This is a genomic window from Larkinella ripae (assembly GCF_054780775.1).
Window position 1 is genome coordinate 173,015 of sequence record NZ_BAAGVR010000017.1, and the last position, 57,671, is coordinate 230,685.

Sequence of the window (57,671 nt, forward strand, 5' to 3'; positions counted from 1 at the left end):
GAAATCCGGATTCTGCGCCCAGTCGCCCGCCCGGACGCTGTCGGCGTGCAAACCGACGTGTTGCACCAGTTCGAGCAGCAGGGCGAAGGTCAGTTGCGCCACCGAATCCGTGCTGTATCCTCGGACGTTGGTGACCACAATGTTCCGTTCGCGGGCGGCTTTTACGTCGATGATGTCGTAGCCCGTTGCCGTTACGCCGATGTACCGCAGTTTCGGCAGTTGTTCGAGCGTCTGACGGTTCATCTTCACTTTATTGACCAGCACCATATCGGCATCTTTCAGACGTTCAAGCAGGTCGTCGGGGGCGGTGCGGTCGTGCAGGGTCACGTTGCCGAGCGAAGTGAGGGGCGTCCAGTCCAGGTCGCCGGGGTTGAGGGCGTAGGCGTCTGCGTAAACGAGGTTCATGAGTTAGGGATAAATGAAGAGCGAAAGATACGGGGATTGTGCGGGAAGAGAATGAGAAGTGATGAATTATGAACGATGAATTAATTCGCTGCGATCGCCAACTCATCGTTCATAATTCATCACTTCTCATTTTAAAATCGCAAATTCGAGTGCCCGGCGCTCCATCCACGTAAATTCGTCGTTCCGAACGGCAAAACCGACATGGCCGCCGGTCCTGGGCGTTTCCAAGTAGATGGTCGGGTGTTTTTCGGCCAGCCAGGCGGGCGAGCATTCGGGCGACAGCAGCGGATCATTCAGCGCATTGACCAGCAGGGTCGGCACGGTAATGCCGGCCATGTAATTCACCGCCGAAGCCTGCTGGTAAAAATCATCGGCGTCGCGGTAGCCGTTCACCGGGGCCGAAAAATGCTGGTCGAAGTCGCGCCAGAGCCGCACCTGCTGCAAGCGGGTCATGTCCAGTTTACCCGGAAACCGATCGGATTTCTGCTGTAATTTAATGATCAGTTTTTTCATGAACCGGTTGCGGTAAAACCGGTTTTTCGGCAGATCGAGTTGCTTTGCGCTGGCTTCCAGATCGGTCGGCGACGAAACCGCTACCACTTTCCGGAGCACGTCGGGGGCGGTTTTCCCGTGAACCCCGGCGTATTTCAGCGCAATGTTGCCGCCCATGCTGTAGCCAATCAACACCAGTTCGCGGTACGGTTTGGTGCGCAGAACATGGCGGATCACTTCGTCAATGTCGCCGATTTCGCCGTGGTTATAGAGCCGGAACGCCCGGTTCATTTCGCCACTGCACGAACGGCAGTTCCAGGCCAGCACATCCCAGCCGTGCCGGGCAAACAGCTTGGCGGTTCCCCGAATGTAATGCCGGTTGGAGTCGCCCTCCAGCCCGTGCGTCATGACGACGATTTTGTCGCTTTGCCGGTCAATCCAGTCGAGATCCACAAAATCGCCATCGGCCAGCGTCATCCGTTCCCGTTCGTAAACCACGCCCTCGATTTTCCGGAGCATGCTGGGAATAATGGTCTGCAGGTGGCCGTTAATCAGATACCGGGGCGCTCCGGGGTAAGATGAATGTCGGAGAACCGGCATAGTGTAACCATTTAGTCTATAATCTGTTATTTTTAACGAAATTTAGTCCGGTTGGTTCCTCATGGCGTTCGCGAAATATTTATCGGTTGTAGTAGCCAGTATGTTGAAATTCATCGGTGGCCCCGTAACCGGAGTTGCGGTGGGTCTGAGCTGGCTGGAAACCTGGCTGTTTACGGCCGCCGGAATGATGGTCAGCGTGCTGCTGGTAACTTACGCCGGCGTGGCTTTGCGGGCGCTGATCAACCGCATCCGTCCATCGACGCCCCGGCGGTTCAGCCCCCGGACGCGGCTGGCCGTTCGCGTCTGGAGACGGGCGGGCATGGCGGGAATTGCCTTTCTGACCCCTTTGCTGCTGACGCCCATCGGTGGCACCATCCTGGCGGTGTCGTTCAAAGTAAACCGTCCGATGCTTTTTAGTTACATGCTGATCAGCGCCCTGTTCTGGGGCATTGTTTTCACCCTGGCGGTGTATCAGGTGCCGGATTTGTTCAGCCGGTTTTCGAGCAGCGAAGCCGGGAAGTAAAAACCCGGTTTTACGGTTTTGTTTAAAAATCAGCTGGTTACAACACCATCTTCATGCCTTCGTGCGTAGCCACAAAGCCCAGTTCTTTGTAGAAATGAAGTGCCTGCGGACGTTTTTTGTCGGTGGTTAGTTGCAGCACGTAGCAGCCTTTCCGGCGCGCCCGGTTAATGGCGTACTGAATCATTTTTGTACCGATTCCTTTGCCCCGGTGCGCCGAATGAACCCGTACGGCTTCGATCTGCGCCCGCAAACCGCCCTGATGCGTCAGGTACTGAAGAAATGTTAACTGGAACGTACCGACGGTTTCGCCGTTGATTTCGGCAATGGTCAACTCCTGGTTGCTGTCCCGGCTGATTCGTTCAAACGCGCGCTGGTACGATTCCGGCAACGGGATTTCCAGTTTTTCCCGCGTGGCTCCCAGTGCATCGTCCGCCAGCATCGTCACAAGGGTGACCAGGTCGTTTTCCGTAGCCAGCCGAAAGCTTAGTTCAGCATTCATACATACATGCAAAATACCCGTTTACGGAACCGGTTTTACCGGCTGACCGGAGCCGCCGGCTTGGTTTTCTTCCGGAAATCACCCTGCGAGAAGAATTTCTCAATCAGGCAGTACATCAGAATAAAGAAATACCGGCTGCCCATCTCTTTGATTTTCAGTTTCGACTCACCGTATTTTCGATTCGTCCAACTGTTGGGCACCACCGCGAAGGAATACCCGCGGACCATGGCTTTGAGCGGCAGTTCCACCGTCAGGTTAAAGTGGGGCGACAGAAACGGTTTCAGGCCTTCCATCGTCTCGCGTTTGTAGAGTTTGAAGGCATTGGTGGTGTCGTTGTACCGAATGCCCATCACGATGCGGACAATAAAATTGGCCACCCGGTTGATGTATTTCTTGAGTTGCGGGTAATCCACCACCTTTCCGCCCTTGCTCCAGCGGCTGCCAAAAACACAGTCGTAGTCGCCTTCCAGCATCTTGTAATAAAACTTCACCAGATCTTCCGGATCGTCGGACATGTCGGCCATAAAAACCGCCACGCAGTCGCCCGTGAACCGTTCCAGACCGTAGCGAACGGCGTAACCAAAGCCGTTGGGACCCGGATTGGTGTGATAGACCAGCGTCGGAATTTCGAGCATCAGTTCGTCCAGCACCTCCGCCGTGCGGTCTTTGGAATTGTCGTTCGTCACGCAGATTTCGTGCGGAATACCGTATTTCGACAACGTCTGGTACAACGACCGCAACGTTTCAGGAATCGAATCCTGTTCGTTGTAGGCTGGAATCACTACGCTCAGTTTCATCAGAGAACCGTCCATTCGGCAATTAATTTTGAGTCTTGTTTACGGCATTGAGTTGTTCCTTGTAACGGGCAATGGTCCGTTGCAGCGTGGCGTCATACCGGTACTGGGTCCAGGCGTTGACGGCTTCAAACATCGCCCTGCGGTTGTTCAGAAAAAACCGGTTTACGTCCGAATGCACATTGCTCAAACCGCCCCGGTGTTTCCGGTAAATCCCCATTATTTCGTTAAGATAATGGATTTTTCCTTGTGCCGCCAACTGAATCACCAGTGCCCAGTCGCCGGAAGCCGCCCGGTGGTGCCAGTCGGCAAACTCCTGGTCCTTAAAAATATTGCGGTAAAGTGTGCTGGCCGTGCCTATAAACCAGCGATCTTCCAGCACATCTTCCAGCGTACTACCGGTTTTCTGATCCGGCGAATTGAACAGATGCTCCGGTGAGCCGTCTTCGTAAATGACCCGCAAATTGTGATGACAGATGGAATAATCCGGATTAGCGTCCAGAAAATCGACCTGTTTCTGCAATTTCAGCGGATCGGTCCAGTAATCGTCGCCTTCACACAGCGCCACGTAGTCGCCCCGGCAGTCCTTCAGCAAACCCAGCACGTTGTTGCGCCCCGCAAACTCGCGCGGTTCCTGCGGACCGAGGTTGTGCGGATGCAGATGCGCCCGGATGAGAGTCGGGTAGCGTTCGGCATAGTCACGGATGATGGCCGGAGCGCCGTCCGTCGAACCGTCGTCACCGATCACAATCTCGAACGGAAAGGCGGTTTTCTGCATCACCGCGCCCTCGAGCGTCTGGGTAATAAACCGCTCGTGGTTGTAGGTCGGTACGCACACGCTGACTTTGCAGGCTGTTTCCATCTCAGGCTTTGGGTTTCCAGTGGTCGGGAACGTCCGGCACCGCCGTCCGGATGCGCTCGATGACAGCCGGCGGCAAAGCGCGGAGCGTTTCGGCGGTTTTATTGGCCTCGACCTGCCCGGCGTGGCGCATCCCGGGAATAACGACCGAAACCTGCGGATGGGACAGGCAAAACCGCAGGGCCGAGGTGGAGATTCCGCCCGGCAAGTCGTCCAGAAACGCCAGCTTTCGGGCGCTCGCGAGCAGCCAGTCGCGGTCGCGTTCCGGCAAGTAATGGCGGTATTGGTCGTCCGGAAAAACCGGGTCCTGGGTCAGATACGCCGAATTCAAAAAACCGGACGCCAGCGGCACGCGCACAATGGACTCGTAGGCCGCAGCCGACGGCAAGCTCCACAGCACTTCCTCGGCCCGGCGGTCGAGGGCGTTGTACAGAATTTCGACGACGCTGCCAAAACCAGCCTCGATCACGCGCCGGGCGCCGTAAACGCTCTTGGAACTTACGCCGTAAGCCTTGATTTTTCCGGCCTGCACCAAAGTATCCAACGGTTGGGGATCATACGACGACCAATCGAAGGCATCGGGCGGACTGTGCAGCAGCAGCACATCGAGCGTGTCGCGCTGCAACCGGCGCAGGCTGTCTTCAACGGCTTTCGGCAAGTGAGCGGGTCCGAAATCCTGACCCGGCGCGCCCTGTTCGTCAAACACGTTGCCGAATTTGGTGCAGACCACCACGTCGGCCGGATTGGATTGTTGCAGGGCTTTTCCGAGAATGGTTTCCGACTGCCCCTGCCCGTAACTATCCGCCGTATCGAAGAAATTGATGCCCTGGTCCAGAGCCGCCTGAACGGCCCGGATGGCCTGCTGCTCATCGACGGCGCCCCAGCCGGTGGGTTTGCCGTTCACCCGGTTGGGGCCGCCAAACTGCCAGGTGCCAAAACCGATGCGCGACCGAAGCCGTGGTGTAAAACGTGTCATGATGATCGAAAATGCGAAAGGCTTCTTTCCTTGCAGCAAGGAAAGAAGCCTTCGTTATGAATTAGAGATCAGGTCGTTACGGGTCATTAAGCCGTAGCCGGTGCCGGATTCAGAATAATTTTTCCTTTGATCAGACTCCGTTGGCCCGCATATTCGGCAAAGAAGTTATTGCGGCCGTGCATGATCCGGTCGTCGCGGAAGAAGACCGCTTCGCCTTTCTGGAGTTGCAGGCCGTCGATCAGGCCGGAGTTGATGATCCGGTTTTCCAGAAACTGGTGGAACCGCTCGCAGAGGTCGAGCACTTCCGGCGTGTTTTCCGTCCGGTCGATGCAGTAGTAATTCCAGTTGGCCAGGTAGCCTTCGGCGTCTTTGTCCAGAATCTTGCGGACTTTGCGGCTGCCCCCTTTCGAGAAAACGACATCCGTCGATAGCAGTTCGTCCAGCAGTTTTTCTTCACCGTCGAGCTTCAGGCATTCCACCAGCTGATCCAGCGTCAGGAACGTCGTTGCTCCCCCGGCTTTGGCCCGCGATGCGCAGTAGAAAAAGTTGACGGCTTCTTCACCGTGCAGTTCCACGTACGAATCGTCGGTGTGCATCGGCTGGCGGGTGTTGCTCGACCGGTAGCGATCCGGAATGTTAGGGTCGAAGGTGATGTCGATCCAGCGGTTTCCGGTGGCCGAACCCGTGGCGATGTCTTCATCAGCCGCGTGGATTTTGCCGATCGTTTCCGAAAGCTGGCTGTAGAACTGGTGAACCTGCTCAACCGGAAGACTGGCGTCGAAGTCGGCCAGGTGCACATAAATATTGTTCAGAACCGCTTCTTTGACGTTCTGGATGGTTTCTTCGGGGGTTGTATACGTAACTTTTTTAAAGACGTTCATGTTGTGGCTATCTTGTATAATGGGTTAAACACCTCAAAATCACACCAAAAATATAAAAAGTCAACTTATGGAATCAAACTTTTTCTTAAGCGGTACAGCCCGAGCGCCAGCGCGCTGTACAGCCGGTTGACGGCTGGCGGCACCACGTGATCGCGGAGGATTTCCTTTTTTTCCTCCCAGTCCAGCGACGCCAGCGACAGGTATTTCAGGGCGACCGTGCGTTTCGGATAATACGTATCGCGGTATTGCCGGGAGTGCAGCATTTTTTCGTAATACTGCGCGATGTTCTTCTTCAGAAGCGCGTCGAACTGATAGTTCAGTTCCTGGTTGATGCCTTCGTACATTTCGATCCGGTTCTGCAAAAACCGGGCGTCGTCCTCGTAATCCGTAAAGCTGGTCCCGTTGCTGTTCTTGCGATAGACCGACATCACGTCCGGCAAATAACCGATTTTGCCGTATTTCGCCAGCAGAACGTACCGGGGAATGTCGCCACTCACTGATTTCTTGAACCAGTCCGGGTATTCTTTGATCACATTGCGGAACAGCACGCTGGACGTTGCCATAAACCAGATTTCCTTTTCGCCGATCAGATCTTCGACCGTGCAAACCGGTTTTTGGTCGGGCGGATTGAGAATCACCGATGGCGAACCGTCTTCGTAAGTAATCAGCGCATTGTGAAAGCAGGTGGAAAAATCCGGATTGGCGTCCAGAAAATCGACCTGTTTCTGCAATTTCAAGGGGTCGGTCCAGTAATCATCGCCATCCATCGCGGCAATGTATTCGCCTTTCGCCAGGCCGTACGTTTCGAGGGTATTGAACAAGCCGTTCTGCCCCAGATTGCGCGGATGCAAAACCGGACGAACCAGGCCCGGATACCGTTCGGCGTATTCCGTAATGATAGCCCGGGTGTTATCCTTCGAGAAATCGTCACCAATCAGAATCTCAAACGGGAAACTGGTTTTCTGGCTCACGACGCTGTCGATCGCTTCCCGAATGAATTTTTCCTGATTGTAGGTTATGATGCAGATACTGACTTTCATGATGAGAATACAAACGCACAAAAAACCGGGTCGGCGGTTTTCGGTGCGTGCTTAGGCATAAACTTCTTTGACTTGCTCGGCCGACGGAAAGTCCGGTGTAACCAGTTCTTCCTGAGGTCGGTAGATGTAAGGCATTGGATAGCCTCTCTCAATAAACGTCGGTTCGGCCAGGTTGTTATACCGAAGTTGCACCGACCAGCGGATATTCGGACTCACGTTGTTGCCGGAGCGGTGTATCAGGAAGGCCGAGAAAATCAGCACATCGCCCACTTCATACTCGGTCTGGACGAAATCGTCGTCTTTCAGATTATCGGTGATGTAACCGGCATAACCGGTCGTGTTGGCCTGCATCAGACCCGCCGTATGGCTGCCCGGAATGACCTGCAGCGCGCCGATTTCTTCAGCCGCCGGAACCATCGGGAACCAGATCACCACGCTGTCGAGCGAACCCTGGCCGGTGCGCCAGTCCTGGTGGGCGCCGAGTTTCCAGTGCGTGCTGCCGTCTTTCGACAAAAACCGGCTGTTGAACTGCATGGCGGGTCGAACGGCAATTGACGGTTTTTCGATTCCCACGCCCTGAACCAGATCGAGGATGGCGCTGCTCGTGCCTAATTGATGGAGGAGGATGGTATGCTGAACGGTTTTTCCGGTACTGACAAACGCGTCGAAATCCTTTTCAAAGAATTCGTACATCGCCTGCTCGAACTCTTCCCGGTTTTCGATATCCGGTTTCCGGCCCAGCACTTTCTGAATCTGGGCGGCAAAAATCTCGCGGGCTTCGCGGTAAATCGCTTCAATGACGGTTTTATCCAGCTTGTTTTTTAACAGGAGATAACCGTCTTTTTTAAATTGTTCAATCTGTTCCGCTGACAACATAGCTGTACTGTTTAAATGATTCGGATCCAAGTCGTTTTGCCACCGGAAAACGACCACAACGCAAAGAACGTTCTCCGATTCATCCCGTACTATGACATTCGTCAGTCTTCCCACACGGCATAACCGAAGCCGGATGCTCCGAATCCATTGCCATTGTATAACAAATATTTCTTGCCGTTGTGTTCGTAATAATGGGCGTATCCGATCATCAGATAATCAAAATCCGCCGGGTTGTCGGACATCTGAATGCCCACCCGATCGTCTTTCCGTTCCCAGTTGACGCCATCCACCGACTCCGCATAACCCAGCCGGTACGCCTGATTCCGGTCCGTCCGGTAGTCGAGGGTGTGGCGGTACGAGTAGTACATTTTGTACAGACCATCCTGTTTAAACACACTGGGGCGTCCTACGGCGTGCAGAAAATCGTCGAAATCCAGCGTCGGAATGTCGTTGATCTCCCAGTGAATACCGTCTTTTGAAAAAGCCGACTGACAGCGGTAAAACGGTTCCGGATAGCCGTGGATGTATTCGCATTTGTGGCCCGAAATGTACCACATCTTCCAGGTTCCGTCGTCTTCCCGAATCACCGACGGCTGCCCCGCCCAGATCGGATTCTGGATGCTCCGGTCCATAATCGGCCCCGCAAACATCTTCTTGAACGTCAGGCCGCCGTCTTTGCTGACCGACAGACCCATCGACAGCCGGTACGAATTCCAGGTGCGGTTCCAGCCGGTGTAATAAAGCCAGATGTCGCCGTTGGGCTGGTTGACAAACCAGGCGGGCATGGCCCCGGTTTCGTCGTATTCGCCCAGACCGCCCAACTCCAGAACGGGCCGGTCGTGAATGTACAGGATCTTCGTCGGGTCGTCGTAATCGACATCGATGAACGTCGGACGCGACTGAACGCTGTCGTCCCGCGATGAAAAATAGATGCGCAGAAAATCGTCGTGTTTATACGCAAACGGAACCTGGGCGTGCGTCCGGCTGTGCGCCAGCGTCCCATCCGGTTGATACACGACTCCTTTTTTTATCCAGGGCATGATTCTTGGTGTATAGTTTACGGTTTTTGGTTTACGGTGGCTGACGCCCGAACAAAACTGCGTCAGCCACTGTAAACCAAAAACCGTAAACCGTAAAACTATTCCGCTTTCTCGCGGTCCGAGGCTTCGGCGCGAACCCGCCAGTTATCCACAAAATCCTTGCCGGGCATGGGCAGATCGATCAGGACTTCCGGCGCTTTCTCGCTAACGGTATATTCCATGACGTAAAAGGCGTTGCCGAAAATCCAGTGGAGTTTGAAATCAACGGCATTGGCCGGAACGTCTTCCAGCGGAACTTCCGCCCGAAACAGCGGATTGGCTTTCAGCAGGGTTGCGTAGGTAGGCGTATTCCGCAGCCAGGGCGCGACGCTTTCATCACCCACCACAACTTTACCACCCGGTTTTACGACGCGGGTGATTTCTTCAAACGCCTGTTTGCGCTCCGAGAAGGTGTTGATACCGCCAAAATGGAACAGCGCGTCAAAGGTGTTGTCCGCAAAGGGCAGATACGAACCGTTGGCCAGCAGAAAGTGAATGTCCACGGTTTCGGATTTCAGCTTTTCGGTGGCCAGCCGCAGCATGTTGGGCGACAGATCCGACAAAACCGCCGTTCCGCCCGGTGCAATCTGCTCGACGATCAGGGCCGAATCTTTACCGGTTCCCGCGCCCACTTCCAGCACCGTCATCCCCGGTTTCAGGCTCATGAGACCAATCATGAACTGGCGCGTGGCCGCTTCGTCCGAGTCGTTGAGGGTTTGAAAGACCCACGAAACCCCCCGGTCGTAGCGCAGATACGCCTGATCGTAGAGGTACTGTTCGCGGGCGTCTTCGGCCAGCAGGTCTTTGGGATACAACCCGTTGATAATACCGCCTTCCAGGACGTCGTAGGTGGTGCCTTGCGGGCTGACCAGGCTTTTCTTATCATCCGAAAGCGTCAGGGGCGTCCGGTCTTTGGGATCGACGAGGGAACGCAGAAAATCTTGATGTGTCATTCGTGTAGTTATGACGCTGAATCAGCTTAAAATCACGCCGGTTGGCTCAACCGTTTCACCATGCTGTCGTGCATCTGCACCAGCGTTTGCCGCAAATCATACTCCCAGTTCCAGTCGGGGTAGTGGCTTTTGAACTTCGACAAATCGGAAACGTACCAGATGTGGTCACCGATGCGGTTGGTTTCGGAATAGCTGAAATTCATCTTGTTGCCCGAAATTTCTTCGCACAGAATGCGGGCTTCCAGCATGGAGCAGTTGGCGTGGCGACCCCCGCCGGCGTTGTAGACTTCGCCCGCGCGCGGGTTCTGGTAAAAATGCCAGAACATATTCACCAGGTCGTGGCTGTGGATGTTGTCGCGAACCTGCTTGCCTTTGTAGCCAAAGATGGTGTAGTGGTTACCGGTAATGGCGCATTTCATCAGGTACGACAGAAAACCGTGGAGCTGCGCGCCGGAGTGGTTCGGGCCGGTCAGACAGCCGCCCCGGAAAACGCCGGTTTTCATGCCAAAATACCGGCCATACTCCTGCACCAGAATGTCGGCCGCCACTTTCGAGGCCCCGAACAGGGAGTGTTTCGTGTGGTCAATCGACATATGCTCGTCGATGCCGTTGGCGAAATAAGGGTGATTTTCGTCAATTTCCCAGCGCGTTTCGGTTTCTACCAGCGGCAGGAAGTTCGGATTGTCACCGTATACTTTGTTGGTTGAGGTAAAGATAAAAACCGCATCGGGGCAATGCAGGCGGTTCATTTCCAGCATGTTCAGCGTACCGTTGGCGTTAACGGTAAAATCCGTAAACGGCTCGCGGGCGGCCCAGTCGTGGCTGGGCTGAGCAGCTGCATGAACGATCAGTTTAATATCCGTGCCGTATTCTTTAAAGATCGGTTCCAGCTCCTCTACTTTGCGGATGTCAGCGGTATAGTGGCGGTAATTAGAGTAAGCGTCTTTCAGTCGGTCACGGTTCCAGTCGGTCGAACCATCCGTCCCGAAAAAATACTGCCGCAGGTTGTTGTCAACACCGATCACCAAATCGAACTTTTCTGAGAAAAAGGCAACTGATTCGCTCCCGATCAAACCGGCTGAACCTGTAACTAATGCAATGTTCATATCGCTTCTTGACAAAATGAGGTTGGATATATCGAAAAAATACTATTCTCTGCTAAAAAATCGGTGTAAAGTAAATCAAAAAAAGTCTAATTGCCTAAACCGCAGGATAAATGCAAAAAGCGATGCAATGACTTCAGGAAGCCCTCACATCGCTTTTTGCATTTGCTCTATTTCTTTTAAATTTCCAGCTTCCGTATGGTTACTTGCCGAACAATTTCTGCCGGATTTTATTCGTGCGGTCGGCCAGTTCCGGGCGGGATGCATACTTGTAGTTCGTCTGAACGGCCGGAGAATCCAAACCCGGGCCGTATACATACGTATCGCCTTCGCGAAAATCCTTCTGGCGGATCGTATTATATTTCTGATAGTCGCAGGAGATCAGCGAACCAATAGCCAGCAAACACACTCCTTTAATCAAAAGCCCTTTCATACAAACGGTTTCAAAAAATCCAGTACAAAACTATAGACTACCGGCCAATTCGCCAACTCTCCCTTGAATTTTTATCGGAACGCTACCCCTCAGCTTTTCAGCCGGTCAATCTCGTCCCAGACAAAACGAATCAGTTGGCCAATGTGTTCCTCCGAGAAATCAAACGGCACGTTGGCCGCCCGGTAGATTTCGCTGATGGGCGCCGTATAGCCCAGCTTCAAGGCGTCCAGATACCCCTGAAGGCCGGCTTGCGGGTTTTGCCGGAAGTTCATCCAGACACCGATGGCGCCCAGCTGCGCAATCCCGTATTCGATGTAATAAAACGGCACCTCGTATAAGTGCAATTGCTTTTGCCAGTAGGCAGCTTTGAATTTTTCCAACCCCTGCCAGTTCGTAACGCGATCCGAGAACTCCTCAAAAATCCGGGTCCAGGCCCGCTCACGCGCTTCGGTGGTGGTCGTGGACGTCGGGGCGTTCTCGTACACCCAGTGCTGGAACTTATCAATGGTGGCGACCCACGGCAAGGTTTCAACGATCGACTCCAGGTGCTGAATTTTGGCGCGTTTCAAGTCCCCGGGATTTTCAAAAAAGACATCCCAGTGATCCATCGTCAGCAATTCCATCGCCATCGACGCCAGTTCGGCTACTTCCATCGGCGGATTCCGGAACGGTTTCAGGGGCAGGTCGCGGGTCAGAAACGAGTGCAGGGCGTGGCCGCCTTCGTGCACCATCGTCACCAGATCGCGCAGGCTCGAGGTGGCATTCATGAAAATGAACGGAACACCGATTTCTTCCAGCGGGTAGTTATACCCGCCCGGTGCCTTGCCCTTCCGCGACTCCAGATCCAGGTGGCCCATCGCTTTCATAATGCGCAGGCAATCGCTCAGATACGTCCCACCAACGGACGCATCGAGTCGGCTGAAACAGGTAATGGTTTTGTTGAGCAGCTCCTCACCGGTTTGAAACGGAATCAAAGCGGGCAACCCGGCGGGATCCACTTTCGAGTCCCAGGGACGCAGGCTGTCAACGGAAGGATCGACCTGGCTCAGCTGGTGCTGACGCTCCCGGGCCAGTTGATCCAGCAGCGGCACCACGGCTTTGGCAACCGACGCGTGAAACGCAAAGCAGTCCTGCGGGGTGTAATCGAACCGGCCCATCGCGGCAAAGATGTAATCGCGGAAATTGGCAAAACCGGCATTGACGGCCATCCGATGGCGCAAATCGACCAGTCGGTCGTAAAGCTCGTCGAGCGAGTCTTTGTCTTCATACCGGCGTCGCTGAACTTTCAGCCAGACTTCTTCGCGCACGGCCCGGTCGGGCGACTGCAACAAGGTGCTGGCCTGCGGCAGCGTGATTTCTTCCAGCACACCGTCGGCGTTGTTGACTTCGATAGTCATGGCCCCCACCAGCGCCCCGTACTTCCGCTGTTCGCTCTGGATGTCGGTTTGCAGCGGAATGTTTTCGTCCCGGAAAATTTCAATCGCCTTTTTCATTCCGCGAACCGTAATGTCGAAGCCTTTATCGGGCAAGTCGGCCAGGTAGGGGCTTTCCACGGCCAGCTGGTCCAGCCGGTTTTCGTAGGCGGATAACTGCGGCTGAATTTCGGTAATAAAAAAGTTAAACTGGTTGATCAGTTCGGCATCGGACGTATCGCAGGTCATCCGGATGTAACGCCAGGCAAAGTTTTCGGACAGGTACGATTCCAGCTCGCTGCGGTCGGCAAACCACCGGCGCAGTTCGTCGGCGTTCTGAATCGGGCGGTTAACGAGGTTTTCGTACAGCGGTTTTACTTCGTCCCAGGTTTTGAGAATAAATTCTTCGCCAATAAACGGGCGGGCCGGACGGGCCGGAATTACTAAGGTCGGTTCCATTATTCAATTTCGATGACAACATCGGGGGTTAAAGGGTGCGCTACGCAGGTCAGGATGTAACCGGCCTGCAATTCGGATTCGGCCAGACCGTCTTCTTCGTCCAGGTGTACTTTGCCCGACACGCAGCGGCCCATGCAGGCCGTGCACATCCCGGCCTGGCACGAATACGGCAGATCAATGTCCAGTTCGAGGGCGGCTTCCAGAATGGTCTGGTGCGGCTCGACCACCACTTTGTATTCGCTGCCTTCGTATAAAATAGTTACTTCCGGATGCAAGGCGGACGGTGTTGTTTCCTCTTCAACGACCGTACCGTGGGTTTCGTGCGGGCTGGTAGCAAAGCTTTCTTTGTGCACCTGATCGGCGGGCACGTCGACAAGGCGGAGCGCTCCGCGGGCTTCGTCCATCAGCCCGTCCGGGCCACAAATGTAGTAATCGGCCTGCCGCAGCGCGTCGGCCGGGAGGTCTTCCAGCAGTTTCAGAATGGCCGACTGGTTCAGACGGCCCTCCAGACCGCTCCAGTCGGCTTCGGGCTGGCTCAGCAGGTGCGTCACCCGAAACCGCCCGCCCGATTGCTGTTCTATTTCGCGGAGTTCTTTTTCAAAAATGATCGACGACCGGGTCCGGTTGCCGTACAGGAGCCAGACGCGGGTTTGCGGCTCGACGTGGAGAATCGATTTCGCCATCGAAATCAGGGGTGTGATGCCGCTTCCGGCCCCGATCAGCACCACCTGCCGCCGGTTTTTGGCATCCAGTTTGGGCACAAAAGTGCCCAGCGGTTCGAGCGTTTCAAAAACATCACCCGGTTTGGTGTTGTCGCAAAGGTAGCTGGAGACCACGCCCCCCGGCAGGCGCTTGATCGTGACGGCCAGCGATACGTCGGTATGCGGAGAACTGGACATCGAATACGACCGGCGGATTTTCTGTCCTTCAAACGATAAAAGAAAAGTCAGGTATTGGCCGGGCTGATACCGGATAACTTCATTGAGGGGATGCCAGAAATGAATGGTAACGGCGTCCGGCGTTTGCCGAACCACTTCTTTTACTTTCAGGAAATAACGATTTGCCATAATTCCAACGATCGCCAAAGCGATTCTTCTACTTGATCAATTGGCGTGAGTGCAGAGCTAAAGACGGTTTTTCTGAACCATTGAGCCAACGAAGCCGCAATATACTATTGAATTATTAATCGTTCGGGTAACAAATTGTTGACGATTCCGGTTTGCCGGTCGTTGCGTCAAATTTCTGATTTCGTGGCCCTTTTGTGGTTTTTTCGGCGGATATTAGCGGCCGAAGCGCACGCATTACATGAAAAAGATCCTTTTCTTTACGCCCTACGGTTCGTTTACCGGTTCCGAAGTGGTGTTGTGGACGTACCTGCAAAACTTTGACCGGCAACAGATTCAGGCCGCTTTGTACAGCGAACAGCGGGGGCCGCTGATGGCCCAGCTACCCGCCGATATTCCCTCGTTTACCTCGCCCTTCAACCGCGGGCTGGCCCGAAAAATCGTTTCCAAAGTGACGCACGCGATGGGCGTGAAGGTCTACGAAAAGTACATCCGAAACCTTCAGGAACAGGTCAGGGCGGATTACTGGTATCTGAATACCGTGCTGATGTTTCCGCTCTCGAAGCTGGCCGAGCCGTTGGGCGTCAAGGTTATTTCGCAGATTCACGAACTGCACTCCTCCTTCGAGTCGATTTCGTACGACGAGATGGCCCATGCCATGACCTATTCGGAGCTGGTTATCGGCGTGACGCAGCAAATCTGCGATCTGGCCACGGTGATGGGCGCCCAAAAAACCGCCTTGCTGTATCCGGTGGTCGATCTGAGTCGAAAAACCGTATCCGAAGCCCGCGTGGCGGAGCTGCGCAAAAAATTGAACATCAAACCGGGCGCTTTCGTCTGGACGATGGTCGGCACGCGGATTTACCGGAAAGGCGTCGATCTGTTTCCGTTCATTGCGCAGGCGATGGCCGATCAGGCGTGTCATTTTATCTGGATGGGCAACTCCAAACCGACCGGTCTGAATTACCTGGTCGATAGCCAGGTCAGGGCCCTGAAACTGCCGAATGTGAGTTTTGTCGATGTGCAGACCGACGATTATTACAATTACCTGCAACTCTCCGACGGCCTGGTGATGACCTCGCGGGAAGAGCCGTTTGGTAAAATCATGACCGAAGCCGCTTCGCTCGGAAAACCGCTGGTGGCCCCCAACGCGGGCGGGGCCCGGGAGTTCATTGTGCCGGGTATGGGCGAGCTGATCGACTACCCGACGCCCGAAGAATTTCGGAAGGCAATGCTGCGGGTGATGCATTCGCCAGCTTCGTACGATGCCGGTTTGCTGATCGAAAAAAGCGGGCAATTCGACGCGGCCATTCAGGTAAAAAGGTGGGAGCAGACCATTTTGAGCTTGTAACAGGTTGCCATTTACGACCATTAAGTCTGCTTATTTCGACGTTCTTGCTACCGGAAACTAAATAAAGCAGCCCCTCATACAATTTTTACGGGCATTCTTCGCTTCCCATTTGATTCGCGTTTGCCAGGATTTGGCAAGCTTCCTACCGGTATACCCATATGAATTGGTTAATCAATTCTCATTTGTTCATTTTTAAGCGATTTCCGTTAGCCCCGGTTTGGGTATTCAGCCTTTCATTCCGTGCATCCTGATACATTGGAATGATTTTTGTCCTTCACAGTATTCGAAATCGAATTACAGCAGATTTTTTAACGTCTGACTGCTAATCCAATCGTGTCGTCCGGTTCTTTCGTGCAGAGATTTTCTCGATCGAAATCACGAAACCGGAAATAGCCAGAGATGAGCATTACAAACGGGTACGAGGAAAATGCCGCCCATTTTTCCCGTAGTTAAGAAGTTTTGTGACTTCTCCAGGCCTGGTAACATGTACTATACGCACTTGCACTGATGATCAGGAAATTATCCGTAACATTACTTTGTCTCCTCGTATTCTTTGGATTGGGTTACGCACACTTACCGGCCTATAGCGGCTCGAAACCGTCGGTAAAACCGGCTGCGGCTCCCAAAATTCCGGAACGCCAGCGTTACCTGGCCATTGTAGTCTTTAATTACGAAACCGACCCGCGCGTCGACGACGAACGGATTGAAAATGCGGGCCGCCAGGGGTGTAATGCCGCCGAAATCTCGGTCCACTGGGATCAGGTTTACACCACCCGCAACAGCGCCCCCAACTGGCGGGTTGTCGATTCGCACGTCAATACGGCCCTGCGGATGGGCATGAAAGTGGCGCTCCGGATTCAGGTCGCCCGCGAACCCAAATACATCGACGGTTTCTGGACCAACAACGAATCCATGCAGGGCGGGGATGGCTCCCGGATGAACTTCGGCGGGGCCGTTCAGTTTAGCTTTGCCCACCAGCCCACGCTCGAACTCGCCAAAGACTTTGTTCGTCAGGTTACGCAGCATTACCAATACCTGCAACAGCAGGATCAGCTTTTGTTTATGTCGGTGACGGCGTCGCCGATTCAGGAAGCGGAGTATTCGCCCCGGAACGGGCGGGGTGACACCTCGTACCCGATTCCCTTCGATTACAGCGACCCGATGCGGCAGGGCTTCCGGCAGTGGTTGCAGGGGCGGTTTTCGCTGGATGCCCTCAACCGGCGCTGGGGCAGCGATTTTAGCAGCTGGGAATCCGTTTCTCCCCCGCCATACAACCAGTCGGACCCGTATGTTTCGTTTAGCCGCGGGCGTTGGGGGGAAGACTGGTACGTTTTCCGGCACCTGATGCTGAAGCGGTTTCTGGACGAAAACAACCGGATTATCAAAGAAGTAAACGGCTCGATTCAGGTGGTCAACCAGCACGGTTGCGTCTGGGATCGCCAGAGCGGTTTGCGCGGCACGTTCGGCTTTCGGAATCTGGCCCAAAACGCGGACGGGGTTAAGATCAACGACGGCCCGGATTACAACCACCGGTTTTCGATGGACGTGGTCCGGAGCAACGTCCGGCCGGGGGCCTGGATCTGTAACGAGGTGGACGGTCTGTTCTGGAGTAACGTATCGGTTGGCCGGTTTTACGAACAGGTCGAGGAAAGCTTTGAACACGGCGCCCGCATGGTGACGCTCGCCAATTTTGGGTTTACGCAGGCCCGCGGCATGTTGAATGAAGTAATTCAGCGGGTGGTTGCCCGGGGATTGCTCAACCAGCCGGTGACGCAGGTACAAACCGGAAGCAGCACCAGTTATAAATTATCGTCGATGGTGCGGGACGATGTGGCGGATTCGGAAGGCCGCGCCAGCGATCAGTGGTCGAGGGCCTATAACCAGAATGGCCGCCGACCCGTTCATATCCCCATCAACGAAGACTGGCTGGAAGACAATGCCAACCAGGACCCGCGCGTTCGGCAATCCATTCCGGGCCAGACGGCTTACGTCGAAAAATCGTTTGAATTCAGCATTCCGCCCGCTACGTTTGAAGACCCCGACGGTTCGATCACCCGCGTGGAAATCAGCTCAGGCTTACCGGCTCTGGGACTTTCGGCTGATGGCGTGCGCATTTCCGGAACCCCCAACGCGACCGGAACGATCAACGTCACGGTTCGGGCCTATGACAACAAAAACTCGCAGGTAACGACGCAGTTTCAGATTACGGTGCTGGGCCAGAACGCCAATCAGGCCCCCGTCGTTGCCAAACCGGTGGACGACCGTTCCACCGTTGTCGGTCAGGAGTATGCCTTCCGGATACCGGAAGAGACCTTCAAAGATTCGGATGGTCGCGTTGAGAAAGTCGATGTATCCGATCTGCCGGGCGGCCTGGCCTACAATTCCGACACCCGCACGATCAGCGGAAAGCCCACCCGGGAAGGGGTTTCGACCATTACACTGACGGCCATCGACAACAGCGGGCTCCGGGTCACCACCAGTTTCAAGCTAACGGTTTCCCGCCAGGAAGAGGTGAACAAACCGCCGGTGGTGAGCAAAGCCATTCCGGCCCAAACCGCCACGGTTGGCCAGAACTTCAGTTACACCCTTCCGAACGAAACCTTTTCCGATCCGGACGGCCAGATTACGGGCCTGGAAGTATCGGGCCTGACGAACGGCCTGACTTATGAAAGCGACAGCCGGACCATCAAAGGAACCCCCTCAACCCCCGGAACGATCACGGTTAAGGTAAAAGCCAGCGATAACAAAGGCGCCAGTGTCACCACTGAATTCCGGCTGACGATCAATAGCGGTTCTTCGGCGGAACAGCTGGCGGTTCTGGAGCCAACGGTCGATTGCGGTACGGGTGAAATTAAATTCCGGACCAGTGGGGGAGACGGGACTAAAATTGAATTCCGGGCCGTCGGTATTGTCGAAGACTGGACGACCAATTCGACGTTTACCATCCCGGCCTGGCTGCGGAACGGCACGACCTTCGATGTGCAGGCCCGGCAGAGCGGCAAAGAAGTTAAATTTACGTATACCACGCCCTGCAAAGGCTACGAGCCGCCCAGGCTGGCCCAGCCGATGAACGACTACACCTATCCGATGGGTCAGTTTTTTATCCTGAGAATTCCGCCCGAAACGTTCCAGGCATCCACGCCGATCGAGGTAGCGGTGAGCGCCTTGCCGGACGGACTGGCCTTTGATAAAGTAACCCGGGCCATATCGGGCTCGCCGACCAAAGCCGGCTCGACAGAAATCGTCGTGACGGCGACCGATGAGCGGGGTGCGAAGGTGGAAGACCGGTTTGTGATGACGATTCAGTCCACCGCGACGGCCCTGACGATGTTGGCGCCCACCATCAATTGCCAGACGGGACGGATTACGCTCCGGACCGAAGGCGGAAACGGCAGCGAAATCAGGTATTCCATCGCGGGCATTGCCGAGTGGAGCAGCAGTCCTACGTTTACGCTCGGTCCGGACAAACTGAACGGCGCCGAATTGAAGGTCCTGGCTCGTCAGGGCGACCGGGAAGTCAGCTACGTTTACAAAACGAATTGTACCGCGCCGGGTTCGTCGACCTTAGCGGATCAGACCATTATCGTTGGACAGTTTTACACCTTTGGGTTTCCGGAGCTCGGAGCCGGTGGCACCTACACCGTCGCCGGTTTACCGGATGGCTTATCGTATAATTCCGGAAACCGCACGATTTCCGGTACGCCGACCCAGATTGGTGCGACCACGCTGATAATCAAAGCCCTTGATGAGAGTGGAGCTCAACGGGGAGAGTTAAGCTTTAAACTCATTGTCATTGCCCGGCCGACCAATCCGGTAAACGGGAATTACGACGGTTACCTGGATCTGGTGAGTTGCCTGAACGTTGCGGGCTGGGTGTGGGATCGCGACCGTCCTGGCGTACCCTTGACGGTGGAATTTCTGGTGGGCAGCACGCTGGAAACCGCCCGACTGGTGGGCAGCAGTGAGGCCAGTATCTTCCGCCAGGACCTGAAAGACAACGGCAAAGGCAACGGCAGCCACGGCTACCGCTGGGAGACGGCCGAGGAATTGAAGAACAACCAGACGTACTCGATCTGGGGCCGGGTGCAGGGCACCACTTACCTGCTGAAAGGTTCACCCAAGACACTGACCTGCAACGGCAATGCACCGACGACACCGACCAACCCCACCACGCCAACGACGCCCACCAATCCGACAAATCCGAGCGGCAATCAAGCGCCGGTAGCTCCAACAGTGACGGTTTTATCGGCGACTATAAATGTAGCTTATTTGACGATTTTGCCCGCGTTCACTGATCCGGAAGGCGGTTTATTGACCTACACCCTGGAAGGAAAACCGGCAGGTCTGGCCTTCGATGCGGTAAGCCGGGGCTTCAGCGGAACGGTGACCACAGCGGGCAGTTACAAGATGACCTACACGGCCACCGACAATCAGGGCGCCAAAACCAGTGTGGAGATTACCTTGAATGTCGCTACGCAGGGTGGTGTGATCCCCACCAACCCCACGACCCCGACCAATCCGGTGAGCGGTGCTTATGACGGTTACCTGGATCTGGTGAGTTGCTCTAATGTGGCGGGTTGGGTATGGGACCGCAATCAACCCAACACGCCGGTAACGGTGGAATTTCTGGTGGGCAGCACGCTGGAAACCGCCCGGCTGGTGGGCAGCAGTGAGGCCAGTATCTTCCGCCAGGACCTGAAAGACAACGGCAAAGGCAACGGCAGCCACGGCTACCGCTGGGAGACGGCCGAGGAGTTGAAGAACAACCAGACGTACTCGATCTGGGGCCGGGTGCAGGGCACTACCTACCTGCTGAAAGGCTCACCCAAGACACTGACTTGCAACGGCAATGCGCCAACAACGCCAACCAACCCCACCACGCCAACGACGCCCACTAATCCAACAACCCCAACAACGCCGGCTGGCAATCAAGTACCGGTGGCCCCGGTGGTAACGGTTTTATCAGCGACGGTAAATGAGGCTTATCTGACGATTCTGCCCGCGTTCACTGATCCGGAAGGCGGTTTATTGACCTACTCCCTGGAGGGAAAACCGGCAGGCCTGGCCTTCGATGCAGTGAGCCGGGGCTTCAGCGGGACGGTGACCACGGCGGGCAGCTACAAGCTCACCTACACGGCCACCGACAATCAGGGCGCCAAAACCAGTGTGGAAATCACCTTAAACGTGAGCGGAGGATCAACACCGACCACCCCGACGACGCCAACGACGCCGACTACACCCACCACGCCGGCGGGTTCGGCACTAGTGTTGCTGGCACCGGAATATGACTGCCAGACCGGCCGGATCACCTTCCGGGTAAGCGGAGGAGACAATTCGCAAATCGAATACCGGGCGGATGGCGTAACCGATTGGACCACCACGTCGACTCATTACTTATACCTCAGCATGCGGCAGGGAAGTACGTTCGATATTGAAGCGCGGCAAAGCCAGAAGGTGGTAAAATATACGTACACAACGGCCTGCGAAACGGGTAAAACCGCCCTCAATGACCAGATCATTATCAAAGGTCTGTACCACACGTTTACGTTGCCGGAGGTAAAAGCGGGTGTTCAACTGGAAGTGACCGGGCTGCCGGACGGCATCACGTACAATTCGGCCAACCGGACCTCGAGTGGCAAACCGCAAAACGCGGGCGAGTATACGGTGGTCGTCAAGAGCACGACACCGGATCAGAAAAGCTTCAGCATCAGTTTCAAGCTGACGGTGCGGGAGCCTCAGCTAACCGTTCAGTTGATGAAAGCCGGTAATGCCGCAGCTCGTCAGGTTATTCAGGAACTGACCAGTGGCAGCGCCATCGGCATCAACAACCTGCCGGATCGGATTAATTTCTTCTGCACGTCGAATGTGCCGGTAGGAAGTATTGCGTTTGAACTGACCGGCGCTTCGTCGAATAACTACGTCGATAGCCAGACGCCGTTTGGCCTCTTCGGCGACGACGACGGCTTTAAGCCCCAGACCGGAACGTATGTCCTGCGGCTGGCGGCTTTCACCGGGGCCAACGGAAGCGGAGAAACGATCATCACCAAAAACATTGCTTTCTCGTTTGTACCGGGTGGAGGCCGCATCGGTGTCACGGCCGAAGCCGCCCCGGGCGAATGGCTGGTGTATCCGAACCCGGTTCGGGAAGTGATCAACCTGACCCTACCGGGCGGTTTGTCAGTCCAGCCGGAAAAACCGTACCGGTTTTCGTTGTCATCGACCAGCGGCAGCCAGTGGGAGTTACAGGGCAATACTGCCGAGGCCGCACCGCGCAGCATCACGCTCGACGTCAAAAACCTGCAACTGCCGACCGGTTTGTACTTCCTCCAGATTCAGAATGGAGACGGTGTTCAGAAAGTAATCAAAGTCCTGAAACAGTAAAGTCGAGTAGCCATAACGTTGTTTGAAAAACCGCCGATCATCGGCGGTTTTTTTGTTGATACCGGATCCGTCCTGAAAACACTCATTCACCCGCCGATAAGAGTTCGGTATCCTGATGATAGAGCGTTAAACCGGCAATGGGGTTTTCCAGAATCCGCCGGACGGTGAAGCCTTTGTCGTTGGCGACCTGGCGCAGAATGTCGCTGTAATAAAAAGCCACCGATCCGACGAAATGAATCGGCAGGTGCGCCGAATCCGAAAACTTGCGGATATACGTATCGAAAAACAGGCTGAAAGCGTCGTAAACAAGCTGATACGCGACCGGGTGGCTGCGGTTATCAAACAGGAATTTGGAAAACGAAGCGAAATACCGGTTCGGAAACGGCTGCTTGTAAGCCTGTTCCATCACCGTCAGCCGGTCTATTTTCGGGTAGCGCTTCCGGAATTTTTCGGCTAGTTCGGCGGGCAGCTGATTGTGCAAAAACCGCACGACCAGCGTTTTGCCCAAATAACCGCCACTGCCTTCATCGCCGAGCCAGAAGCCCAGCGAACCGCTCAATTGGGCAATGTCGCGTCCGTCGTAGAGACAGGCATTCGAGCCGGTTCCTAAAATACAGGCAATGCCCACATCGTGATGACACAGCGCCCGGGCCGCCCCCAGCAGATCGCTGTTGACCTCCACGGTCTGCACGTCGGGAAAAACCGTGCGGATGGCCCGCTCCACAATCCCGCACGATTCGGCGCTGTTGCAGCCGGTTCCGTAATAAAATACGTTTGTTACCGTTTCTTTAACGGACGGCAAAAGGCCTGTTTGCAGTTCGGCGGCAATGGCGGCACTGTCCTGGTAATACGGGTTGAAGCCGATGGTGCGGGCCTGTTCGACCTGCCCCTTTGCATCGATGGTCCGCCAATCGGTTTTGGTGGAGCCGCTGTCTGCGATAAGAATCATTGCTGAACGGTAAGTTGCTGATTAACTGATTAATTTGCCGACCGGCTTAAAGCGTCCGAATACCCATTCGCCGTGGGGGGCGTCGGGCAGCTCATCGGTCAGGTCCTGGCCGGCCCAGTGTTCGTAATGTTTGCCGTTGCGCCACAGCCGGCTGGCCGAAACATCGTAGATAATGCCCCGGTAGGCACACCAGATTTCGTCGCGGTCGGAGCCGTTGCGAAGCGCCAGTTGCGAACGGGTGTATTCTTTCAGGGCATCATTTTGGCCGATGTTCATGGCGTAACGGGATTGGGCAGCAAAAATGCAACGTTTACCACTAAGTTTGGGTATGGATTTCGTAAAAACCTGTAACTTTAACCGTTACTAATGAACATACTTAGAAGATTTAGCTTTTTAATTCGTATGAAGAAAACTACGCTTATCGCCTTCTTGACCCTTGGCAGCTTCCTCGCCATTTTGACCGGCTGCGGAAAAGACAAAGTGAAGCCCATGTCGGAGCGGATTGCCAAAAACTGGTCGGCGCAAAAAGTCGACGAAAACAACGTTACGGTTTATACCAAAGGCGGTACGAACAATGTCAAACCGCTTTATTCGCAATTTTCGCTGGATCTGAGCAACCCCCCAACCGTGGTCTTTAAGCAGGTAGACGGTTTTACGTCGACGGGCCAGTACGAAGTGCAGGGCGAAACGAAACTCATCCTGAAAAACCTGAGTCCGGCGCCTACCGACGGCCCGACCATCGAATACACCATTGGCTCGGCCACGGACAACTCGCTGGAAATTACCCGCAGCACGACGGACCGGAAAACCGGCGGAACCACTAACAAGTATACCCTGTCGAACCCGTAAACCGACGGTGGTTTCGGGGCTGGTTCCGGAAAACCGGTTTTTATAATTTGCCGTTTTCGAACCGAAAGCGGCTTTTTTGTTTTTATAAGCGTATGAACACACGAACCGAACTGGAATCGCTGGGTGAAATTGGCCTGATCGAGCGCATCAATCAGGGTTTTGGATCACCAACGCGGCCCGAAACCGTGCGCGGCATTGGCGACGACTCGGCTGTTATTGACACCGGCGGGCCGGACTATCTTCTCATTTCGACCGATATGCTGCTCGAGGGGGTGCATTTCGATCTGGCCTACACCCCCCTGAAACACCTCGGTTTTAAGGCCGTTGCGGTTAATGTTTCGGATGTGGCCGCCATGAACGGCACGCCCTTGCAGATCACGGTGAGCGTGGCGCTGAGCAACCGGTTTTCGGTCGAAGCCGTGGAAGAATTGTACGAAGGCATCAAAGCCGCCTGCGAAGCCTACCAGGTTGATTTGATCGGGGGGGACACGACCTCCTCGCGCTCCGGTCTGGTTATTTCGGTGACGGTGACGGGCCGGGTTGATAAAGATAAAATTGCCTACCGAAACACGGCCCAGCCGAACGATGTCGTTTGTGTGACGGGCGATCTGGGGGCGGCTTTCTGCGGTTTGCAACTGCTCGAACGGGAAAAGCAGGTTTACCTGTCGGACCCCAGCATGCAGCCCGAAATCAGCGAAGAAAAGTCGTACGTGCTGGAGCGGCAGCTTCGGCCGTCGGCCCGCACCGATATTGTGTACGAACTCCGCGATCTGGGCATCGTGCCGACGGCCATGATCGACGTTTCGGACGGGCTGGCTTCGGAGCTGATGCATATTTGCACCCAATCCAAAACCGGGGCCGTGATTTTCGACGAAAACATCCCGATTGACGACGTAACGTACCTGGTAGCGACGGAGTTGAGCCTCAGCCCACTGACGGCAGCCCTGAACGGCGGAGAAGACTATGAACTGCTGTTTACCATCCGGCCGCAGGAGTTCGAGAAGCTGAAAAACCACGCCCGCATTACGCCCATCGGGTATTTGACGGACCAACCGGATTCCATTCTGCTGGCCACCAAAGCCGGGCAATACACCCCGCTCAAGGCGCAGGGCTGGAAACATTTTTAAGGGAATCATGAATTAGGAAGGATGAACGATGAATTAGTGTGCGGTAGCCCATTCATCGTTCATCCTTCCTGACCCATCATTCTTTACACAAAGTGTGCGCCGTGGTTTTTGGCGTCGGCGACGAATTCTTTTACTTTTTGCTCTTCTTCCTTCGGACAAATCAGCAGCACCCCGTCGAACTCGGCCACAATGAACCCTTCCAGACCGCTGATGACGACCAGCTTGTTTTTGGGGGTTTTGATGATGTTGTTGCTGGTATTGTACAGAATGTGGGTGCCGTCCGTGACGTTTTCGTTCGCGTCTTTCCCCGACACTTCATACAACGACTTCCAGGTGCCCAAATCCGACCAGCCGAAGTCACTCAGCACCACGTAGACATTCTGGGCTTTCTCCATAATGCCGTTGTCGATGGAAATATTTTTGCAGAGCGAGTAGGCTTTGTTAATGAACGAGGTTTCGGTTTCGGTATAATACGCTTCGTTCCCTTCGGCAAAAATTTCGGCCGTCTCGGGCATGTACGTCTCGATGGCTTTCCGGATCGACTGCGCATTCCAGACGAAAATGCCGGCATTCCAGACAAATTCGCCACTTTCCAGAAACTGTTGGGCCAGCTCCAGGTGCGGTTTTTCGGTGAACGTCTTCACCTTTTTTGCGCCCCGATTGTCCGAATCCGGAATGTATTGAATATAGCCGTAGCCCGTGTCGGGGCGGCTGGGCTGAATCCCGAGCGTCACCAGAATGTCCTGATCGGCCGTAGCCGCCAGGGCGGTGCGGATCGTATCCCGAAATTCGTCTTCTTTCAGAATAATATGATCGGCGGGTGCCACCACCATGTTGGCTTGCGGGTCTTTTTGCGCAATTTTATAGGCTGCGTAGGCAACGCAGGGAGCCGTATTCCGGCGGACGGGTTCGCACAGAATCTGATCGTCGCTGAGGTACGGCAGCTGCTCTTTCACCAGTTTCTGGTATTCGGCACTGGTAACAATATAAATATTTTCCTTCGGGCAAATTCCGTCGAAACGATCGGCGGTTTGTTGCAGCAGCGATTTGCCGGTTCCGAGAACGTCGTGAAATTGTTTGGGATTATTGGTTCGGCTAAACGGCCAAAAACGGGTTCCGACCCCGCCAGCCATAATAATTACATACGTGTGGTTCATAAAGAAGAAATTCTATTACATTTTTTAGTAACCTGTTTCATTCAATTCAGGGTTCCTAAACTACAAGGAATGTGTTAAAAAGTTTGTACGGTCAGTCTTTAACTTACTGAAAACGCATGACAAAAGTGATTTTCAGGTTGACAAAGATACGGGATCAAATTCAAGGGAAAAGAAGCCTCCGCATCGCGGTTCTGTTAAATCACAACGGCATTGACGTTCAACCGGATTCACATTCCGAAAACCGCCCTGTTCCGGGTACGTATACAACCAGCCTTCTGAAAATATTTGTCTGATAATTGGCCAAATTATAAATAATTATTCTCTTTTTGTGCTTGCTAATGTAACAATTTACATATTTATTGTAATTTTTTATATCTTATCAATAACGTGCTAACCACTACTGGACTGTTTAACAGTACTTCACTATGAAAACGAATAGCAAGCAGATTGCGCTGTCCTTGGGATTGTGTCTCCTGATCAACATCTGGGGTTTCGCACAGACCAAATTAACGGGGCAGGTCACCGAAAGCACGGCCCAGAACCCGCTGATTGGTGTGAGCATAACGGTAAAAGGAACCGTTGCCGGAACGATCACCGATTCCAAAGGCCAGTTTGCGCTCACCACGACGGTACCCATTCCGCTGACCCTGGTAGTTTCGTCGGTCGGTTTCCAGACCCGGGAAATCGCGGTTGACAACCAGACGAATTTGAAAATTGAACTTCAGGAGCAGGTTATGCTGGGGCAGGAAATTGTCGTATCGGCGTCGCGGGTGGAAGAAAGCGTGATGAAATCGCCGGTCACTGTGGAGAAAATGGACATCCGGGCCATTCAATCGGCGCCTGCGGCCACGTTCTACGACGCCTTGCTGAATCTCAAAGGGGTTGACATGAGCACGCAGAGTCTGACTTTTCGCTCGGTGAATGTGCGCGGTTTCAGCGCCAACGGGAATACGCGGGTGGTTCAACTGATCGATGGAATGGACAATCAGGCGCCGGGGCTTAATTTTTCGGTGGGCAACATCGCCGGGATTTCCGAACTGGACGTCGAAAGTGTCGAACTGCTGCCCGGTGCGGCTTCGGCTCTCTACGGGCCTAACGCCATCAATGGCCTGCTGTTGATGACGAGCAAAAATCCGTTTCAGTATCAGGGACTGAGCGCGTATGCCAAAACCGGAATCATGTCGGCCAGCAACCGAAGCACGGCCACGACACCCTTTTACGACGCTGGTTTTCGCTACGCCAAAGCCTTCAATAACCGGCTGGCTTTGAAAGTCAGTGCGTCCTATTTAAGCGCCACGGACTGGCAGGCCACGGACCTCCGCGATCAGGGCTTTGCCAACGGTTTTACTATGGCCAACGGAACCCGCCCGAACAATCCGGGGTACGACGGCATTAACGTCTACGGCGATGCCAGCGCCAATTTAAATGCGTTTCAAAGCACCATTGCGCAGCTCCTGCCGCTGCCTCCGGCGCAAATCGCCCTGATTTCGCCGGATCTGGCCCGGATCATCGGGGGCGTCAACCAACTGTCGGCGGCCACCCGTATCCCGGCGACGCAAATTATCAACGAGGTGTTGTTGCCCAACGCAACCGTATCCCGCACGGGATACAACGAAACCGAGCTGGTCAATTACAAAGTTAGTAGCCTGAAACTGAATGGTGCATTGCATTACCGCATCAACGACAATCTGGAGGCCATTTTGCAGGCCAACTGGGGAACCGGAACCACGGCGTATACGGGGCAGGACCGTTATTACATCAAAGGGTTCAGCATTGGCCAGTACAAGGCCGAACTGCGGGGGGCAAACTTTTTCATTCGCGCGTATACAACGCAGGAACGCTCCGGCGATTCGTTCGCCATTGGCTTGCTGGGACAGGGCATCAACGAGGCCTGGAAACCCAGCCTGGATGCGGGTAATCTGGCCGGCTCGTGGTTTCCGCAATACGCCTTTACCTACGCCGGGGGCGCTTTGCAGACCTTTGGCACGGCTTTTCAGCAGGCAGCAGCCACCAACCCGGCTACGGCCTACCAGACCGCCCTCAGCGCCGTGAATGCGATCTCCGGAAACCTGCACACGGCCGCCCGCGCAGCCGCCGATCAGGGGCGGTTTTTGCCGGGAACTCCGCAGTTCGAGCAGGCGGCTGCCACGGTGTCGGGTCGGCCCCTGCCCGGAACTCTGCCGAATCTGGGCGCCAAGTTTCTGGACCGGACGAACCTCTACCACGGCGAGTTGATGTACAACTTCAGCAAACTGATTGACCCGACCACGGTCGAACTGATCGTCGGGGGCAACGTCCGGCAGTATGCCCTGAACTCCGGGGGAACCATCTTTGCCCTCGACGAAAACAATAAAGAGTTCAAAATCAATGAATTTGGCGGATACGCCCAGGCGTCAAAAACCGTGGCCGACATTCTGAAACTAACGGGCTCGGTGCGGTACGACAAGAACAATAACTTTAAAGGACAGTTCAGCCCCCGCCTGTCGGCGGTTCTGACGGTGGCCAGAGCGCATAACATCCGGGCGTCGTTTCAGCGGGGTTTCCGGATTCCGACCACGCAGGCGCAATACATCAACCTCAATACCCCCAGCGCGCGGCTGATCGGCGGTTTGCCGCTGTTCCGGGATAAGTATAATTTTACGGGCAACCCGGTTTACACCCTCGAATCGGTGCGGGCGTTTGGGGCGGCTTTGCAAACCGGAACGGCTCTGCCCCAGGCGGCTCAGGCGCTGCAGCAATACCAGCCCCAGCAGTGGGATCCGGAGCGGGTTGAAACCTACGAAATCGGCTACAAAGGGCTGGTTGGAAATAAATTGTTTATCGATGCGTACTACTACTACAACCGCTTCCTGAATTTTGAGGGGGCTCAGGTGGTGGTGCAGGGCGTACAACCCGCCACGAGCGCCAATCCCGCGTCGTTGCTGCAACTCATCAGCGGCACAACGCGCTCGATTTACAGCTTCTACGTCAACGCGCCGGTGCAGGTCAAAAACCACGGCTGGGCCGTCAGCGCCGATTACCTGCTGCCGGGCAATTTTATTGTTGGGGGCAACATCTCCTTCAACGATCTGGCGAATCGCGGGGACCTGCCGGCCGGTTTTGTGACGTTCTTCAACAGCCCCAAATACCGGTATAACCTGTCGTTTGCCAACCGGAATATCCGGGGCAGCGGTTTTGGTTTCAACGTTATTTTCCGGCATCAGGACGCTTTCCTGTGGGAATCCAGCTTTGCCAATACGGAAGCCACGCTGCGGCAGCAAACGGCCATTCCGGCCTTCAATACGCTGGACGCGCAGGTGAGCAAACGGATTCCGGGCATCAAGTCCATTCTGAAAGTGGGGGGTACGAACGTGCTGGGCAAACTCTATACGCAGGCCTGGGGCAATCCCAGCGTCGGCGGCATGTACTACGTTTCGCTGACGTTCGATGAACTCATGAATCGCTGAGAACGGCGGGCGGTTTTTCGAAACCGCCCGTTTTTACATACTGGCAATCCGCACCAGATCGTCGGATGTGTTAATGATCATGGCATTGTCAGGCAGGTCGATATCCTGGCCCACAACCTGATAGCCCGTTAGCAGCAATTGCGTGTCGGGAAAACTGCTGGCTAATTTGTTCACGTACGGCTGTACTTCGTGGTTGCTGGGCGAGGAGGTGATGGACGTAAACAGGTAATCCGGTTTATGCAGGTCACAGACGTATTCCAGTTCGCGCATGGGCAGGCTCTGGCCCAGGTAAATAACCCGGTTTTGCCGCGCCCGGATCACGTAATTTGCAAACAGCAGCCCGATCTCGTGGAGTTCACCTTCCGGCAGAAACAGGACGTATGTTTTGGACGTGGCGTGTTGCTTGGTCACCTGACCGTCAATGGCAACGATGATTTTCTGGCGAATCAGGTTCGACATAAAATGCTCCTGGGCCGGACCAATGGACCCCGTCACCCAGAGCGTACCGATGCGGCTCAGAAACGGATAGATGATGTGATTCATCGTGTTCTCGAAACCAAACTGCAAAATATTGGTGCTGATGATTTTTTCGAAGCGTTCTTCATCCAGATCCACCATCGAAAGGGTCAGCGCATGAATCTGGTCCGGATAGTTGAGTTTGCGGTCGGAAATAGTAATAACTTCCTGCGACATTTCGCCCAGCGACATTCGGGAAATCTCCGAAATTTTAAAACCGTGGTCTTTCAGCAACGAAATGTTCAGCACTAATTTCAAATCGACATCGTCGTACGTCCGGATATTGGTATCGGTTCGTTTGGGTGAGATGATATTATAGCGTTGTTCCCAGATTCGCAGCGTGTGGGCTTTGATTCCGGAAAGTTGCTCCAAATCTCTGATCGAGTAGTTACTCATGAGAATTGTTAATGACTGGCGTTCCGAATAAAGTTCAGGTAATCAAATCAACGTATACCAACAACCGTTACAATTTAAATAATTAATGGATCGGGAACAAGTTATGGAACGGTAGGGTATAGCACGACTTTTTCCGGCAGGAAAAGTCTAAAATTGTAATAATCAGGTATTAATCCTACACTTTTCAAAGCACTACAACTGTGCGTCTATTCAAAATGTTATGGATTAGTGAAGGAAAGTATCAGATTATTGACGACAAAAAATAAAAACTGGAGCAACAGCAGCAGCAGGGCCAGGCGGTTTTGCTTCCGGAACGGCAAACCGTACCAGATCGCCAGAATAATGAGGGAGACTATCCACCAGCCCAGGTAATTTCGGATCGGAATAGCGGCATCCAGCCAGGTCCAGAAATCCAGCCGGACCGCCACCGGTTCGATCAGAAAATCCAGCAATACCATCAGCGAGGCAGCGACGATGGTTTTCAGGTAAACCGGCATCGAAAACCGGTCGCAGAGCACCCCGCAGCAATACGTTAGCATCAGCCAGTTGACGCCGATAATAACCGGCACCTCCCAGAGCTTCCAGCCCAGCGTTTCGCCGTACCGGTAATTACCAAACACAAAACCGGTATGAACCCCCAGCACTTCGATCAGAAAGCCGAAAATCGCGGCCAGCCCGCAGTAAAACAGAAAAGACGGTTTCCAGTCGGTATGAAACAGCAGCAATAGCAGCAGTGAACCCAGCAGATTGAACGGCACCAGCTTACGGAAAAGCGGGGCCAGTTCCGGAACCTGCAAACCAATAACCCCGGCGATGTAGGCCAGAATCAGGATAATTTGGATGGGGCGGTAAAACCGGTCGGGGATACGATCAAACGTATTGGGTAGCATGGATGGGTTGTATAGAACCAGATCGCAGATAACTCAGTGAAAATAAGCCTGTCCACGACGTGGTTGTTTATCTGTTGGTGTCGACGGATTAAAAATAGACCTAATTCTCCGATAAACCACCACCCTTTCGCGGGAACGGAAGGGTAGCACGCGGGTTCCTCCGTTCAGGACCGGTTTCATAAAATCGGTTAATTTCCAACTTTTCCACACTTTTTTGGCTCCTTCAACGTATAGCAAGCGAAGTGCATCCGATCCGCCTTACCATGAAACATCCGCTACTGTCTCTGGCAATTCTGTTGCTTTTTACCGGCCTGGTCACGGCGCAAACCCCGGCAAACCGCTTTACCATCAGCGGTTATGTGCGGGAAAGCGGCAGCCAGGAAGCCCTGATCGGCGTCAATGTCTACCGGCCCGGCACCACCACCGGCACCACTACCAACACCTACGGCTTTTACTCGCTGACGCTGCCGGCCCAGGATAGCCTCACTCTTGCCTTCTCCTTCGTGGGCTACCAGGCCGTCCAACAAACCGTGTCGTTTCGGCGGAATACCGAGTTGACGGTTCAGCTCACGCCCGGCCGGCTGCTCACGGAAGTAACCGTCACGGGTCGCCAAACCGGTGAAGAAAAAGCAAGCGAAAGCGCCCGGATGAGCACCATCGACATACCGATCAACCAGATCAAGAAAATACCGGCTTTTCTGGGGGAGAAAGACGTGCTGAAAGTGCTCCAGCTCATGCCCGGCGTGCAGAAAGGCTCCGAAGGCAGCACCGGCATCTACGTGCGTGGGGGCGGGCCCGACCAGAACCTGATCATTCTGGACGATGCCGTCGTCTACAACGCCAACCATCTGTTCGGCTTCTTTTCGGTCTTCAACGGCGATGCGCTCAAGAGTGTAGAGCTGATCAAGGGCGGTTTTCCGGCCCGGTTTGGGGGCCGGCTGTCGTCGGTGATCGAGATGAACCTGAAGGAAGGCAACAAGGAGAAGCTCCACGGGGAGGGGGGGGTGGGTCTGATAGCCTCTCGGCTGACGCTGGAGGGGCCGCTGACCAAAAAGAAGTCGGGGTCGGGTTCGTCGTCGTTTCTGGTGTCGGCGCGTCGGACGTACCTGGATGTGGTGGCCCGGCCCATCATCAAGCAGCAGACCGAGGGGCAGACGGTGGCGGGGTATTATTTTTACGACCTGAACGCCAAGGCCAACTACGATTGGGGCCCTGCCAACAAGCTGTATCTGAGCGGTTATTTCGGGCAGGACCGGTTTTACGCCAACGACCGGAAAGATGGCTTGAATATTGGCCTCAACTGGGGAAACGCAACGGCGACGCTGCGCTGGAATCACCTGATTTCGAAAAAAGCCTTTTCCAATACCTCCCTGATTTTCAGCAATTACAAATTTCAGATTGCCTCCGACGAGATGAACTTTCAGGAGGAAGAAGCGTTTTCGCTGCGCTACAGTTCGGGCATCCGGGACTTCTCCATCAAACACGATGTTGATTTTTACCCGTCGCCGGAGCACTCCCTGCGGTTTGGGGTGCAAAGCACGTTTCACCGGTTTACGCCCAGCGCCGTAGTGCTGAAAAACACCGATATCAACCAGTTCAAACAGGAAATCGACGCCATCGACGTGCTCGAATCCGGTTTATACGCCGAAGACAACTGGCGGCCTACCCCTCACTGGCGCATCAACGGCGGGCTTCGGCTGAGTCATTTTGTGCAGAAGCAGACGAATTATTTCCGGCCCGAACCGCGCCTTTCGGCGGCTTACATTCTGAAGCCGTCGCTGTCGGTCAAGGCGTCGTATGCGCTGATGAACCAGTACGTGCATTTGCTGTCGAACACCGGCATCGGTTTGCCGACGGATTTGTGGGTGCCCACCACCGATCAGGTCAAACCGCAACAGTCGCAGCAGGTTGCCGTGGGCATCGCCAAGGATTTCGCCGACAAAGGTGCCACCCGGGACCTGACGCTGACGGTTGAAGGGTATTACAAAACGATGAAGAACATCATCAACTACCGCGAAGGGGCCAGTTTCTTGTTGCTGAACGATCCGACCTCCGCCGAAAAAGTCCGGTGGGAAGACAACGTGACGGCGGGCAAAGGCTGGTCGTACGGCGCGGAGTTTCTGTTGCAGAAAAAGCTCGGACGGTTAACGGGCTGGACCGGCTACACGCTGTCGTGGACGCAGTGGCAGTTTCCGGAGCTGAATTTCGGCCGGAAGTTTTTTCCGCGTTACGACCGGCGGCATGACATTTCGGTGGTCGGGATTTACGAACTGAGTCCGCGCATCACGCTGTCGGGCACCTGGGTCTACGGCACCGGCCAGGCCCTGACAGTGCCCCGAAGTGAATACCAGGCGCCCACCCATCAGCCTATTTACGACCCTTATTACGGCAACTGGGGAGCGCCCTATCTGAATTATGGCCGGCAGGTGGATGACTACGGAACCCAGAAAAACAGCTTTCGGGCCGAGCCCTACCACCGCATGGACCTCAGCGTTCAGGTGCATAAAAAGAAAAAGTACCACGAGCGCACCTGGGAGTTTAGTGTCTACAACCTCTACAACCGGCGAAACCCGTTTTTCTACGGATTGGGCGTCAAAGAGCAGGGGCAGGGGCAACCGACCAAAACCGTGCTGTACCGGTATTCGGTTTTTCCGATTGTGCCGTCGATCAGTTACAACTTCAAGTTCTGAAACCGATGAAAAAATACATAGCGGCTTTGGGTATTTTGTGCGGCCTTACCGCCTGTGAGAGTCTGCGGCAGGAAGTGGACCCCGCGCTGATCAATGCGGAAGCCGAAAAACTGGTGGTGGCCTGTTTTATCTCGCCCCAGGACACGCTGCTGACGGCGGAGGTTGCGTTGTCGAAACCGGTTTTGGGCGAAAATGCCTGGTTTGACAAACGGGTGGATAACGCCACCATTACGCTTTCCGACGGCCAGCGCTCCGTGGTGCTTGGGCGCCGAAACGGGGCGTATGCCGGTCAGTATTATTACGGCGCCGATCCGAAGGCGTTTCCGATCGTCGCCGGGCAGCGGTATACCCTGACGGTGCAAATCCCCGATGGGCGAAACGTCGAAGCGCAGTGTACGGTTCCGCGGGCGGTTGTTCCGAAAGAAGTGCTGATGGACTCCATTGCGACGTTTCGGAACGGGTATTCGGGACGGGAGTATTTTGTCCGGGCCACCTGGACCGACCCCGCTGGCGAAGAAAATTTTTACCGGCTGGCCGGAACCTACCAGTATTTGTTCCTGAAACCGGATTACCCCAACGCGCCGGAGCCGAGCTGGCAGAGCAGCCTGATTGATTTCCGGCGGAACAACGATACCGGCGACCTGACGGACGACCGGCTGCACGATGGCGAGTTGCTAAGTTCGTCGCGCGGTTTTCTGAGTTATTCCGTTCCGCTGGCCGCACTTCAGCACGCCAGCTGCACCGTCGATCTGCTCCAGATTGACGCCAATTATTACCGCTACCACGAAGCTGTCCTGCGCCAGAGCGAAGCCGGGCAAAATCCTTTTGCCGAACCGGTGCTCATTCCGACCAACATCGTAGGGGGGCTGGGCTGCTTCGGCGCGTCGAACCGCTCAACAATAACGTTTACCATGAAATAAGCGGTTTTGTCATTCCGACGCCTTAAAAAATCACGCAATCGATTTTGTCTGATAAATCGTATCTTGAGTACCTTATTCTCCATTCATTATCTGTCGGATGAAACGGCTGGTTGCGGTACTGGGCCTGGTGCTTTCCAGTTTTACGGGCTGGGGGCAGAATCCGTACACCGTAAGCGGATTTGTCTACGAAGAAGGCAGCAGCAGAGCACTCCCCGGCGTCAGTGTGTACACGCCCGACAAAACCGCCGGCACCACCACCGACCCGAACGGTTTTTTCGCCCTGACGCTGACCCGGCCGGACAGTCTGACGCTGGTTTTTTCCTTCGTGGGCTACCAAACCGTTCGACGAAGCTTTTCCGCTCAAAATCGCCCGCCGATTCGGGTTTATCTCTCCGCCGGACAAATGCTGGAAGAGTTGACCGTTCGACCGGGCGGGGACGAAAAAACCGTAAGCCGCACCCTGGCCATGAGTCAGATTCAACTCTCGGCCGCTCAGCTCGATAAAATACCGGCTTTTCTGGGGGAGAAAGACGTTCTGAAGGCGCTGCAACTGCTGCCGGGGGTGCAGAAAGGCTCCGAAGGCAGTACCGGTATTTACGTGCGCGGGGGCGGGCCCGACCAGAATCTGATGTTGCTCGACGGGGCCGTGATCTACAATTCCGGGCATTTGCTGGGCTTTTTCTCCGCGTTTAACGGCAGCACTGTCCGGCAGGTTGAATTGACCAAAGGCGGTTTTCCGGCGCGGTTTGGCGGTCGGCTGTCGTCGGTGATTGCCGTAACGACCAAAGAAGGCAATGCCGAAACGTTTTCCGGCGACGCCAGTCTGGGGCTGGTGTCGTCGCGGCTGCTGCTGGAAGGGCCGCTCGGTAAAAAGCAGTCCAGGCGCCCGGTTTCTTTTCTGGTGGCGGGTCGCCGGACGTACATCGATCTGGTCAGCCGCCCGTTTACGCGCGCCAGTCGGCCGGATGCGGTCCAGACCCAAACGTATTTTTACGACCTGAACGCCCGGCTGACGTATACGCCAGGACCGGCCGACAAACTGGTGGTGAGCGGTTTTCGGAGCCGGGATGCCTTTCAGAACCGCCAGCGTACCGGCCACAGTCCGTTGCAGGGAACGCTGAACTGGCAGAACACGGCCGGTACGCTGCACTGGCACCACCGCCTTTCCGATCGGGGGTTTGCCAATCTGTCGCTGCTCTACAGCCAGTATACCTTACAGGTTGCCAACGAAAGCGTCAGTGTGCGCGACACAAGCCTTTTGCGTTACGCCCTGCGGTATCATTCCGGCATCCGGGATCTGGGGCTCAGCTACGCGCTGGACATGGAGCAGGGGCATCACCAGTGGCGGGTTGGTTTGCAAAGCACCCACCACCGCTTCACGCCCGGCGCGCTGGTCACCACAGGTGCCGTCGATCCAAACCCCACGGCCCGGTTTTTTATTGATGCGCTGGAAACCGGTCTGTATGCCGAAGATACCTGGCAACCCGCCACCCGCTGGCGGCTGAATGCCGGTTTTCGGCTCAGTCATTTCCTGTTGCTGCAATCCGGCCACCTGCCGTTTGGTGGAAAACCGGCGGGGCCGCCCGAATACGTCGTGCCGCGCAACGGGCGGCCCATTCAGTACGTGCGGCCCGAACCCCGGCTGTCGGCGGCCTATCAACTGGCCCCGGACTTTTCGCTGAAGCTGTCGTACGCGCTGATGAATCAGTACGTGCACCTGTTGTCGAACAACGGCCTGGGACTGCCCGCCGATTTGTGGATTCCGACGACCAACCGGATTCGGCCGCAACAGGCTCAGCAACTGGCCGTTGGACTGGCCAGAGAATTCAGGCACGATAAACCGGCCCGAAACCTGGCCGTAACGCTGGAAGGGTATTACAAAACCCTCACAAACACCCTCAGCTACGCCGAAGGAACCAGCTTTCTGAGCGCCGAACCCGCCAAGCCGGTGGAGGCTCAGTTGTGGGAGAAAAACATCACGTTCGGTCGGGGCTGGTCGTACGGGGCCGAACTGCTGGTGCAGAAGAAAACCGGGCGGCTGTCCGGCTGGCTGGGTTACACACTCGCCTGGACCTGGTGGCAATTTCCGAAACTGAACGGCGGACAGCGGTTTTATCCGCGCTACGACCGGCGGCACGATGCGTCGGTGGTGGGGGTGTATGAGCTCAAACCGGGCATGACGGTTTCCTGGACCTGGGTCTACGGAACGGGGCAGGCGCTGACGCTGCCGGTGGCCCGGTTTTCCGGCTACGAAAACCGCCCAACGTCCGCCGTGGGTTCCGGTAACGTTCACGAGCAATTGTTCGGTCGGGCACCCAACAGCACGGAATACGGCGGCCGAAACCGTTTTCGGGCGGAAGCTTACCACCGGCTGGACATTGGCTGGCAGTTTCGCAGACAACGGAAACGCACCGCCCGCACCTGGGAAGTGGGCCTTTACAACGTGTACAACCGCCGTAACCCGTTTTACTACGCACTCGAAGGCAAGGAACAGGGCGTTGGCAAGCATTCCAAAAGTGTGCTGTACAAGTATTCGCTGTTTCCCGCGGTTCCGTCGGTTGGGTATAAAATTTCATTCTAAACCACTGGTATGAAAACAGGCAGGTGGATTTTGGGGGTTCTGGGTGGTCTGATGGCCTGTCAGAACCTGCGGCAGGAAGTAGAGCCGCAGCAGGTGGCCGATCAACCGGTCAAGCTGATCGTCGCCTGTTTTATTTCGCCCCAGGACACGGTTCTGGCCGCTAAAGTAGCCCGGTCGCGCCCGGTTCTGGACGATGAAACCGTGATTAATCTGGAGATCACCAACGCGACGGTCTCGCTGCAAACCGGCTCAGGCCGGGTGGTGTTGCGGTATCACAACCGGCTGCGGTATTACCGGGCTTCGCCGGACGAGTTTCCGATCCGGGCGGGTGAAACGTATCAGTTAACCGTTCAAACGCCGGACGGGCAGCGGGTAGAGGCCCGCACGACGGTTCCGGCGGCTGTCGAATTGCAGCGGGTCGAACTGGATTCGGCGGTTGTGCTGGAAAATGAAGGTCGGCGGAAGCGGTTTTTTACCCGGTTTTTCTGGACCGATCCGCCCACCGAAAGCGATTATTACCAGGCCGAAGGGATTTTCCGGTACCGCTGCCCCACCTGTACGACCGAAACAAGCGTTCGGAAAGCGGTGCAATTCGTCAGTGCTGAGGGTGCGCGGGCATTTTACACGGATCAGCAGCAGAACGGGGTCGCCATGCTTTCGGGGCCGGGCTACATCGGGCCGCCCCTGGCAACCGATCAATTCTTTTTTTCGGCGGCTTTCAAAAAACCGTTTGTGCTGACAGCTTCCCTGCTGCACCTGAACAGCGACTTTTACCGGTATCACCGGGCACTGGAACAGCAGCGCCAGACCGACAGCAATCCGTTTGCCGAACCCGTACCGATCCCGACCAATATTTCGGGCGGTCTGGGGTGTTTTGGAGCCTACAGCCGGTCGATACTGGAGGTGAAGGAATAAAGGGAGGACGGGAAAAAGGCGGCAAAAGAAAAGGGAGGAAAGCGTCGCCTGACATCCTTCCTCCCTTTTCTCCTATATTCTTTTTCTTCTATTTAAGCACTCTGCTCGTTGCTGTTCATCACTTCCGTTTGCTTCCGGATGGATTCCATGTGGATAATCTTGAAGATTTCTTCCACCAGTTCCGGATACAGGCCCATTTTCTGGCCCTGCTTCGCGCGGGTTTCGTGTACTTCTTTCCAGCGGTCGGGCTGGAAGATCGTTACGTTGTTTTCGCGTTTGTATTCCGCCAGTTTTTCCACCAGCGACATCCGGGCGGCCAGCATTTCAACCAGTTGCCGGTCTACGTTGTCAATTTTAGTCCGGATCTGCTCCATCGCACCCTGGAATTCGATGTTTTGCGAATCCACTTTCCGGATGTGCAGGTGTTCCAGCATTTCGCCAAAGGCCGCCGGCGTCAATTGCTGAGCCGCGTCGCTCCAGGCGTTGTCCGGATCGATGTGTGATTCCACGATCAAACCGTCGTAGTTCAGATCCATCTGCATCTGCGCCAGTTCCTGCAAATAAGCCCGCTTGCCGGCCATGTGACTCGGGTCGCCGATGATGGGCAGATTCGGGAAGGTCGATTTCAGTTCGATGGCCATTTGCCACAGCGGAACGTTCCGGTATTTGGAAGCCTCGCCGGTTGAAAAGCCGCGGTGGATAGCACCCAGTTTGGTGATACCAGCCCCCGCAATCCGCTCAAACGCACCAATCCAGAGGGCCAGATCGGGGTTAACCGGGTTTTTAACCAAAACCGGCACATCGACACCGCGCAGGGCGTCGGCGATTTCCTGCACATTGAACGGGTTCACCGTCGTGCGGGCGCCTACCCACAGAATATCGACGCCATATTTGAGGGCCAGCTCAATGTGTTCGGGGGTGGCTACTTCCACGGCAAACGGCAGACCGGTTTCGGCTTTGGCGCGCTGAATCCACGGCAGAGCCGCTTTTCCCATGCCTTCAAAGCTGCCGGGGCGCGTCCGGGGTTTCCATACACCGGCGCGAATGACATGAACCGCTCCTAACTGGCTCAACTGGCGGGCGGTTTCCACTAATTGCTCTTCGGTTTCGGCGCTGCACGGGCCCGAAATAATGAGCGGTTTTCCGTTCGTCTCCACCCAGCTGTTCAGGGGCAGGACTTCTAAACTTGGCTTCATACTGGTACTCTATTCTTGTGATTACTGCGATTACTCGATCCGGAACTTTAATTAAATTTTTTTAGTATATTCGCTGTAGATACACCTGATTTTAAGTTAACTTTGCATCCCTTTTGCGCTGACAACAAAACGAGGTTAAAACAAGTTTACGAAGCAGTGTTAGGATTACCGGAAACAAGTTTTAACTTTCGGATCACAAGTTGGTGCATCAGACAGTAATTATGTCAAACCGAAGTCCATCTTCTATGCCAACGATCGTTCAACGGGCCACAACAACCAAGTCCGTCTCGTTTGAAGACACGTCGATTGCCTTCTCTTCCCAGTCCAACGGGAAACTTCTCAGAACGTACTGGTTATTTGCGTTGATGAATCGGGGTTGGCTGGTAAATTTAGGCACTTTTTTTATCAAACTGGCATTCAAGCTCCAACTTCCTGTAAAAAAACTCATTAAGAGCACGATTTTCGAGCAGTTCTGCGGGGGCGAAACCATTCGTGATTGCGAGAAAACCATCCAGAAACTGCACAGCGGCCACGTTGGAACAATTTTGGATTATTCCGTTGAGGGGGAAGACAGCGAAGGGAGTTTTGATGAAACCGTTCTCGAAATTTTACGAACCATCGAGCGGGCCAGCGAATCGTCCGACATTCCATTTTCCGTTTTCAAAATTACCGGAATTGCCTCCACCGACCTGCTGGAAAAAGCCCAGTCCGGGGAGCCGTTGACTGCCGAAGAACAGGAAGCCTTCGAGCGCGTTCGCCAGCGGGTGGACACGCTTTGCCGGCGCGCCAGCGAACGCAGTGTCCGGATTTTTATTGATGCGGAAGAAAGCTGGATTCAGGACACGATCGATAAACTCGCGTACGAGATGATGGATCGCTACAACCACCAGCAGTGCATTGTCTATAATACTTACCAGTTGTACCGGTCCGACAGCTTTGATAATCTGAAGAAAAGCATTGCCACGGCCCGCGCCCACGGGTATTTGCTGGGCGCCAAGCTGGTCCGGGGCGCCTACATCGAAAAAGAGCGCATCCGGGCGCACGAGGGCGAATACCTCGATCCCATTCACCATACCAAGGCCGAAACCGACCGCGATTTCAACGAATCCATCGAATTCTGTCTGATTAACCGGGACACGGTTTCGATTTGCCTGGGAACGCACAACGAATACAGCTGCCAGTATTGCATCAACCGGATGCAGGAACTCCGCATTGCGCCGGGCGATGCGCACATCTGGTTTGCGCAGCTGCTGGGTATGAGCGACAACATTTCCTACAATCTGGCGTATGCGGGCTATAACGTGGCCAAATACGTGCCGTACGGGCCCGTTGAAGCCGTGATGCCGTATCTGTTCCGCCGGGCCGCCGAAAACAAGTCGATTGCCGGGCAGAGCAGCCGGGAATATTTGCTGGTGAAGAAAGAACTACAGCGTCGGAAAAGCTGTCAAACTAAGTAGATCGACCGATTCTGGGGGCTTTCCCTCCAAAAACCGTCACCCGGCTGGCCACCGACCACGTCTGACCAACCGGGTGATTTACGTTATAAGTTATGGTAAAGAAAAGTCCGCTGAAGTTCTTCTTGTTGAGTATGCTGTTGATTGCGCTGGATCAGGCGGTAAAGCTGCTGGTGCATTTCAATATGGAACCCGGTTTTGCCGGGCAGATCCGCGTGGTGGGCGACTGGCTTAAACTGCATTACGTGCTGAACCCGGGCATGGCGTTCGGGATGCAACTGGGCCACGAATACGGCAAACTGCTGCTCAGCCTGTTTCGACTGGTGGCGATGGCCGGCATTGGCTGGTACCTGGTTCATCTGGCGCACCGGGGTGCTCCCAACGGCCTGCTGTGGGCAATGGCGATGATTCTGGCCGGCGCCGTCGGCAACGTCATCGACAGCACGTTCTACGGCGTTTTTCTGGACAATGCACCTTACGGATCAGCCACGCCCTGGTTTCACGGCCAGGTGATTGATATGATTTTTGTGGATGTCTGGGAAGGCTTCCTGCCCGACTGGGTGCCGCTCTGGGGGGGGCAGTATTATTCAACGCCCATTTTTAACATCGCCGATTCCTGTATCTTCGTCGGCGTCTGCATCATCCTGTTTTTTCAGCGCCGGTTTTTCCGTGAGCAGAGCGACGAAGACGGTTTTTTGCCCGACGATCCCTCGCCCGACACGGCTTCGGTGTTGCCCGCCAGCGAATTTGATGACAGCACGCCCACGGATTCAGCGGATAAAGATCCCGACCCGGTTTCGACCGATGAAGACCCGCAGGTCACCCAACCGCGCCCCCGGACGTCGTCGGACGACTAACAACGGGGGAGGTGGCCCGCCAGCACAAAAGCCTTTCGGAATCGACGGAAATCGACCCGAAAGGCTTTTTCAGTGAAAAGGTAATCAGGGCATCATTTTCTTGATAAACGGACCCGCGATGGCCGTTACCTGCTCTTTGGTCAGCGGTTCATCAAACGATTCCCGGACGATTTTTTCGGCCGGCATCTGGCTACCTCCCTGCATTTCGAGCAGTTTTTTATACGTGAGCGAAATCAGATCGACGCTGTCGTGGTGGTGAATGTTGTTTTCGCCCATGTAAACCGCGGCCGGAACGCCCCCGGTTTCCTGTTCCGACGCCCACACCCGCAACTTCCGGACCAGGTGAATTTCGGCCGCGTGACGGGCTTCCGTCGAGTGAATTTTCAGCGCAGCCAGCAGAATATCGCGGTTGCTGGCCAGTTTGGGAGCCTGTCCTTTGTAAGCCCGTACGCCCGTATCTTCAAAAGCCTGCGACAAGGTCAGAAAAACGTCCATGTTGCTGAAGGGGTCCGGAAACGTACCGCCCGCCGTGAAATCGAATTCGGGTTCGCCGATGGGCTGGCCGCCCAGGGAGCCGATGGCGGTTTTTAGGAAAGCAACGTGCTCTTTTTCGTGTTTACCGATCTCCTCGAAAAGCCCTTTTTTAGTGCCAAAAGGCAGGCTGGACATCACGCCTTTTTCGTAAAACTTGGCTTCGAGGTATTCCAGCAGCAGCGCAAAATTCAGCACCTCAACAATCTCGCCGTTGTCGGCGTACGCCTTGTTGATCACCGACGCCACAAAGAGGGGCGTCGCGGCTGCGGCTACGGATGTGGTTTTGAGCATTTTCCGGCGGCTAAAGGCAAGACGAACTTCGGCCTCGGAATCGATTTTTTCAATGTCGGAGAGAATAGTGAATAAGTTCATACAGTTGAGTTGGTTTACATAATGGGGGCTGGCAAATTTTTTCCACTGATTTTCTGCTTGATAAACGGCTGGGCTTTCATCAGCACTTCTTCGGGGAAATAAGCCACATCCAGCCCGTTCGCATCAATCATTTCGTGGCCAATCGCAAACTTGGAGTCCGGCTGGATCATGTGCCGCGCCAGCGTGGCATGCCGGGCTTCGACCGACACAATTTTGCCGGCCAGTTTGATCAGCTCCAGGTCCCGGACAAACTTACTCGAACCATTATAAGCCCCCGTACCGACGGTTTCAAACTTCTGAGCCGCATCAAAAACCGCATTCCGGTTGTTAAAATCAATCATACTGAAATTGAACTCCAGCTCCGGAATGGCGTAGGGGCCGAGCAGCGCCTTGAAAAGCTCGCGGTGCACCAGCTCGTGGTCCCGCAACTCGCGAATCACCTTGCGGTCCATTTCGTCCCAGCCCGCCGATTTTTCGTAAGCCATGGAATAATAGGCTACTTCCAGTTGCTCCAACGCGTAGGCCATGTTGGAAATGGCAATATCGCCTTCGCCCAGATCGACGGAACCGTCGGGGAGGATGGTGGCCCCGATCCGCGCGCCGGAACGGGTCAAACCGTCTTTGGGCGCTACCAAATCTTCTTTCGCACATGAGCTCAAAACGGCCAGCGCGGAAGCCGAAGCCAGCCCGAGATGGCGCAGAAACATACGCCGTTCGACCGATGGAATAGCGGGAACCGTGGCTCCTTTGGTTTTCTGGGTTAAACTGTCAAGTTTTTCCATTAGGACATCGTTTTAATAAGCATGTTAAAGCCTTGATATGAAGACCGACTGAAAAACCGGGGTGCCGTTCGACTGGTTGTTGAAAAGAGATTGTTCGTAAAAAAAGTGAGAAAATGGCCCGAATGATTGCAGCAACCGGGGGTTCGGCCGGCACAAAAAACCGGTCATACAATCGGTTTCAGCGGTTTTGCCAACCCAATGCGGTTTCTCCGGGTTATTTCTAAAACCGCGTTGATGCAGGCGGTTTTGAGCGAAAATCTCATGTTTACATAAACTGATTGTGATGGAGTTACGACACAAGGAAGAAAACCGGAACAAACACCTGTGGTGGCAGGAGGGCGTCATTTATCAAATTTATCCGCGATCGTATCAGGACAGCAACGGCGACGGCATCGGCGATCTGCCGGGAATCCTGCAACGGCTCGATCACCTCCAGTGGCTGGGCGTGACGGCGGTCTGGCTTTCCCCCATTTATCCCTCGCCCATGGCCGATTATGGCTACGACATTTCGGATTATCAGGGCATCCATCCCCTGTTTGGTTCGGTAGACGATTTCGACACGCTCTTGCAGGAGGTGCACAAGCGGGGCATGAAGCTGATTCTGGATCTGGTGCCCAACCACACCTCCGATCAGCACCCCTGGTTTCTGGAATCCCGGTCGTCGCGCGACAATCCGAAACGCGACTGGTACCTCTGGCAGGATGCGCTTCCCGATGGCGTGCCCCCCAACAACTGGCTCAGCGTTTTTGGCGGCACGGGCTGGGAATGGGACGACACGACCGGTCAATTTTACTACCACGCTTTCCTGAAAGAGCAACCGGACCTGAACTGGCGCAACCCGGACGTTCGCAAGGCCATGTTCGACGTGATGCGGTTTTGGCTGAACAAAGGCGTTGACGGTTTTCGGGTGGATGTGATGTGGCACATGATCAAGGACAACCAGCTTCGCGATAATCCCGTTAATCCCGACTACCAGCCGCACATGGCGACCTACGAACAGCTTTCGCCGGTTTATTCGACCGATCAGGCCGAAGTGCACGAACTGGTGCTGGAGATGCGCAGCGTGCTGGACGAATACGACGAACGGCTGATGATTGGCGAGATCTATTTGCCGATTCACCAGTTGGTGGCCTACTACGGCATTGACGGCAAAGGGGCGCATCTGCCCTTTAATTTCCAGTTGCTGCTGCTGCCCTGGGAGGCTCGTCCGATTGCGGCCGCCATCGACCAGTACGAAGGCGTTCTGCCCGCCGGAGGCTGGCCCAACTGGGTGCTTGGCAACCACGACCAGCCCCGCATTACCAGCCGGGTCGGGCGGGAACAGGCGCGTGTGGCCGCCATGCTGCTGCTGACCCTGCGCGGTACCCCCACGATCTATTACGGCGACGAAATCGGGATGCGCGACGTGCCGATTCCGTTTGAGGAAGTGCAGGATCCGCAGGGACTGAACATGCCGGACAAAAACCTGAGCCGCGACCCGGCCCGGACGCCCATGCAGTGGGAAAACGGTCCGAATGCCGGTTTTACGACCGGGAAACCCTGGCTTCGGCTGGCGGGCAGTTTCCACCGCGAAAACGTGCAGGCGCAGAAAGACGATCCGTATTCGATGCTTTCCTTCCATAAACGCCTGATCGCCCTGCGGCAACAGGAACCCTCGCTGATGGTGGGTGATTACCAGCCGGTTCATGCCGATACGCAACTGATTGCCTTCATCCGCCAGGCGGCCGGTTTTTCCCGTTTTCTCATTATTCTGAACTTAAGCCACCGACCCGCGTATTTTAAAGGGAAAGACGCAACCCTGCGGGGCGTTGTCGAAATGGCTACTTATCCGGAACTGGAGGGAAGCCGCGTCGGCGAAACCATCAACCTGGGGGGTGACGAAGGAATTATTGTACGATTGGATTAATGCATACAGAATGAAAACGATTGGTGCGAATTACACCGGCGAAGGCCGGTGTGTCTTTACGGTTTGGGCGCCGAAAAAAGAAAAAATGACGCTGCATCTGGTTCAGCCGGACGACCGGCAAATTCCGATGCAGCGGGTGGAATGGGGCTATTTTCAGGCCGAAGTGACCGGTGTTCAGCCCGGAACCCGGTATTTTTTCAAACCCGACGACGGCAACGATTACGGCGACCCGGCTTCCCAGTTTCAGCCCGAGGGCGTTCACGGCCCTTCGGCGGTGGTCGATCAGGCGGCTTACGCCTGGCAGGACCAGACCTGGCGGGGGCTGCCCTTCCGGGATCTGATTTTGTACGAACTCCACGTTGGGACATTCACGCCCGAAGGCACCTTTGAAGCGATTATTCCGCGCCTGAAGGAACTGGCCGAAACCGGCATCAACGCCGTGGAGCTGCTGCCCATCGCGCAGTTTCCCGGCACGCGCAACTGGGGATACGACGGCGTTTATCCGTATTCCGTGCAGGATTCGTACGGCGGCCCCGACGGGCTGAAAAAACTGGTTGATGCCTGCCACGCCCACGGCATTGCGGTTTTTCTGGATGTGGTATATAACCACATGGGGCCGGAAGGCAATTATTTCAACCAGTTTGCCCCGTATTTTACCGATAAATACCACACGCCCTGGGGAAACGCCCTCAACTTCGACGGACCCTGGGCCGACGGCGTCCGGGATTTTTTCTCAAACAATGCCTTGTTCTGGTTTGAACACTACCACATCGACGGACTCCGGTTCGACGCCATCCACGAAGTGTTCGACATGGGGGCCGTGCCGATCTGGGAACTGATTTATCACAAGGTCAAACAACTGGAACAGCAACTGGGCCGCACGTTGCACCTGGTGGCCGAGTCGGACCTGAACAACCCCCGCGTCATCAAAAAACCGGATGTGGGCGGCTACGGGTTTGATGCGCAGTGGCTCGACGATTTCCACCATGCCTTGTACGTCCTGCTCGACGAGGCCGGGCGGGAGCGGTACGGCGATTTTGGCCGGATGGAACAACTTGCCAAAGCCTACACCGACGGGTTTGTGATGAGCGGGGAATACGCCACATTCCGGAATCGGAAATTCGGAGCGTCAACGGCCGGCATTCCGGGCGACCGGTTTGTTGTTTTCAGCATCAACCACGATCAGGTCGGCAACCGGGTGGGCGGGGAGCGCCTGACGCACCTGGTTGATTTTGAGCGGCAAAAGCTGGCTGCTGCGGCCATTCTGCTGTCGCCGTATGTGCCGATGCTGTTCATGGGCGAAGAATACGGCGATGAGGCCCCTTTCTTTTACTTCGTGGATCATTCCGAAGAAGACCTGATCAAGGCCGTTCAGGAAGGCCGGAAAAAAGAATTTGCGGCTTTCAGTTCCGATGCCGACTCCCAGGACCCGTTCGACGAAGCGAGTTTTACCAAATCGAGGCTCCAGTGGCACACCCGCACGACCGGCAAAAACCGGGTTTTGCTGGAATGGCACCGGAAACTGATCGAACTTCGCCGGACCGAGCCGGCTTTGAAAAACGTTGCAAAGAACGACATCCGCGTAACGGTGCTGGGGCAGTCCGGTTTTGTTTTACACCGGCAAAGCGTGGGTGGCTACGATCACATCGTCGCCCTGTTCAACCTGTCCGACGAGGAAATTGAGGGGTCGCTGCCCGGCTGGACAACGTCCTGGCAGAAACTGCTGGATTCGAAAGAAGGGCAGTGGATGGAAAAAGGCGACGACGGCAAAAACCGCCTGCCCGATCAGCCGGCGCCGGGGCAGCGGCTTAGCCTGTCGCCTTGCAGTGTGACGGTTTACGCCGGCCAATCGAAGCTACCCGCTTAGGACAGGCCGTTCGGGGCTGGTTTGGAGTTTAAGTCCGGACCAGCCTCCTAGTCCATGTACGAATCGTTGTTGATGTACTGGAATTTGTTGTTCCAGACCAGCGCGATCTGCGTGGCCCGCTGACGGGTCAGTTCGGCATTCGTGCCTTCAAAATGCTCCGTCAAGGTTTCCGAAAACAAGTTCAGCCAGCGCTCGAAATGGTCGAGGGTCAGCGTGTGCTGCTGATTGATGAGCAGGTGGGGCCGAAACGGGTGGCCCTGGTAGGCGTTGTTACCCAGGATGATGTTTTCCCAGAACGCGTACATTTTCGGCAAATGCTTCTCCCAATCGACCCGGGCGACGTCGGTAAAAACCGGGCCGATGAAGTCGTCGGCCTGCACTTTTTCGTAAAAGGAATCCACCAGGAAACGGATGTCTTCCGGCGAATCCAGCGTTCGTTTACTCATATCCGATTTCAGGAGATTTTCTGGGTAGAGAACACATTTTCGTAGGCTTCCGGTTTAAAGCCGAGCGCAATTATTTTCCCTTCCGTTTCGATCAGCGGGCGACGGATCACCGACGGGCTGGCGATCATCAGCGCAACGGCGGCTTCGGCATCGGCCGGTTTTTCGGCATCGGGCAGTTTTTTCCAGGTCGTTCCGGCGCGGTTGACGAGTTCGTCCCACGGTTTTTGGGTTAGCCAGCGCTCAATCGTGGGCCGGTCGATGCCCTGTTTTTTGTAATCGTGAAACTGGTACGCAAGCCCGTGTTCGGCCAGCCAGGTGCGGGCTTTTTTGACGGTATCGCAATTCGGTATGGCGTAGAGAATATACATGGATTTGAATTAATAAACTAGCCATAAATTTACTATTTTCCATATAAATCATAAAATATTATCAACATAATATATCCCTACATTTCTCCACTTCCACGCAAAAAAGCTATATCATTAATTATCTATTTAATTTATTAATTCAAGAATTAAATCGTATTATACTTTTTAATTAACTTTACGAACCTCAAAACATACTTTTATCTAAAATTATCTATGGCTTACTTGATTACCTGTTCTGGCAGCAAGAAAATACCCCCATTTCAGCCATCTAACATCAATAATTTATCTTATTCCGAATTGACTTTAGAAAGAGATGAGCTTATTAAAAGAACAAATATTGAACTAGATTGGAGTAGGACATTACCCGCTTGGCAACTATACTCAGGAAAACAAAGCAAAATTTACTCTAAAATACCTAAAGAAAATTGGGGGAAGCCTAATATTGATGTCAAAATACTATCAGCATTATTTGGCTGGATTAGACATACAGACCTCATTCCATATTATGACTTGGTAATGAATTCAAGAATACCTTCTAGCAATGAATGTGTGCATAATTATTGGTTCAAAAAGAAAAAACTCCATCTATTTTTCGATAGGACTGATATTGATCTCCTATCTAACAACTACCGCAAGGCTGTATCTGGCCGAATAAACCCAATTGCTACTGTACCGAATATAAATTGGAAAGACAACTATGGCTCACATAAAGGCAATTGGTTAAATATTCAATTAGAGCTTCAATAATTTAAAAAATGAAGGCATACATTCATAATTTATTAGCAGAAAGTGCGGGTTCTTTCACTTTTTTTTCAGGCAACGCAACTCCTACCATTCATTTAAGAGATATAACTAGAGAAGTACCTAATTCTCCTGGCTTATATTTTGTTTTTGTAGAAGGCCATCATCCTACTATAGGTGATCATCTCCATTTCACCTTTAATTCCATTGATTATACATTATATTATTTTGGAAAGGCTGGTGGAATAACCAGAGATGGAAGAGTAATAAGGCAAGGCCTTTTTCAAAGAATAAATAATGTCGTCAATAATGATATACCCAGAGCAAAATACTGGGATGATTTCATGCAAACACGAGACATTAAACAGTTCAATATAAAATACATCTTAGCAGGAGAAGACAATCCAAGAGATTTAGAGGGCAATATATATTCATTGTTAAATAATAACAACCTTGACTATCCTATTATGAATAGCCGGCTAGGACATCCATAAGTTGATTCTCTGCTCCGTGTTCAGCCAGCCAGGTGCGGGCTTTTTTCACGGTATCGCAATTCGGTATGGCGTAGAGAATATACATGCTGACTGGCGTTTACGGGCCGCTAAAGTACGGATTTATGGGCGGGATGCCTGTTTACTCCGCACAATTTGTAATTTGAACGTTATTCGACCCATCGTCTTCCTACGCGCTATGCTGACCTTGAAAACGCAGCTCCTTTTTCTCTTTCTGTTCATCGCTTTGGGTGCCAACGCCCAGACCGCCGATGCCTTTCTGCCCGGTGACCCGTTGCCCGACGCACCCGAACTGGCCGCCCGTGGACCCTACGGCGTGGGCGTCCGGACGCTGAAACTCACGCACCCGGCGCAGGTGGATGTGCTGCGGACGAAAGACGGCAAAAGTCCGGTTTACGACCGCCCGCTAACGGTGGAAGTCTGGTATCCGGCCCGGATTCCGGCGGGGAAAGCCCAACTGGTGACGTACGAAGAAATGCTGGGTCGGGCCAACGATCCGAAGCGTCCGCTGGTTCCGTTCTCCTTTGGGGGCCGGGCGTTGCGCGATGCCGAACCGGATGCGGGCGGAGGGGCCTATCCGCTGGTGATCGTTTCGCACGGTTACCCCGGTTCCCGGCTACTGCTGACCTACCTGACCGAAAACCTGGCGTCCAAAGGCTACGTGGTGGTGGCCATCGACCATACCGAATCGACTTACCGCGACCTGGGCGGTTTTCCCAGTACGTTGCTCAACCGCCCGCTCGACGACTTGTTTGTGCTCAACGAACTGGCCCGCCTGAGTGCCCAAAAAACCGGCCACTTTCTGGCCGGACTCGCCAATGCCGATCAAACCGCCCTGATCGGGTATTCGATGGGTGGCTACGGCGTGCTTAACGTCGCGGGCGCGGGATTCAGCGCCCAGGCTGGTAAGTTTTTCGGCCAATTAACGGGTGGGAGCACGGCTCTGGAAGCGCGGACGATGGCCGCTCCCGACTACAAAACCGCGCAGGACCCGCGCATCAAAGCCGTGGTGGCGTTTGCGCCCTGGGGCATGGAACGCGGGGTGTGGGATGCCCAGGGGCTGGCGGGGCTGCGGCTCCCGACGCTGTTTGTTGCGGGCAGCAAAGACGATGTGTCGGGGTACGAAAAAGGAATCAAAGCCCTTTACGACGGCGCCGTCAATGCCGACCGGTATTTGCTGACCTACGTCAATGCCCGGCACAACGTGGCCCCGAATCCACCGCCAGCCGCCACGCTGAAACCCGGTCCGGCTGCCGAGGATTACATGCACTTTGCCGAACCCGCCTGGAATGAGCGCCGGATCAACAACATCAACCAGCATTTTGTCACGGCTTTTCTGGGCATTCACCTCAAAGGAATGGATTACGCGAACTACCTGACGCTGCCCGAAACCTCCGATGCCGAACCGTGGACGGGCTTCAAACCCCGCACGTCGGTGGGCCTCGAAATGCGGCACGCCAAACCGTGAGTCCGCCGACGCAAGCTATGATTCCCCGAACTGAAATCCTGCCCGAAAAGAAATTCGTGGGTAAGCGGTTGCGGATGTCGTTTGCCAGCGACCGAACCGGCGAGCTGTGGCGGAGTTTTATGCCCCGTCGGAAGGAAATTACCAACCCGGTGACGGCGGATTTGATCTCGTTGCAGGTTTACGAAAAACCGCTGACTTCCGCGGACTTCACGCCGACCACCGAGTTTGAAAAATGGGCGCTGGTGGAAGTCGCTGATTTCAATACGGTTCCGGCCGGACTGGAGGCTTTTACTTTACCCGGCGGTTTGTATGCGGTTTTTCTCTACCAGGGCGCTTCGGGCGAATTTGCTGAAACGGTTCAAGCCATTTTCGGAGGGTGGCTGTCCCATTCGGAATACGTTTTAGACAACCGCCCGCACTTTGAAGTGCTGGGTGAGAAGTACAAAAACAATGATCCGGATTCGGAGGAGGAAATCTGGGTGCCGATTCGATTCAAACCCTAAAACCGTACTCCAAAAACCGTATTTCCGGCGCAGAGATCCCGTTTCTGACTGCAAACGACGGTTTGAATTGCCCCGTAAACCGTCACGTATCAACACCAATCAGCCGGTTTTACTGCTGACAGCTCCAGTGACCGGGCGGTCAGTTGAACGATTGTCGAAACTCCAGCGGGCTTTGACGGGTCTTGGCCTTAAACAGTTTATTGAACGATTGGGGATGTTCAAAGCCTAATTCATACGCGATTTCGCTGACGGACAGGTCGGTGGTGGACAGTCTTTCTTTGGCTTTTGCAATCAGCTTTTCGTGGATGAGCTGCTGCGTGGTCTGCCCGGTGAGTTGTTTCAGTAAACTGCTCAGGTATTTGGTGGACACATGGAGGGCATCGGCCATGTAGCGCACCGTCGGCAAGCCGTTGGACGCTAAATCGGCGTGGTTGAAATAATGCGCCAGCACATCTTCCAGGCGATCCAGAATTTTGTGGTTGGTAATTTTGCGGGTGATGAATTGCCGCTCGTAAAAGCGTTGCGCGTACGTAAACAGAAGCTCCAGCTGGGCAATGATCACATCCTGGCTGAATTTGTCGGTGTTGGCGTGGTACTCGTTTTTGATGTTGTCAATGAGGCCGTTGATGAGGGTTTCTTCCTTGTCGGAAAGAAACAAAGCTTCGTTGGCCGCATACCCGAAGTACTCGTACTGCCTGATTTTTTTGGCGAGGGGCGTGTTCCACAAAAAGTCGGGATGAATGAACAGCATCCAGCCTTCGAGCTTGTGCGGCACGCCATTGGCTTCTCCCCGCAAAACCTGACCAGGGGCAATGAACGCCATCAAGCCTTCGTCGAAATCGTATTTCTGCTGGCCGTAAAATAGTTTGTCGCACCCCCTTTTTAACGACACAACGTACAAATCGGAAAGGACGGAATTGATGTTGGGATCATTTTTTAGCCCTTTCAGATCAATGAGGCCGATGAGCGGATGATGCGGTTTTGGCAGCCCCATCAACCGGTGTATTTCCGTGATGGATTGTATGCGGTACGGTTTTGAATTTGCCATTGGAACAAACTTACGGGTTTAACGGATGTTTCAACCAAACTAAGACCAGCGGCAGCGCCAGAAACGGTATTTCGATCAGCGCCATTTTGACGTTTCCGGCCTGTAGCGACAGCGCCATGATCAGCACAATGGTGATGGCATTCAGGACGTTGCCCAGGAAAAAGGTCTGCGGAAACAGCAGCAGCAACCCAACAACGATTGAAAACACACCCACAAACGGCATGGCGGTTTTGGTGATTCCTAGGTCCGCCATCATTTTGGTCTGGTCGGCATTGGCGGGCTGAAAAGCGTCCCAGCCGTGTTTGAGACTCAGGCAGGCGGACAGGAGCAGGAGAACGATGCTGAGGATTTTCATTTTGTTCAGGGGTTTAAAATTACTTTCCGTACATCGTTGACGCGCCCATTTTACCTGATTGCGCAATCAGGAATTTAGGAACGATTCTACTCATCACCCGCATCACCTGGGCTATGCCGGGGTATACTTCGTCCCGGTTTTTCTGCATCCCTCTGATGGCGGCATCCACTATTTTATCAGGCGCCATTAACAGCCTCGTACTAAACCCATCTTCGTGCTTAAACTTGTCGTTGAGCGGGGTCGAAGAACCCGGCGCCACCAGCTCCATGACCTTAATATCGGTTTTTTTTAATTGCACCCGCAACGCCTGGGTGTACGAACGAAGCCCCGCTTTGCTCGCGCTGTAAATGGGCGAAATGGGGAAAGGCATCAGGGCAATGCCCGACGTCACATTGAGAATAACCGCCCGGGTTTTCGTTTTCAGGTGCGGCAGAAATTGTTGCACCATGCGGATCGGTCCCATCAGGTTGATTTCAATTTCGCGGGTAATGTCCGTCAGCTCGTAGGGCTGGTGGAGGCTGATCTTGCGCATTTCTCCGGCATTGTTGATGAGGATGTTAAGATCGGGAAATTCCCGCGTAACCCGGTTGTACAGACTAATGATGTCATCCGCGTTGCTGACATCGCTCTGGATGGTATGAACCGCCGGGAGCTTGCTTTTGACTGCCTGAAGCGTTTGCGCATTCCGGCCGGTGATGATGACCGTGTTGCCCAGGGCCAGCAATTTAGCGGCAAACTCGAAGCCGAAACCGCCCGTTCCGCCCGTAACCAAGATGGTGTTGTTTTGTAAATTCATCGGTGCTGATTTTTGTTGATGCAAAGTTCGTGCACCATCAGTAGACCGATGTAGCCAAAAGTCGCTATGTTGTAGTGGAAAGGGACGATGTCGGCTGGAACCAGACCGGTTGCCGATTTTACCACCCAATCAGTGCTCCCGGCGAGTCCCTCTCTACTTTCCGTCCCGCAGCACAAACAGCTGCAAAAACCGCCCTTTCTCCGTGGTGACGTACCGGTTGTAGGCAATCTGGTCGCCTTGGTTGGACCAGACGATGCCGTTGCGGGGCTGCTCGCCGTCCGACGAGCGGGGCGTTAACCGCCGGAATTCGCCGGTGGCTACTTCGCTGATGAACGCGCTGTTGTCGGCGGCATAGGCCACCCACTTGCCATCCGGGCTGAAGTTGAAGGTGGTTTGAATCGAAAACGGTTGTTTTGTGAGTTGCCGAATGGGACCGCCGTTGGGCGAGACGCCAAAAAGCTGAACCGTTCCCGAAGGGTCTTTCGCCAGAAAACCGATGAGCGAGCCGTCGGGGGTGGTCCGCAGCCAGTGCCGGGGCCCTTCCGCGCCGTGCTCCGTAAACGTGATCCGGCGTTGCTGAACACCTTTCGGCGGATTGGGCCGACTGCTTTCGGTGCCTTCCAGCGGCTGACCCTCGGTGGCTTGCGTCAGGTCGTCGGGCAGGTCGGCCACGAAAATTTCGGCCACGGTTTTTCCGGCCTTGTTCCGCACATTGCCCTGAAACGCCAGTGCGCGCTTCTGCCAGCTACCGTCCGGTTTCCGGTATCCGTCCGTACCCAGCCAGCCTTCATCAAACGCTTTATCAATCTCGTCGCTACCCGGTTTTGGCGATTCCGTAACGCGGGTGACCACCACCGAAAACAACGCCCCGGCATTGTTTTCCCGCGAACCATCGTCGGAAACGGCCACTTTTTTAAGCGGTGCCATCACCCCCACCACGCGCAGGTCCTGGATGGCCGGATTGGTTTTGCTCAACTGATCGAGCAGGTAATCATTGTAGGTGAAGCTAATCCACTGGCCGTCGGCGCTCCAGCCGTGGGCGTGGGTGCCCCCCCGCAAAGCGCCCGGTGTAAACGGGGGCGTCACGTCGCGGGCATCCAGAAAAATCGGTTTGCCGGGCTGGTCGGTATCGATGGCCACGCCCGTGCGCCGGGCAAAACCGTACGGTTTTTCTTGATTGGCGTTCCGGACGCCGTGAATAAATAACACCCGGTTTTGGGTCGGCGAAAACGTAACCGCGCCCACGCCGGGGCCAAATTCGGTCTGGTTTTCGGTCTGGTACAACACCCTGGTTTCGCCGGTTTTGACGTTCACCATCTCAATCGAGCCCGTGCTGCCGATGCCGGTGTCCACATTGCGGGTGTCGTAAACCAGCCATTCGTCGGTGGGTGAAAACGCCTGGGCATTGTGAATGGTGTGCCCTTTGGCGTCGAACGTGAGTTGCTTTTCGGTAAAATTCATCGTCAGGTGGGGTTTGGGCGCGCAGGCTTGCAGACCTGCCGTAAGGATGAGCCAGCCAATTCGGGCGTTCATGGGGGTTTCGGTTTACGGTATTCGGGTTACAGTTTTCAGGATTCGGTTACGGTTTTCAGTTTACGGTGACTGGCGCGGCTGGCATTATTGGAATCCCGACCCTGTCTGGCACCGACCGATCCGCCGTCACGGTTGCAACCGGTATTTCCGTGCGTCAGCTACCGAATACTGAAAACCTAAACCCGGCACTACAAATAATTTCGTTTGTATTCGAGAGGGGTCAGACCCTTGACGCGCTTGAAATGCCGGTAAAAATTTGACAGGTTGTTAAAACCGCTGTCGAAACAGATCACCTCCGCACTCAGCTTGTTTTCGACCAGCGCCCGGCACGCGTGACTGATCCGGACTTCGGTCAGAAACTCATGGTACGTTTTGTGCGTCATCATTTTAAAATACCGGCAGAAGGAGGTCACACTCAGATTGGCAACGGACGCCACTTCCTCCAGCGTGATTTCCTTCGCGTAGTTCGACAGTGTATAACTGCACACTTTGTTGAGCCGCACGGTTTCCAGTTCGTTCGACTGGTAAAACGCCTGCTCCGACGTAATGGTCTCCAACTCATCGGATTGTGACAGGATTTCCAGAATCGACAGCAGAATGATCAGGCGTTGCAGCGGGCGGGCTTCCACCACGCTGTAGAGCAGCGATGCTATTTTTTCGCCGGTTTCGCCTTTGATCAGTAAGCCCCGCGAAGCCCGTTCGTAAAGCCGCCGGACGGGCTGAGTTTCGGCCAGGTTCAGAAAATCGCGGCCCAGGCAGTCGGGCCGGAACTGCATCAGAATGGCCTCCACCTGCACCGTCGAATTGTCCTGAAAATAAGCGTCGTTACACCGCCAGGTGTGCGGCAGGTTTTCGCCCACCAGCAGGATTTCCCCCGCCGAAAAATTGCTGACGTTATCACCAATAAACCGAACGCCCTCACCCCGAATAACGTAGTGCAACTCCAGCTCCGGGTGGTAGTGCCAGAGGTTGCCAAAATTGGGTTTCCGGTCGTGCCGAACACTGAACGCATCCTGGGCATTGACCGGTACTTTATGAAAATGGGCCTTCATTCGCGACCAACTTGATTATGCTAAATTCGTACAATGATTGGGAAAATCTAAACAAAGCATCAACTCCTTTAATGACTACTTTTGCCAGTAAAATTAAATTTATTAGTCGCGCAGTCATAAAATTGCGTTTGCAAGCTAAGCAAGAAGCCGCTATTTTCGCTCAAGGCTAAAAAATAATTCTCATAAATTACCGTAACCCGATAGATGAAAAACCTGCCCGTTATCGATTTACTGGTTATTTTGGCTTACCTGATCGGGATGGTGGCCGTCGGGGTGTATTTTTCGCGGAACAACAAGAGTGCCGACCAGTTTACGAAGGCGTCGGGCAAGATTCCGGGCTGGGCCATCGGCATGTCCATCTACGCGACCTTCCTCAGCAGCAACACCTTTCTGGGCGTACCGGGCAAGGCCTTCGGCAGCAACTGGAACTCGTTTGTTTTCAGCCTCGCCATGCCGCTGTCGGCCTGGGTGGCCGCGCGGTATTTTGTGCCGTTCTACCGCACGACCGGCGAAGTATCGGCCTACACGCACCTGGAACACCGGTTCGGACCCTGGGCCCGAACCTACGCCGTGGTGTGTTTTCTCCTGACGCAACTGGCCCGCATGGGCTCTATTTTCTTCGGCATCGCCCTGAGTTTGCAGGCGCTGACGGGCTACCCGATGGCGACGATCATGATCGTCGTCGGGATTTGCATCATTCTGTACACCGTCATGGGCGGCATGGAAGCCGTCATCTGGACGGAAGTGGTGCAGGGCGTCATCAAAACCGCCGGAGCGTTGATCATCCTGTATCTGGTGGTGGACGGCATGCCGGGCGGAATTGACAAAATCGTCGAAATTGGCAAAGCGGACGATAAGTTCAGTCTGGGTAGTTTTGCGCCCAACTTCACCCAATCGACCTTTTGGGTGGTGTTGCTGTACGGTTTTTTCATGAACCTGAACAACTTCGGGATGGATCAGAACTACGTGCAGCGGTATCACACCACCACCTCGATCAAGGAAGCCACGCGCTCGATCTGGCTGTGCGTGTACCTCTACGTGCCGGTTTCACTCATCTTCTTCGTTCTCGGCTCGTGCCTGTACGCGTATTACGAAAGCAACCCGGATATGCTGGCGGCCGTCCGGATGCAGGTCGCCGGCGAACGGCTGCCCAACGGCAGTCCGGAAGCGATTCGGCAACTGGCCAACACCCTGACCCCCGCCGAATTTGGCGACAAAGTAATGCCGCATTTTATGGTGAACAAGGTTCCGGCGGGGCTGGTCGG

General features: G+C 54.6%; 49 protein-coding genes (2 of these 49 running past the window's edge). 19 read left to right on the forward strand and 30 right to left on the reverse strand.

Translation table 11 applies throughout. The features are described from left to right. Together ACYVHX_RS10000 and ACYVHX_RS10005 are read right to left on the reverse strand one after the other, a co-directional pair. On the reverse strand, positions 1-405 hold the start of the coding sequence (locus ACYVHX_RS10000; protein WP_460671483.1) for a D-2-hydroxyacid dehydrogenase. The gene continues 549 nt to the left of window position 1, outside the view; only the first 405 of its 954 coding nucleotides appear in the window; it begins with the start codon at positions 403-405; its stop codon lies beyond the left edge, outside the window. Between the two features lie 126 nt (positions 406-531). Continuing rightward, a complete protein-coding gene (locus ACYVHX_RS10005; RefSeq protein ID WP_460671484.1) occupies positions 532-1,497 on the reverse strand; it encodes a YheT family hydrolase in 966 nt (321 codons plus the stop codon). Positions 1,498-1,597: 100 nt separating this feature from the next. On the opposite strand from ACYVHX_RS10005, the gene ACYVHX_RS10010 reads away from it, so the two are divergent. Next, positions 1,598-2,020, forward strand: a complete 423-nt coding sequence (locus tag ACYVHX_RS10010; protein ID WP_460671485.1) for a hypothetical protein — start codon at positions 1,598-1,600, stop codon at positions 2,018-2,020. A 37-nt stretch (positions 2,021-2,057) separates the two neighbouring features. Here ACYVHX_RS10010 and ACYVHX_RS10015 read toward each other — a convergent pair whose 3' ends face one another. The 13 genes from ACYVHX_RS10015 to ACYVHX_RS10075 form a co-directional block, all read right to left on the reverse strand. Next, positions 2,058-2,519 carry a GNAT family N-acetyltransferase gene (locus ACYVHX_RS10015; protein WP_460671486.1) on the reverse strand — a complete coding sequence of 154 codons (462 nt, stop codon included), beginning with the start codon at positions 2,517-2,519 and terminating at the stop codon, positions 2,058-2,060. Positions 2,520-2,554: 35 nt separating this feature from the next. Then, entirely contained in the window at positions 2,555-3,316 is a 762-nt protein-coding gene (locus ACYVHX_RS10020) for a glycosyltransferase family 2 protein (protein WP_460671640.1), read from the reverse strand. Between the two features lie 22 nt (positions 3,317-3,338). Continuing rightward, positions 3,339-4,175 carry a glycosyltransferase family 2 protein gene (locus tag ACYVHX_RS10025; protein WP_460671487.1) on the reverse strand — a complete coding sequence of 279 codons (837 nt, stop codon included), beginning with the start codon at positions 4,173-4,175 and terminating at the stop codon, positions 3,339-3,341. Between the two features lies 1 nt (position 4,176). Then, complete coding sequence (locus ACYVHX_RS10030; protein ID WP_460671488.1) at positions 4,177-5,148, reverse strand: aldo/keto reductase; 972 nt, start codon at positions 5,146-5,148, stop codon at positions 4,177-4,179. 86 nt (positions 5,149-5,234) lie between these two features. Further along, positions 5,235-6,029, reverse strand: coding sequence for a TauD/TfdA family dioxygenase (locus ACYVHX_RS10035; RefSeq protein ID WP_460671489.1), 795 nt, complete (start codon positions 6,027-6,029; stop codon positions 5,235-5,237). A 65-nt stretch (positions 6,030-6,094) separates the two neighbouring features. Further along, positions 6,095-7,072, reverse strand: a complete 978-nt coding sequence (locus ACYVHX_RS10040) for a glycosyltransferase family 2 protein (protein ID WP_460671641.1) — start codon at positions 7,070-7,072, stop codon at positions 6,095-6,097. A 48-nt stretch (positions 7,073-7,120) separates the two neighbouring features. Then, positions 7,121-7,945 (reverse strand): phytanoyl-CoA dioxygenase family protein, encoded by an 825-nt coding sequence (locus ACYVHX_RS10045; protein WP_460671490.1) that lies wholly within the window; start codon positions 7,943-7,945, stop codon positions 7,121-7,123. 101 nt (positions 7,946-8,046) lie between these two features. Next, positions 8,047-8,985: a glycoside hydrolase family protein gene (locus ACYVHX_RS10050; protein WP_460671491.1), complete on the reverse strand. Its 939-nt coding sequence runs from the start codon at positions 8,983-8,985 to the stop codon at positions 8,047-8,049. A 98-nt stretch (positions 8,986-9,083) separates the two neighbouring features. Then, the gene (locus ACYVHX_RS10055) at positions 9,084-9,977 is read right to left on the reverse strand and encodes a class I SAM-dependent methyltransferase (RefSeq protein WP_460671492.1); all 894 of its coding nucleotides are present in this window, start codon (positions 9,975-9,977) and stop codon (positions 9,084-9,086) included. A 32-nt stretch (positions 9,978-10,009) separates the two neighbouring features. Continuing rightward, positions 10,010-11,083: an NAD-dependent epimerase/dehydratase family protein gene (locus ACYVHX_RS10060; RefSeq protein ID WP_460671493.1), complete on the reverse strand. Its 1,074-nt coding sequence runs from the start codon at positions 11,081-11,083 to the stop codon at positions 10,010-10,012. 199 nt (positions 11,084-11,282) lie between these two features. After that, positions 11,283-11,513 (reverse strand): hypothetical protein, encoded by a 231-nt coding sequence (locus ACYVHX_RS10065; RefSeq protein WP_460671494.1) that lies wholly within the window; start codon positions 11,511-11,513, stop codon positions 11,283-11,285. Positions 11,514-11,602: 89 nt separating this feature from the next. Next, positions 11,603-13,384, reverse strand: a complete 1,782-nt coding sequence (locus ACYVHX_RS10070; protein ID WP_460671495.1) for a M3 family oligoendopeptidase — start codon at positions 13,382-13,384, stop codon at positions 11,603-11,605. Next, entirely contained in the window at positions 13,384-14,451 is a 1,068-nt protein-coding gene (locus tag ACYVHX_RS10075) for a 2Fe-2S iron-sulfur cluster-binding protein (RefSeq protein WP_460671496.1), read from the reverse strand. Before ACYVHX_RS10075 ends, ACYVHX_RS10070 begins: the two co-directional genes overlap by 1 nt. 238 nt (positions 14,452-14,689) lie before the next feature. On the opposite strand from ACYVHX_RS10075, the gene ACYVHX_RS10080 reads away from it, so the two are divergent. Both ACYVHX_RS10080 and ACYVHX_RS10085 read left to right on the forward strand, forming a co-directional pair. Then, entirely contained in the window at positions 14,690-15,799 is a 1,110-nt protein-coding gene (locus ACYVHX_RS10080) for a glycosyltransferase family 4 protein (protein WP_460671497.1), read from the forward strand. Positions 15,800-16,357: 558 nt separating this feature from the next. Beyond that, positions 16,358-22,180 (forward strand): putative Ig domain-containing protein, encoded by a 5,823-nt coding sequence (locus ACYVHX_RS10085; RefSeq protein WP_460671498.1) that lies wholly within the window; start codon positions 16,358-16,360, stop codon positions 22,178-22,180. An 82-nt stretch (positions 22,181-22,262) separates the two neighbouring features. On the opposite strand, the gene ACYVHX_RS10090 is transcribed toward ACYVHX_RS10085, so the two are convergent. Continuing rightward, the gene (locus ACYVHX_RS10090; protein WP_460671499.1) at positions 22,263-23,129 is read right to left on the reverse strand and encodes an N-acetylglucosamine kinase; all 867 of its coding nucleotides are present in this window, start codon (positions 23,127-23,129) and stop codon (positions 22,263-22,265) included. Between the two features lie 21 nt (positions 23,130-23,150). Further along, complete coding sequence (locus ACYVHX_RS10095; RefSeq protein ID WP_460671500.1) at positions 23,151-23,405, reverse strand: cytochrome b5 domain-containing protein; 255 nt, start codon at positions 23,403-23,405, stop codon at positions 23,151-23,153. A 126-nt stretch (positions 23,406-23,531) separates the two neighbouring features. Here ACYVHX_RS10095 and ACYVHX_RS10100 point away from each other — a divergent pair, with 126 nt between their 5' ends. Then, on the forward strand, positions 23,532-23,978 hold the full coding sequence (locus ACYVHX_RS10100) for a hypothetical protein (protein WP_460671501.1): 447 nt from the start codon (positions 23,532-23,534) through the stop codon (positions 23,976-23,978). Between the two features lie 92 nt (positions 23,979-24,070). Next, positions 24,071-25,105: a thiamine-phosphate kinase gene (thiL, locus tag ACYVHX_RS10105; protein WP_460671502.1), complete on the forward strand. Its 1,035-nt coding sequence runs from the start codon at positions 24,071-24,073 to the stop codon at positions 25,103-25,105. Between the two features lie 83 nt (positions 25,106-25,188). Here thiL and ACYVHX_RS10110 read toward each other — a convergent pair whose 3' ends face one another. Then, positions 25,189-26,262 carry a mannose-1-phosphate guanylyltransferase gene (locus tag ACYVHX_RS10110; RefSeq protein WP_460671503.1) on the reverse strand — a complete coding sequence of 358 codons (1,074 nt, stop codon included), beginning with the start codon at positions 26,260-26,262 and terminating at the stop codon, positions 25,189-25,191. A 425-nt stretch (positions 26,263-26,687) separates the two neighbouring features. Between ACYVHX_RS10110 and ACYVHX_RS10115 the strand changes: the two genes are divergently transcribed. After that, the gene (locus ACYVHX_RS10115) at positions 26,688-29,708 is read left to right on the forward strand and encodes a TonB-dependent receptor (RefSeq protein WP_460671504.1); all 3,021 of its coding nucleotides are present in this window, start codon (positions 26,688-26,690) and stop codon (positions 29,706-29,708) included. 33 nt (positions 29,709-29,741) lie between these two features. Here ACYVHX_RS10115 and ACYVHX_RS10120 read toward each other — a convergent pair whose 3' ends face one another. Both ACYVHX_RS10120 and ACYVHX_RS10125 read right to left on the reverse strand, forming a co-directional pair. Next, complete coding sequence (locus tag ACYVHX_RS10120) at positions 29,742-30,620, reverse strand: MerR family transcriptional regulator (protein WP_460671505.1); 879 nt, start codon at positions 30,618-30,620, stop codon at positions 29,742-29,744. Positions 30,621-30,838: 218 nt separating this feature from the next. Then, complete coding sequence (locus ACYVHX_RS10125; RefSeq protein WP_460671506.1) at positions 30,839-31,510, reverse strand: carotenoid biosynthesis protein; 672 nt, start codon at positions 31,508-31,510, stop codon at positions 30,839-30,841. Positions 31,511-31,773: 263 nt separating this feature from the next. On the opposite strand from ACYVHX_RS10125, the gene ACYVHX_RS10130 reads away from it, so the two are divergent. The 4 genes from ACYVHX_RS10130 to ACYVHX_RS10145 all read left to right on the forward strand — a co-directional run bounded on the left by ACYVHX_RS10130 (position 31,774) and on the right by ACYVHX_RS10145 (position 38,616). After that, positions 31,774-34,200 (forward strand): TonB-dependent receptor, encoded by a 2,427-nt coding sequence (locus ACYVHX_RS10130; protein WP_460671507.1) that lies wholly within the window; start codon positions 31,774-31,776, stop codon positions 34,198-34,200. 5 nt (positions 34,201-34,205) lie between these two features. Continuing rightward, the gene (locus tag ACYVHX_RS10135; protein ID WP_460671508.1) at positions 34,206-35,120 is read left to right on the forward strand and encodes a DUF4249 domain-containing protein; all 915 of its coding nucleotides are present in this window, start codon (positions 34,206-34,208) and stop codon (positions 35,118-35,120) included. Positions 35,121-35,217: 97 nt separating this feature from the next. Beyond that, complete coding sequence (locus ACYVHX_RS10140) at positions 35,218-37,701, forward strand: TonB-dependent receptor (protein WP_460671509.1); 2,484 nt, start codon at positions 35,218-35,220, stop codon at positions 37,699-37,701. A gap of 9 nt (positions 37,702-37,710) precedes the next feature. After that, on the forward strand, positions 37,711-38,616 hold the full coding sequence (locus tag ACYVHX_RS10145) for a DUF4249 domain-containing protein (RefSeq protein ID WP_460671510.1): 906 nt from the start codon (positions 37,711-37,713) through the stop codon (positions 38,614-38,616). A gap of 92 nt (positions 38,617-38,708) precedes the next feature. Here ACYVHX_RS10145 and ACYVHX_RS10150 read toward each other — a convergent pair whose 3' ends face one another. Then, positions 38,709-39,812, reverse strand: coding sequence for a chorismate mutase (locus ACYVHX_RS10150; protein ID WP_460671511.1), 1,104 nt, complete (start codon positions 39,810-39,812; stop codon positions 38,709-38,711). A gap of 245 nt (positions 39,813-40,057) precedes the next feature. Here ACYVHX_RS10150 and ACYVHX_RS10155 point away from each other — a divergent pair, with 245 nt between their 5' ends. Both ACYVHX_RS10155 and ACYVHX_RS10160 read left to right on the forward strand, forming a co-directional pair. After that, positions 40,058-41,269 carry a proline dehydrogenase family protein gene (locus ACYVHX_RS10155; protein WP_460671512.1) on the forward strand — a complete coding sequence of 404 codons (1,212 nt, stop codon included), beginning with the start codon at positions 40,058-40,060 and terminating at the stop codon, positions 41,267-41,269. A 92-nt stretch (positions 41,270-41,361) separates the two neighbouring features. After that, complete coding sequence (locus ACYVHX_RS10160) at positions 41,362-42,123, forward strand: lipoprotein signal peptidase (protein WP_460671513.1); 762 nt, start codon at positions 41,362-41,364, stop codon at positions 42,121-42,123. A gap of 84 nt (positions 42,124-42,207) precedes the next feature. Here ACYVHX_RS10160 and ACYVHX_RS10165 read toward each other — a convergent pair whose 3' ends face one another. Then, a complete protein-coding gene (locus ACYVHX_RS10165; protein ID WP_460671514.1) occupies positions 42,208-43,029 on the reverse strand; it encodes a ferritin-like domain-containing protein in 822 nt (273 codons plus the stop codon). A 14-nt stretch (positions 43,030-43,043) separates the two neighbouring features. Further along, the gene (locus ACYVHX_RS10170; RefSeq protein ID WP_460671515.1) at positions 43,044-43,811 is read right to left on the reverse strand and encodes a ferritin-like domain-containing protein; all 768 of its coding nucleotides are present in this window, start codon (positions 43,809-43,811) and stop codon (positions 43,044-43,046) included. 283 nt (positions 43,812-44,094) lie between these two features. Here ACYVHX_RS10170 and ACYVHX_RS10175 point away from each other — a divergent pair, with 283 nt between their 5' ends. Then, entirely contained in the window at positions 44,095-45,717 is a 1,623-nt protein-coding gene (locus ACYVHX_RS10175; RefSeq protein WP_460671516.1) for an alpha-amylase family glycosyl hydrolase, read from the forward strand. A gap of 10 nt (positions 45,718-45,727) precedes the next feature. Next, positions 45,728-47,584 carry a malto-oligosyltrehalose trehalohydrolase gene (treZ, locus tag ACYVHX_RS10180; protein ID WP_460671517.1) on the forward strand — a complete coding sequence of 619 codons (1,857 nt, stop codon included), beginning with the start codon at positions 45,728-45,730 and terminating at the stop codon, positions 47,582-47,584. A 47-nt stretch (positions 47,585-47,631) separates the two neighbouring features. Here the strand turns inward: treZ and ACYVHX_RS10185 are convergent, their stop codons facing one another. Both ACYVHX_RS10185 and ACYVHX_RS10190 read right to left on the reverse strand, forming a co-directional pair. Beyond that, complete coding sequence (locus ACYVHX_RS10185; RefSeq protein ID WP_460671518.1) at positions 47,632-48,030, reverse strand: group III truncated hemoglobin; 399 nt, start codon at positions 48,028-48,030, stop codon at positions 47,632-47,634. A gap of 8 nt (positions 48,031-48,038) precedes the next feature. Continuing rightward, positions 48,039-48,398 carry an ArsC family reductase gene (locus ACYVHX_RS10190; RefSeq protein WP_460671519.1) on the reverse strand — a complete coding sequence of 120 codons (360 nt, stop codon included), beginning with the start codon at positions 48,396-48,398 and terminating at the stop codon, positions 48,039-48,041. A 213-nt stretch (positions 48,399-48,611) separates the two neighbouring features. On the opposite strand from ACYVHX_RS10190, the gene yaaA reads away from it, so the two are divergent. The 4 genes from yaaA to ACYVHX_RS10210 all read left to right on the forward strand — a co-directional run bounded on the left by yaaA (position 48,612) and on the right by ACYVHX_RS10210 (position 51,622). Continuing rightward, complete coding sequence (yaaA, locus tag ACYVHX_RS10195; protein WP_460671520.1) at positions 48,612-49,145, forward strand: peroxide stress protein YaaA; 534 nt, start codon at positions 48,612-48,614, stop codon at positions 49,143-49,145. An 8-nt stretch (positions 49,146-49,153) separates the two neighbouring features. Beyond that, entirely contained in the window at positions 49,154-49,633 is a 480-nt protein-coding gene (locus tag ACYVHX_RS10200; RefSeq protein WP_460671521.1) for a hypothetical protein, read from the forward strand. 196 nt (positions 49,634-49,829) lie between these two features. Then, entirely contained in the window at positions 49,830-51,119 is a 1,290-nt protein-coding gene (locus ACYVHX_RS10205) for an alpha/beta hydrolase family protein (protein WP_460671522.1), read from the forward strand. A 17-nt stretch (positions 51,120-51,136) separates the two neighbouring features. After that, entirely contained in the window at positions 51,137-51,622 is a 486-nt protein-coding gene (locus tag ACYVHX_RS10210; RefSeq protein WP_460671523.1) for a GyrI-like domain-containing protein, read from the forward strand. Positions 51,623-51,761: 139 nt separating this feature from the next. Here ACYVHX_RS10210 and ACYVHX_RS10215 read toward each other — a convergent pair whose 3' ends face one another. The 5 genes from ACYVHX_RS10215 to ACYVHX_RS10235 form a co-directional block, all read right to left on the reverse strand. Continuing rightward, a complete protein-coding gene (locus tag ACYVHX_RS10215; protein ID WP_460671524.1) occupies positions 51,762-52,670 on the reverse strand; it encodes a helix-turn-helix domain-containing protein in 909 nt (302 codons plus the stop codon). A 10-nt stretch (positions 52,671-52,680) separates the two neighbouring features. Further along, the gene (locus ACYVHX_RS10220; protein ID WP_460671525.1) at positions 52,681-53,025 is read right to left on the reverse strand and encodes a hypothetical protein; all 345 of its coding nucleotides are present in this window, start codon (positions 53,023-53,025) and stop codon (positions 52,681-52,683) included. Positions 53,026-53,044: 19 nt separating this feature from the next. Beyond that, complete coding sequence (locus ACYVHX_RS10225; RefSeq protein WP_460671526.1) at positions 53,045-53,821, reverse strand: SDR family oxidoreductase; 777 nt, start codon at positions 53,819-53,821, stop codon at positions 53,045-53,047. Positions 53,822-53,974: 153 nt separating this feature from the next. Further along, on the reverse strand, positions 53,975-55,354 hold the full coding sequence (locus tag ACYVHX_RS10230; protein WP_460671527.1) for a DUF3748 domain-containing protein: 1,380 nt from the start codon (positions 55,352-55,354) through the stop codon (positions 53,975-53,977). A gap of 188 nt (positions 55,355-55,542) precedes the next feature. Beyond that, positions 55,543-56,406 carry an AraC family transcriptional regulator gene (locus tag ACYVHX_RS10235; RefSeq protein WP_460671528.1) on the reverse strand — a complete coding sequence of 288 codons (864 nt, stop codon included), beginning with the start codon at positions 56,404-56,406 and terminating at the stop codon, positions 55,543-55,545. Between the two features lie 204 nt (positions 56,407-56,610). Between ACYVHX_RS10235 and ACYVHX_RS10240 the strand changes: the two genes are divergently transcribed. After that, positions 56,611-57,671, forward strand: partial view of a sodium:solute symporter family protein gene (locus tag ACYVHX_RS10240; protein ID WP_460671529.1) — the 5' portion only. The gene runs 529 nt beyond the window's last position; only the first 1,061 of its 1,590 coding nucleotides appear in the window; the start codon lies at positions 56,611-56,613; its stop codon lies beyond the right edge, outside the window.

Excerpts from the sequence above, each read along its gene's own strand:
- ACYVHX_RS10005 (WP_460671484.1), bottom strand. The coding sequence starts at position 1,497 with ATGCCGGTTCTCCGACATTCATCTTACCCCGGAGCGCCCCGGTATCTG.
- ACYVHX_RS10010 (WP_460671485.1), top strand. The coding sequence starts at position 1,598 with ATGTTGAAATTCATCGGTGGCCCCGTAACCGGAGTTGCGGTGGGTCTG.
- ACYVHX_RS10015 (WP_460671486.1), bottom strand. The coding sequence starts at position 2,519 with ATGAATGCTGAACTAAGCTTTCGGCTGGCTACGGAAAACGACCTGGTC.
- ACYVHX_RS10020 (WP_460671640.1), bottom strand. The coding sequence starts at position 3,316 with ATGAAACTGAGCGTAGTGATTCCAGCCTACAACGAACAGGATTCGATT.
- ACYVHX_RS10025 (WP_460671487.1), bottom strand. The coding sequence starts at position 4,175 with ATGGAAACAGCCTGCAAAGTCAGCGTGTGCGTACCGACCTACAACCAC.
- ACYVHX_RS10030 (WP_460671488.1), bottom strand. The coding sequence starts at position 5,148 with ATGACACGTTTTACACCACGGCTTCGGTCGCGCATCGGTTTTGGCACC.
- ACYVHX_RS10035 (WP_460671489.1), bottom strand. The coding sequence starts at position 6,029 with ATGAACGTCTTTAAAAAAGTTACGTATACAACCCCCGAAGAAACCATC.
- ACYVHX_RS10045 (WP_460671490.1), bottom strand. The coding sequence starts at position 7,945 with ATGTTGTCAGCGGAACAGATTGAACAATTTAAAAAAGACGGTTATCTC.
- ACYVHX_RS10050 (WP_460671491.1), bottom strand. The coding sequence starts at position 8,985 with ATGCCCTGGATAAAAAAAGGAGTCGTGTATCAACCGGATGGGACGCTG.
- ACYVHX_RS10055 (WP_460671492.1), bottom strand. The coding sequence starts at position 9,977 with ATGACACATCAAGATTTTCTGCGTTCCCTCGTCGATCCCAAAGACCGG.
- ACYVHX_RS10060 (WP_460671493.1), bottom strand. The coding sequence starts at position 11,083 with ATGAACATTGCATTAGTTACAGGTTCAGCCGGTTTGATCGGGAGCGAA.
- ACYVHX_RS10065 (WP_460671494.1), bottom strand. The coding sequence starts at position 11,513 with ATGAAAGGGCTTTTGATTAAAGGAGTGTGTTTGCTGGCTATTGGTTCG.
- ACYVHX_RS10070 (WP_460671495.1), bottom strand. The coding sequence starts at position 13,384 with ATGGAACCGACCTTAGTAATTCCGGCCCGTCCGGCCCGCCCGTTTATT.
- ACYVHX_RS10075 (WP_460671496.1), bottom strand. The coding sequence starts at position 14,451 with ATGGCAAATCGTTATTTCCTGAAAGTAAAAGAAGTGGTTCGGCAAACG.
- ACYVHX_RS10080 (WP_460671497.1), top strand. The coding sequence starts at position 14,690 with ATGAAAAAGATCCTTTTCTTTACGCCCTACGGTTCGTTTACCGGTTCC.
- ACYVHX_RS10090 (WP_460671499.1), bottom strand. The coding sequence starts at position 23,129 with ATGATTCTTATCGCAGACAGCGGCTCCACCAAAACCGATTGGCGGACC.
- ACYVHX_RS10095 (WP_460671500.1), bottom strand. The coding sequence starts at position 23,405 with ATGAACATCGGCCAAAATGATGCCCTGAAAGAATACACCCGTTCGCAA.
- ACYVHX_RS10100 (WP_460671501.1), top strand. The coding sequence starts at position 23,532 with ATGAAGAAAACTACGCTTATCGCCTTCTTGACCCTTGGCAGCTTCCTC.
- thiL (WP_460671502.1), top strand. The coding sequence starts at position 24,071 with ATGAACACACGAACCGAACTGGAATCGCTGGGTGAAATTGGCCTGATC.
- ACYVHX_RS10110 (WP_460671503.1), bottom strand. The coding sequence starts at position 26,262 with ATGAACCACACGTATGTAATTATTATGGCTGGCGGGGTCGGAACCCGT.
- ACYVHX_RS10115 (WP_460671504.1), top strand. The coding sequence starts at position 26,688 with ATGAAAACGAATAGCAAGCAGATTGCGCTGTCCTTGGGATTGTGTCTC.
- ACYVHX_RS10120 (WP_460671505.1), bottom strand. The coding sequence starts at position 30,620 with ATGAGTAACTACTCGATCAGAGATTTGGAGCAACTTTCCGGAATCAAA.
- ACYVHX_RS10125 (WP_460671506.1), bottom strand. The coding sequence starts at position 31,510 with ATGCTACCCAATACGTTTGATCGTATCCCCGACCGGTTTTACCGCCCC.
- ACYVHX_RS10130 (WP_460671507.1), top strand. The coding sequence starts at position 31,774 with ATGAAACATCCGCTACTGTCTCTGGCAATTCTGTTGCTTTTTACCGGC.
- ACYVHX_RS10135 (WP_460671508.1), top strand. The coding sequence starts at position 34,206 with ATGAAAAAATACATAGCGGCTTTGGGTATTTTGTGCGGCCTTACCGCC.
- ACYVHX_RS10140 (WP_460671509.1), top strand. The coding sequence starts at position 35,218 with ATGAAACGGCTGGTTGCGGTACTGGGCCTGGTGCTTTCCAGTTTTACG.
- ACYVHX_RS10145 (WP_460671510.1), top strand. The coding sequence starts at position 37,711 with ATGAAAACAGGCAGGTGGATTTTGGGGGTTCTGGGTGGTCTGATGGCC.
- ACYVHX_RS10150 (WP_460671511.1), bottom strand. The coding sequence starts at position 39,812 with ATGAAGCCAAGTTTAGAAGTCCTGCCCCTGAACAGCTGGGTGGAGACG.
- ACYVHX_RS10155 (WP_460671512.1), top strand. The coding sequence starts at position 40,058 with ATGCCAACGATCGTTCAACGGGCCACAACAACCAAGTCCGTCTCGTTT.
- ACYVHX_RS10160 (WP_460671513.1), top strand. The coding sequence starts at position 41,362 with ATGGTAAAGAAAAGTCCGCTGAAGTTCTTCTTGTTGAGTATGCTGTTG.
- ACYVHX_RS10165 (WP_460671514.1), bottom strand. The coding sequence starts at position 43,029 with ATGAACTTATTCACTATTCTCTCCGACATTGAAAAAATCGATTCCGAG.
- ACYVHX_RS10170 (WP_460671515.1), bottom strand. The coding sequence starts at position 43,811 with ATGGAAAAACTTGACAGTTTAACCCAGAAAACCAAAGGAGCCACGGTT.
- ACYVHX_RS10175 (WP_460671516.1), top strand. The coding sequence starts at position 44,095 with ATGGAGTTACGACACAAGGAAGAAAACCGGAACAAACACCTGTGGTGG.
- treZ (WP_460671517.1), top strand. The coding sequence starts at position 45,728 with ATGAAAACGATTGGTGCGAATTACACCGGCGAAGGCCGGTGTGTCTTT.
- ACYVHX_RS10185 (WP_460671518.1), bottom strand. The coding sequence starts at position 48,030 with ATGAGTAAACGAACGCTGGATTCGCCGGAAGACATCCGTTTCCTGGTG.
- ACYVHX_RS10190 (WP_460671519.1), bottom strand. The coding sequence starts at position 48,398 with ATGTATATTCTCTACGCCATACCGAATTGCGATACCGTCAAAAAAGCC.
- yaaA (WP_460671520.1), top strand. The coding sequence starts at position 48,612 with ATGGCTTACTTGATTACCTGTTCTGGCAGCAAGAAAATACCCCCATTT.
- ACYVHX_RS10200 (WP_460671521.1), top strand. The coding sequence starts at position 49,154 with ATGAAGGCATACATTCATAATTTATTAGCAGAAAGTGCGGGTTCTTTC.
- ACYVHX_RS10205 (WP_460671522.1), top strand. The coding sequence starts at position 49,830 with ATGCTGACCTTGAAAACGCAGCTCCTTTTTCTCTTTCTGTTCATCGCT.
- ACYVHX_RS10210 (WP_460671523.1), top strand. The coding sequence starts at position 51,137 with ATGATTCCCCGAACTGAAATCCTGCCCGAAAAGAAATTCGTGGGTAAG.
- ACYVHX_RS10215 (WP_460671524.1), bottom strand. The coding sequence starts at position 52,670 with ATGGCAAATTCAAAACCGTACCGCATACAATCCATCACGGAAATACAC.
- ACYVHX_RS10220 (WP_460671525.1), bottom strand. The coding sequence starts at position 53,025 with ATGAAAATCCTCAGCATCGTTCTCCTGCTCCTGTCCGCCTGCCTGAGT.
- ACYVHX_RS10225 (WP_460671526.1), bottom strand. The coding sequence starts at position 53,821 with ATGAATTTACAAAACAACACCATCTTGGTTACGGGCGGAACGGGCGGT.
- ACYVHX_RS10230 (WP_460671527.1), bottom strand. The coding sequence starts at position 55,354 with ATGAACGCCCGAATTGGCTGGCTCATCCTTACGGCAGGTCTGCAAGCC.
- ACYVHX_RS10235 (WP_460671528.1), bottom strand. The coding sequence starts at position 56,406 with ATGAAGGCCCATTTTCATAAAGTACCGGTCAATGCCCAGGATGCGTTC.